Source organism: Actinomycetospora sp. NBRC 106375 (assembly GCF_030269665.1).
In the GTDB taxonomy this organism is placed as follows: Bacteria; Actinomycetota; Actinomycetes; order Mycobacteriales; family Pseudonocardiaceae; genus Actinomycetospora.
This window is the reverse complement of record NZ_BSTS01000002.1, coordinates 396,777-453,777: the sequence shown is the minus strand read 5'-3', so window position 1 is coordinate 453,777 and position 57,001 is coordinate 396,777. Positions and strand designations below refer to the sequence as shown.

At 73.4% G+C, this 57,001-nt stretch carries 56 protein-coding genes (1 of these 56 running past the window's edge); 35 read left to right on the top strand and 21 right to left on the bottom strand.

Annotated elements, in window-relative coordinates; genetic code table 11:
* Positions 1–809: 809 nt before the first annotated feature.
* On the bottom strand, positions 810–1,388 hold the full coding sequence (locus QSK03_RS05715; protein WP_285649202.1) for an FHA domain-containing protein: 579 nt from the start codon (positions 1,386–1,388) through the stop codon (positions 810–812).
* A 354-nt stretch (positions 1,389–1,742) separates the two neighbouring features.
* Between QSK03_RS05715 and QSK03_RS05710 the strand changes: the two genes are divergently transcribed.
* Both QSK03_RS05710 and QSK03_RS05705 read left to right on the top strand, forming a co-directional pair.
* Entirely contained in the window at positions 1,743–4,400 is a 2,658-nt protein-coding gene (locus QSK03_RS05710; RefSeq protein ID WP_285649200.1) for a serine/threonine-protein kinase, read from the top strand.
* A gap of 238 nt (positions 4,401–4,638) precedes the next feature.
* Entirely contained in the window at positions 4,639–6,477 is a 1,839-nt protein-coding gene (locus tag QSK03_RS05705; protein WP_285649198.1) for an FHA domain-containing protein, read from the top strand.
* A 1,094-nt stretch (positions 6,478–7,571) separates the two neighbouring features.
* On the opposite strand, the gene QSK03_RS05700 is transcribed toward QSK03_RS05705, so the two are convergent.
* On the bottom strand, positions 7,572–8,186 hold the full coding sequence (locus tag QSK03_RS05700; RefSeq protein WP_285649196.1) for a maleylpyruvate isomerase family mycothiol-dependent enzyme: 615 nt from the start codon (positions 8,184–8,186) through the stop codon (positions 7,572–7,574).
* Positions 8,187–8,434: 248 nt separating this feature from the next.
* Between QSK03_RS05700 and QSK03_RS05695 the strand changes: the two genes are divergently transcribed.
* Both QSK03_RS05695 and QSK03_RS05690 read left to right on the top strand, forming a co-directional pair.
* Entirely contained in the window at positions 8,435–8,776 is a 342-nt protein-coding gene (locus tag QSK03_RS05695; RefSeq protein WP_285649177.1) for a mycothiol transferase, read from the top strand.
* Positions 8,777–9,215: 439 nt separating this feature from the next.
* On the top strand, positions 9,216–9,494 hold the full coding sequence (locus QSK03_RS05690) for a hypothetical protein (RefSeq protein ID WP_285649176.1): 279 nt from the start codon (positions 9,216–9,218) through the stop codon (positions 9,492–9,494).
* Positions 9,495–9,818: 324 nt separating this feature from the next.
* Here the strand turns inward: QSK03_RS05690 and QSK03_RS05685 are convergent, their stop codons facing one another.
* Both QSK03_RS05685 and QSK03_RS05680 read right to left on the bottom strand, forming a co-directional pair.
* Positions 9,819–10,082, bottom strand: a complete 264-nt coding sequence (locus QSK03_RS05685) for a hypothetical protein (RefSeq protein ID WP_285649175.1) — start codon at positions 10,080–10,082, stop codon at positions 9,819–9,821.
* A gap of 141 nt (positions 10,083–10,223) precedes the next feature.
* Positions 10,224–10,433, bottom strand: coding sequence for a CsbD family protein (locus tag QSK03_RS05680; RefSeq protein WP_285649173.1), 210 nt, complete (start codon positions 10,431–10,433; stop codon positions 10,224–10,226).
* A gap of 242 nt (positions 10,434–10,675) precedes the next feature.
* Here QSK03_RS05680 and QSK03_RS05675 point away from each other — a divergent pair, with 242 nt between their 5' ends.
* Genes QSK03_RS05675 through QSK03_RS05655 form a run of 5 tightly spaced genes read left to right on the top strand, consistent with a single transcriptional unit; the run spans position 10,676 to position 15,515 of the window.
* Positions 10,676–13,066 carry a heavy metal translocating P-type ATPase gene (locus tag QSK03_RS05675; protein WP_285649171.1) on the top strand — a complete coding sequence of 797 codons (2,391 nt, stop codon included), beginning with the start codon at positions 10,676–10,678 and terminating at the stop codon, positions 13,064–13,066.
* A 59-nt stretch (positions 13,067–13,125) separates the two neighbouring features.
* Positions 13,126–13,596 (top strand): CinA family protein, encoded by a 471-nt coding sequence (locus QSK03_RS05670; protein WP_285649168.1) that lies wholly within the window; start codon positions 13,126–13,128, stop codon positions 13,594–13,596.
* A 15-nt stretch (positions 13,597–13,611) separates the two neighbouring features.
* Positions 13,612–14,262, top strand: a complete 651-nt coding sequence (locus QSK03_RS05665) for an HAD family hydrolase (protein WP_285649166.1) — start codon at positions 13,612–13,614, stop codon at positions 14,260–14,262.
* Positions 14,263–14,280: 18 nt separating this feature from the next.
* Complete coding sequence (locus QSK03_RS05660) at positions 14,281–15,186, top strand: diacylglycerol/lipid kinase family protein (RefSeq protein ID WP_285649164.1); 906 nt, start codon at positions 14,281–14,283, stop codon at positions 15,184–15,186.
* The gene (locus QSK03_RS05655) at positions 15,183–15,515 is read left to right on the top strand and encodes a TraR/DksA family transcriptional regulator (RefSeq protein ID WP_285649162.1); all 333 of its coding nucleotides are present in this window, start codon (positions 15,183–15,185) and stop codon (positions 15,513–15,515) included. The genes QSK03_RS05660 and QSK03_RS05655 overlap by 4 nt, the downstream gene beginning before the upstream one ends.
* A gap of 40 nt (positions 15,516–15,555) precedes the next feature.
* Here QSK03_RS05655 and QSK03_RS05650 read toward each other — a convergent pair whose 3' ends face one another.
* The 4 genes from QSK03_RS05650 to QSK03_RS05635 are packed head-to-tail and all read right to left on the bottom strand — an operon-like array spanning position 15,556 to position 18,738.
* Positions 15,556–16,128 (bottom strand): GIY-YIG nuclease family protein, encoded by a 573-nt coding sequence (locus QSK03_RS05650; protein WP_285649160.1) that lies wholly within the window; start codon positions 16,126–16,128, stop codon positions 15,556–15,558.
* On the bottom strand, positions 16,125–17,315 hold the full coding sequence (locus QSK03_RS05645; protein WP_285649158.1) for an MFS transporter: 1,191 nt from the start codon (positions 17,313–17,315) through the stop codon (positions 16,125–16,127). The genes QSK03_RS05650 and QSK03_RS05645 overlap by 4 nt, the downstream gene beginning before the upstream one ends.
* Positions 17,312–18,211 (bottom strand): nuclease-related domain-containing protein, encoded by a 900-nt coding sequence (locus tag QSK03_RS05640; RefSeq protein ID WP_285649155.1) that lies wholly within the window; start codon positions 18,209–18,211, stop codon positions 17,312–17,314. Before QSK03_RS05640 ends, QSK03_RS05645 begins: the two co-directional genes overlap by 4 nt.
* Positions 18,211–18,738, bottom strand: a complete 528-nt coding sequence (locus tag QSK03_RS05635; RefSeq protein WP_285649153.1) for a DUF2505 domain-containing protein — start codon at positions 18,736–18,738, stop codon at positions 18,211–18,213. Before QSK03_RS05635 ends, QSK03_RS05640 begins: the two co-directional genes overlap by 1 nt.
* A gap of 361 nt (positions 18,739–19,099) precedes the next feature.
* Between QSK03_RS05635 and QSK03_RS05630 the strand changes: the two genes are divergently transcribed.
* The 14 genes from QSK03_RS05630 (at position 19,100) to QSK03_RS05565 (ending at position 33,265) form a co-directional block, all read left to right on the top strand.
* Entirely contained in the window at positions 19,100–19,966 is an 867-nt protein-coding gene (locus QSK03_RS05630) for an IclR family transcriptional regulator (RefSeq protein WP_285649151.1), read from the top strand.
* 85 nt (positions 19,967–20,051) lie between these two features.
* Positions 20,052–21,704 carry a ferritin family protein gene (locus QSK03_RS05625; protein ID WP_285649147.1) on the top strand — a complete coding sequence of 551 codons (1,653 nt, stop codon included), beginning with the start codon at positions 20,052–20,054 and terminating at the stop codon, positions 21,702–21,704.
* Positions 21,705–21,853: 149 nt separating this feature from the next.
* Entirely contained in the window at positions 21,854–22,906 is a 1,053-nt protein-coding gene (locus QSK03_RS05620; RefSeq protein WP_285649145.1) for an NADH:ubiquinone reductase (Na(+)-transporting) subunit F, read from the top strand.
* A 2-nt stretch (positions 22,907–22,908) separates the two neighbouring features.
* Positions 22,909–24,099: a ferritin family protein gene (locus QSK03_RS05615; protein ID WP_285649144.1), complete on the top strand. Its 1,191-nt coding sequence runs from the start codon at positions 22,909–22,911 to the stop codon at positions 24,097–24,099.
* Complete coding sequence (gene mimD, locus QSK03_RS05610) at positions 24,096–24,476, top strand: propane 2-monooxygenase effector subunit MimD (protein ID WP_352231948.1); 381 nt, start codon at positions 24,096–24,098, stop codon at positions 24,474–24,476. Before QSK03_RS05615 ends, mimD begins: the two co-directional genes overlap by 4 nt.
* 119 nt (positions 24,477–24,595) lie before the next feature.
* A complete protein-coding gene (gene groL, locus QSK03_RS05605) occupies positions 24,596–26,284 on the top strand; it encodes a chaperonin GroEL (protein WP_285649141.1) in 1,689 nt (562 codons plus the stop codon).
* Between the two features lie 28 nt (positions 26,285–26,312).
* Positions 26,313–27,341, top strand: coding sequence for an NAD(P)-dependent alcohol dehydrogenase (locus QSK03_RS05600; protein WP_285649138.1), 1,029 nt, complete (start codon positions 26,313–26,315; stop codon positions 27,339–27,341).
* A 29-nt stretch (positions 27,342–27,370) separates the two neighbouring features.
* Complete coding sequence (locus QSK03_RS05595; RefSeq protein WP_285649136.1) at positions 27,371–28,417, top strand: amidohydrolase family protein; 1,047 nt, start codon at positions 27,371–27,373, stop codon at positions 28,415–28,417.
* On the top strand, positions 28,414–29,160 hold the full coding sequence (locus QSK03_RS05590; RefSeq protein ID WP_285649134.1) for an iron-sulfur cluster assembly protein: 747 nt from the start codon (positions 28,414–28,416) through the stop codon (positions 29,158–29,160). Before QSK03_RS05595 ends, QSK03_RS05590 begins: the two co-directional genes overlap by 4 nt.
* 36 nt (positions 29,161–29,196) lie before the next feature.
* Positions 29,197–29,835: a hypothetical protein gene (locus QSK03_RS05585; RefSeq protein ID WP_285649132.1), complete on the top strand. Its 639-nt coding sequence runs from the start codon at positions 29,197–29,199 to the stop codon at positions 29,833–29,835.
* Positions 29,832–30,437: a hypothetical protein gene (locus QSK03_RS05580; RefSeq protein ID WP_285649131.1), complete on the top strand. Its 606-nt coding sequence runs from the start codon at positions 29,832–29,834 to the stop codon at positions 30,435–30,437. The genes QSK03_RS05585 and QSK03_RS05580 overlap by 4 nt, the downstream gene beginning before the upstream one ends.
* Positions 30,438–30,444: 7 nt before the next feature.
* Positions 30,445–30,687 (top strand): hypothetical protein, encoded by a 243-nt coding sequence (locus QSK03_RS05575; protein WP_285649130.1) that lies wholly within the window; start codon positions 30,445–30,447, stop codon positions 30,685–30,687.
* 12 nt (positions 30,688–30,699) lie between these two features.
* The gene (locus QSK03_RS05570) at positions 30,700–31,236 is read left to right on the top strand and encodes a bifunctional nuclease domain-containing protein (RefSeq protein ID WP_285649278.1); all 537 of its coding nucleotides are present in this window, start codon (positions 30,700–30,702) and stop codon (positions 31,234–31,236) included.
* Between the two features lie 169 nt (positions 31,237–31,405).
* Positions 31,406–33,265 (top strand): sigma-54-dependent Fis family transcriptional regulator, encoded by a 1,860-nt coding sequence (locus tag QSK03_RS05565; RefSeq protein ID WP_285649128.1) that lies wholly within the window; start codon positions 31,406–31,408, stop codon positions 33,263–33,265.
* Here the strand turns inward: QSK03_RS05565 and QSK03_RS05560 are convergent.
* Positions 33,246–34,175, bottom strand: coding sequence for an IclR family transcriptional regulator (locus QSK03_RS05560; RefSeq protein WP_285649125.1), 930 nt, complete (start codon positions 34,173–34,175; stop codon positions 33,246–33,248). The genes QSK03_RS05565 and QSK03_RS05560 overlap by 20 nt on opposite strands.
* Positions 34,176–34,400: 225 nt before the next feature.
* Between QSK03_RS05560 and QSK03_RS05555 the strand changes: the two genes are divergently transcribed.
* Both QSK03_RS05555 and QSK03_RS05550 read left to right on the top strand, forming a co-directional pair.
* On the top strand, positions 34,401–34,580 hold the full coding sequence (locus tag QSK03_RS05555; RefSeq protein ID WP_285649123.1) for a PspC domain-containing protein: 180 nt from the start codon (positions 34,401–34,403) through the stop codon (positions 34,578–34,580).
* Positions 34,581–34,590: 10 nt separating this feature from the next.
* A complete protein-coding gene (locus QSK03_RS05550) occupies positions 34,591–35,445 on the top strand; it encodes a slipin family protein (RefSeq protein ID WP_285649119.1) in 855 nt (284 codons plus the stop codon).
* Here the strand turns inward: QSK03_RS05550 and QSK03_RS05545 are convergent.
* Genes QSK03_RS05545 through glsA (QSK03_RS05535) form a run of 3 tightly spaced genes read right to left on the bottom strand, consistent with a single transcriptional unit; the run spans position 35,414 to position 37,661 of the window.
* A complete protein-coding gene (locus QSK03_RS05545; protein ID WP_285649116.1) occupies positions 35,414–35,599 on the bottom strand; it encodes a DUF1707 SHOCT-like domain-containing protein in 186 nt (61 codons plus the stop codon). The two genes, QSK03_RS05550 and QSK03_RS05545, sit on opposite strands and share 32 nt — an antisense overlap.
* A 7-nt stretch (positions 35,600–35,606) precedes the next feature.
* Positions 35,607–36,617 (bottom strand): glutaminase A, encoded by a 1,011-nt coding sequence (gene glsA / locus QSK03_RS05540; protein WP_285649112.1) that lies wholly within the window; start codon positions 36,615–36,617, stop codon positions 35,607–35,609.
* Between the two features lie 42 nt (positions 36,618–36,659).
* Complete coding sequence (glsA, locus tag QSK03_RS05535) at positions 36,660–37,661, bottom strand: glutaminase A (RefSeq protein WP_285649110.1); 1,002 nt, start codon at positions 37,659–37,661, stop codon at positions 36,660–36,662.
* 107 nt (positions 37,662–37,768) lie between these two features.
* Here glsA (QSK03_RS05535) and QSK03_RS05530 point away from each other — a divergent pair, with 107 nt between their 5' ends.
* The gene (locus QSK03_RS05530) at positions 37,769–38,065 is read left to right on the top strand and encodes a DUF3040 domain-containing protein (RefSeq protein ID WP_285649108.1); all 297 of its coding nucleotides are present in this window, start codon (positions 37,769–37,771) and stop codon (positions 38,063–38,065) included.
* 41 nt (positions 38,066–38,106) lie between these two features.
* On the opposite strand, the gene hrpA is transcribed toward QSK03_RS05530, so the two are convergent.
* Positions 38,107–42,144 (bottom strand): ATP-dependent RNA helicase HrpA, encoded by a 4,038-nt coding sequence (gene hrpA, locus QSK03_RS05525; protein ID WP_285649105.1) that lies wholly within the window; start codon positions 42,142–42,144, stop codon positions 38,107–38,109.
* Positions 42,145–42,419: 275 nt separating this feature from the next.
* Between hrpA and QSK03_RS05520 the strand changes: the two genes are divergently transcribed.
* From QSK03_RS05520 to QSK03_RS05485, 8 genes are all read left to right on the top strand, one after another.
* On the top strand, positions 42,420–42,983 hold the full coding sequence (locus tag QSK03_RS05520; RefSeq protein WP_285649102.1) for an RNA polymerase sigma factor: 564 nt from the start codon (positions 42,420–42,422) through the stop codon (positions 42,981–42,983).
* 4 nt (positions 42,984–42,987) lie between these two features.
* Entirely contained in the window at positions 42,988–44,541 is a 1,554-nt protein-coding gene (locus QSK03_RS05515) for a dynamin family protein (RefSeq protein ID WP_285649100.1), read from the top strand.
* Positions 44,538–45,392 (top strand): serine/threonine-protein kinase, encoded by an 855-nt coding sequence (locus tag QSK03_RS05510; protein ID WP_285649097.1) that lies wholly within the window; start codon positions 44,538–44,540, stop codon positions 45,390–45,392. The genes QSK03_RS05515 and QSK03_RS05510 overlap by 4 nt, the downstream gene beginning before the upstream one ends.
* Positions 45,393–45,570: 178 nt before the next feature.
* A complete protein-coding gene (locus tag QSK03_RS05505) occupies positions 45,571–45,909 on the top strand; it encodes a hypothetical protein (RefSeq protein WP_285649094.1) in 339 nt (112 codons plus the stop codon).
* A gap of 16 nt (positions 45,910–45,925) precedes the next feature.
* Positions 45,926–46,246: a nucleotide exchange factor GrpE gene (grpE, locus tag QSK03_RS05500; protein ID WP_285649092.1), complete on the top strand. Its 321-nt coding sequence runs from the start codon at positions 45,926–45,928 to the stop codon at positions 46,244–46,246.
* Positions 46,243–48,126: a dynamin family protein gene (locus QSK03_RS05495; RefSeq protein ID WP_285649090.1), complete on the top strand. Its 1,884-nt coding sequence runs from the start codon at positions 46,243–46,245 to the stop codon at positions 48,124–48,126. Before grpE ends, QSK03_RS05495 begins: the two co-directional genes overlap by 4 nt.
* Positions 48,123–48,515 (top strand): hypothetical protein, encoded by a 393-nt coding sequence (locus QSK03_RS05490; RefSeq protein WP_285649087.1) that lies wholly within the window; start codon positions 48,123–48,125, stop codon positions 48,513–48,515. Before QSK03_RS05495 ends, QSK03_RS05490 begins: the two co-directional genes overlap by 4 nt.
* Entirely contained in the window at positions 48,512–50,077 is a 1,566-nt protein-coding gene (locus tag QSK03_RS05485) for an Hsp70 family protein (RefSeq protein WP_285649085.1), read from the top strand. Before QSK03_RS05490 ends, QSK03_RS05485 begins: the two co-directional genes overlap by 4 nt.
* Positions 50,078–50,089: 12 nt before the next feature.
* Here the strand turns inward: QSK03_RS05485 and QSK03_RS05480 are convergent, their stop codons facing one another.
* Both QSK03_RS05480 and QSK03_RS05475 read right to left on the bottom strand, forming a co-directional pair.
* Complete coding sequence (locus QSK03_RS05480) at positions 50,090–51,025, bottom strand: acyl-CoA dehydrogenase family protein (RefSeq protein ID WP_285649276.1); 936 nt, start codon at positions 51,023–51,025, stop codon at positions 50,090–50,092.
* Between the two features lie 44 nt (positions 51,026–51,069).
* A complete protein-coding gene (locus QSK03_RS05475) occupies positions 51,070–51,954 on the bottom strand; it encodes an NAD-dependent epimerase/dehydratase family protein (protein ID WP_285649083.1) in 885 nt (294 codons plus the stop codon).
* 83 nt (positions 51,955–52,037) lie between these two features.
* Here QSK03_RS05475 and QSK03_RS05470 point away from each other — a divergent pair, with 83 nt between their 5' ends.
* Positions 52,038–52,610, top strand: coding sequence for a TetR/AcrR family transcriptional regulator (locus QSK03_RS05470; protein WP_285649081.1), 573 nt, complete (start codon positions 52,038–52,040; stop codon positions 52,608–52,610).
* A 15-nt stretch (positions 52,611–52,625) separates the two neighbouring features.
* Here QSK03_RS05470 and QSK03_RS05465 read toward each other — a convergent pair whose 3' ends face one another.
* The 6 genes from QSK03_RS05465 to QSK03_RS05440 form a co-directional block, all read right to left on the bottom strand.
* Positions 52,626–53,093: a CoA-binding protein gene (locus tag QSK03_RS05465; protein WP_285649079.1), complete on the bottom strand. Its 468-nt coding sequence runs from the start codon at positions 53,091–53,093 to the stop codon at positions 52,626–52,628.
* Entirely contained in the window at positions 53,090–54,424 is a 1,335-nt protein-coding gene (locus QSK03_RS05460) for an O-acetylhomoserine aminocarboxypropyltransferase/cysteine synthase family protein (RefSeq protein ID WP_285649076.1), read from the bottom strand. Before QSK03_RS05460 ends, QSK03_RS05465 begins: the two co-directional genes overlap by 4 nt.
* 38 nt (positions 54,425–54,462) lie before the next feature.
* On the bottom strand, positions 54,463–55,266 hold the full coding sequence (locus QSK03_RS05455) for a hypothetical protein (protein ID WP_285649074.1): 804 nt from the start codon (positions 55,264–55,266) through the stop codon (positions 54,463–54,465).
* A gap of 81 nt (positions 55,267–55,347) precedes the next feature.
* On the bottom strand, positions 55,348–55,776 hold the full coding sequence (locus QSK03_RS05450; RefSeq protein WP_285649071.1) for a hypothetical protein: 429 nt from the start codon (positions 55,774–55,776) through the stop codon (positions 55,348–55,350).
* 45 nt (positions 55,777–55,821) lie between these two features.
* A complete protein-coding gene (locus QSK03_RS05445) occupies positions 55,822–56,304 on the bottom strand; it encodes a GNAT family N-acetyltransferase (protein ID WP_285649069.1) in 483 nt (160 codons plus the stop codon).
* Positions 56,305–56,340: 36 nt separating this feature from the next.
* Positions 56,341–57,001, bottom strand: the 3' portion of a protein-coding gene (locus tag QSK03_RS05440; RefSeq protein ID WP_285649067.1) for an acyl-CoA dehydrogenase family protein. 482 nt of this gene lie beyond the right edge of the window; the window shows 661 of its 1,143 coding nt (coding positions 483–1,143); the start codon falls outside the window, past its right edge — the gene reads right to left on this strand; its stop codon occupies positions 56,341–56,343.

Sequence of the window (57,001 nt, the reverse complement as noted above, 5' to 3'; positions counted from 1 at the left end):
GCGGCCGCGGGTGAGGCGGTGCGATCGGGTCAACATGCGATGTCCTTTTCGGGTGGGACTTGAGAGACGTTCAGGGGAGACGGCGGCCGCGCGTGAGGCGGCGAGCACGGAGGAGCATCATCTTTTCCTTTTCTGGCGGAGGTCGAGTGGAGATTAGGGAAGCCTGTGGCCGCGGGTGAGGCGGCGGGATCGGGTCAGCACGAGATGTCCCTACTCGTTGCAGATCAGGGGAGGTGGCGGCCGCGGGTTAGGCGGCGTGCACGAGTCAGCATTAGGGATTCCTGTCGCAGTGTCGGAGGGCTAGCTAAGGATGGTTAAGGGAAGCGCTTACCGCGAGTGCGGCGCTGGTGTCGGGTGAGCATCGAAGTCTCCGTTGTCTCGTTCGGGTCGGGCGGCGGATGGTCAGGGGAAGCGGCGGCCGCGGGTGCGGCGCGAGAATCGGGTAAGCATCGGGTTCTCCTGTTGTTCGTGGTGGTATGTCTGTTCGGTGTTGGGGATAATGTTGCCCTGGTGTGCTGGGCGTTGCTATCGCTGTGCGGTGAGCTTTCCCGTTCACGAGGGTTAGAAGAACCTGACCGGAAGGGAAGGGGTGAGGGTGGCGCGCTGGCCCCGTCTGCCGGTGGCGCCCGCGAGTGCTCGCCTCGCGAGTTCTGGTCCTGCGGAGGTGAGGACCCGGTCCAGCCGCCGCGCGGTCTTACTGCTCGCCGCGCGGAGCGGGCACGCGGTCGCGCGGGGGACCGTCGGCGATCGGCCGAGGCTGCGGTGGTGGTGGTGCGGCTTGAGGTGGATGCCGGGCGTGCGTGATCGCTCTAGGGGGTCGCGCGGAGCTCGGCGGGGGTGACCGCGCCACGCTGGAGGGCTTCGTTGGCGAGCTCCACGCGGCGGCGGGTGCTGTTGGGGTTGAGGTCGAACTTGTCGTAGAGGCGCAGCAGATGCTGTTTGACCGCGGCCTCGGTGACCACGAGTACCTCGGCGATGGTGCGGGCGGTGGCCGGCTCGGTGAACACGTCGCCGGAGAACAGGGGTCGGCACAGCGCGATGAGCACGTCGCGTTCGCGGCGGGTGAGTTCGGGGGCGCGGCGGGGTGCGGTGGTCGGGGCGAGTTGGCCGGCGCCGCTGCTGCGGAAGGTCAGGTGGGTGCGACCGAGCTGGATGGTGTCGCCGTGGCGTAGCGCTCGCTCGGCGACGAGCCGTTCACCGGCCACGACGGTGCCGTTGGTGCTGCCCAGGTCCCTGATCGCCCAGCCCGCACCGTAGGACTGCAGGACCGCGTGCATCGAGGAGACCTGGGTGTCGTGACCGAGTACCACTGCGTTGCCTTCGGCTCGGCCGATCGTCACCGACGCCCCGGTGAGCAGCACGACCTCGAGGCCACCGGGCCGTGCCACCTCGAGGAAGCTGGTCGGTACCGCCGATCCACCCCCGTACGCGGACGTGCTCCCGGATGCGCCGCCCCCCGTGACCCATCTCGTCATCATCACCGCTGATCATCCCGTCTCGTCCCCCAATGTCACCCGCCAGCACCTCGGGCCGAGACGCGGACCGAGCCCCGACGCCACTCGCCGCGTAGCGCCTCGGCGGCGCCGCCACACGTCCGAGATGTCGCTACCGGCGGCGGCTCCTACCACGCTGATGCGATTACGGACAGTAAGACTTTCCTGCCACTTCGGTAAGAGTTGTATCACTTGGGGGTAAGCCTGCGACATAGTGTCATCGAGTGGTTCGGCCGGGGGGATGATCTGGTGGGCGAGGAACAGTTCGGCCCGTACACGTTGGTGCGGTTGATCGGGCGCGGCGGCATGGGCGAGGTCTTCGAGGCCCACGACAGCGAACAAGATCGCACCGTGGCGCTCAAGCGCCTGGTGCCGCATCTGGTGCACGACGCGGAGTTCCAGAAGCGGTTCCGGCGGGAATCGCGCCTGGCCGCCCGTCTGAGCAGTCCGCACGTGATCCCGATCCACCGCTCCGGGGAGATCGAGGGCCAGCTGTTCATCGACATGCGCATGGTCAACGGCTGCGATCTCGAGAAGCGACTGAGCCGCGAACCGGCGCTGACCCCGGCCCAGGCGGTGGCGATCATCGACCAGGTCGCCAGCGCGCTCGACGCCGCGCATCACGCCGGGCTGATACACCGCGACATCAAGCCGTCGAACGTCCTGCTCGACACCGCGGTCGGCGCCTACGACTTCGTCTACCTCGCCGACTTCGGGATCACCCGGGCGATCGGCGGCGAGAGCCAGTCCCTGACCTCGACCCACGCCGTGGTGGGCAGCTTGGACTACATGGCCCCCGAACAGTTCGACGGGGTGACCGGCCCCGAGATCGACATCTACTCGTTGGGCTGCTTGCTGTTCCAGTGTCTGACCGGGAGCAAACCGTTCCCGTTCGAGGGTTTCCCGCAGCTGATGCGGGCGCACCTGACCCAGCCCGCGCCGCTGGCCTCACAGACCCGTCCGGAACTCGGCGAGCGATTCGACGACGTCATCGCCCAGGCGCTGGCCAAAGACCCAGACCAGCGCTACCCCAGCGCCGGGGCCCTGGCCGCCGCCGCCCGCGAGGCGCTCGCCCAGGCCGGCGGCGAGGGCACCACGCACAGCAACACCCACAGCGACACCGCCGAGCACGCCGCCGAGCAGACCGCCGCTAGCCAGGCCGCCGCCAGCCCGACCGCCGCCAGCCCGACCGCCGGGGTGCTGCCCACGGGTCCGACATCGGGCCAGGGCGCCGGCTCCGAGGGGGCCGTCGCGCCCCTCGCGGTGCCCGGGGGCACCGAGGTCGCCCTTCCTCCGGGCCAGGCGTCGGTTTCGAACGCCGCAGTGGCCGCGGCGAGCGCCGATCCCGTCACGAGCGAGCTCGAGGCCGATGAGCCCGCGGTCGTGCCCGCGTCAGAGCCCACCGCCGAAACCACGACCGAGACCACGGCTGAGGCCGCCTCTGAGCCGGGTAGCGCGTCCGCGGCGCCTCGGACAGGCGCGAACCGGGGGGCGGCCCCAGGTGTGCTCGCTGCGGCACGCTCGGTCACGGTTGCTACCCCGCGGATGGACGGGGGAGCACCGACGGCGTTGGCCACCCGCCCGACAACCGCCGCGGCACCCGCGGCACGGACCGCAACCGCGGATGCTTCGACCTCCACGATCGAGACCGCGAGCCCGGCGGCGGCGCCGGGCGGGACCGCCGGAACCAACGGAACCGCCGGAACCAACTCGGCTGGTCCGACACCGCAGCCCCGGCCATCGCCTCCCTCCGAGCCGCCGTTCCCGCCGCCTCCGCCCACGGGACCGTCCGCGGGGGGACCTGTCGACGGATCCTCGGGACGTTCCCGGAGCACGCTGGTGTGGGTGGGTTCGGCGGTGGGCCTGGTGCTGGTGCTCGTGCTCGGTGTCGTGATCGGCACCTCGGTGGGTGCTGGCCCGGCGACAACTGACGATGCCGGTGGCGGGGTGGCGATCCCGCTGGCCCCAGCCGGGCCGGTGCTGCGCAGCACCGACACCCCGACCATCACGGCCACCCTCAGCGTGGGCAACGCTCCCGAAGCGATCGCGCTGTCCGCGGACGGCCGGCTGGCCTATGTGACCGGCAGCGGCGGCGGCAACGTGGTCAACGTCGTCGACACCACCGACGGGCGGCTGCTGACCACGATCCCGGCACCGGGACCGCCCCAGTTCATCGCCATGGAGCCCTCCGGGGCCCGTGCCTATGTGACCCTCTATGACCCCAGCCGGGACCAGAACGCGGTCGCGGTCCTCGACACCCGCGCCAACGCGTTCACCGCGGTCATCCCCACCGGGCAGAAGCGTCCGTTCGGGCTGGCGGTTTCCCCGGACGGGTCCCGGGTCTATGTGCCCAACCACGACTCGGGCGATGTCACGGTGATCGACACCGCCCGCCAGAGCGTCGTCACCCAGATCCCGGTCCCGGAGAGCCCGCACTGGATCGCGTTCTCCCCGACCGGGCGGATCGCCTACGCGGCCAACCACCACTCGGGGGTCGTCACCGTCCTCGACACCCGCAGCAACACCGTCACCGGGGTGATCCCGATCGGGGACATGGTGGCCCCGCACAGCATCGCGGTCATGCCCGACGGGCGCCGCGCGCAGGTCACCAACTACGAGGGCAACACGGTCTCGACCATCGACACCGCCACCAACCAGGTGCTCGGCACCGTCCCGGTCGGTCGCAACCCGCAGTCGATCGCGTTCGCCCGCGACGGGCGGCACAGCTACGTGGTCAACAACGCCACCAACAACCTCTCGGTCATCAACACCGACACCGGGGCCGTCACATCGACCATCCCGCTCGGCACCAGCCCGTGGATGGTGGCCGTCTCACCCGACGGTCGCTTCGCCTACGTCACCAACAAGGAGACCAACGCGCTCACCGTGCTGAGCATCGCGTCCTGAGCCCGGCATTAGAGCGACTTCCTCGAAAGCGCGGCCACGCCGAGGTGGAGTCATTCATCCTGGCTGCCTCGCAACCCTGCGCGCTGATCCCGCGGTTCCGCGGCGACAGCAGCCTTCGCCTGAAGGCCGTGGCCACGATCGAAGAGTCGCACCGCGCGTCTGAGGCGCCAGGGCGAGAGCACCACAACGGTGAGGAGGGTGAGGGGTGGTCCGCTTCGCCGACGGCGTTCGGTGGCGGGTGAGCAAGCGCGGTCTGGTCCTCGCCCTCCCGGACTCCGACGCGCTGTTCCTCGAGCACCCCGGGGCCGCGGTGCTTCCCGATCTGCTCATCCGCGGCGCCGACCGCGACGAGCTCGCCAGCTCCCTCGACCAGGCCGCCGAGCCCACGTCGGGCACCATGCCGGGCAGCGCGGCACCGGTGGTCGACCTCGCCCCGGGCGCCGAGCTGGCCCCGGGCGCCGAGCTGATCGAGCAGATGCTCGAGGCCGGCATCCTCACCGAGGATCCGGTCCGCGGTCCCCGTCACGGCGCGGCGGGGACGGGGGGGACAGCGGACACCGCCTCGCCGGAGCAGTCGTCGGCGCCGTCCCGGCCTCGACGGGTGCACGTCAGCCGGCACGGGGTCGAGCTCTCCGGGATCGACATCCCCGCCCGCTGGATCGACCGCTACCTCGTGCCCGTACTGACCCAGCGACTGGCACTGGTCCTACTCGCCGGCGTCGTGGTCGCCGGCGTCGTCGCGCTCGCCCTCGGCCGCCCGCCCGGCCCCACCGTCAGCGCCCACCCCGCGGTGGACGCGCTGCTCGGGATCACGCTCGTGCTCGTCTTCGCCGCGGCCCACGAACTCGCCCACGCCGTGGCCCTGGTCCACTACGGCGGCACCCCGCGCCGCGCCGGGTTCGGGTTCTACTGGGGCTCGATCTGCTTCTACGTCGACTCCACCGACGCGGTCACCCTGCCGCGGCGCGCGCGGGTCACCCAAGCCCTCGCCGGGCTCGCCGTCGACACCGTCGCCATCAGCCTGCTGGCCATCACCGCGCACCTGAGCAGCACGGTGCTGATCACAGCGGTGTTCTGGCGTCTCGCCGTGACTGGGATCGTCGACCTGCTCACCAACGCCGCCCCCATCCTCGAGCTCGACGGGCACTGGGCGCTCGCGGACTACCTCGACGAGCCCGACCTCGCCCAGCGCGCCCGCAGCGCCTTCGGGGCCCGCCTGCGCGGCCGCCAGACGGCCGGAGCCCGATGGCTCGCAATCTACGGGGCCGCCTCGCTGCTCGGGGGTGGGGTGCTGCTCTCCGGCGGCGCGCTCGTCTGGTGGTACGCCGCCGGGGACCTCATCCTCGCGCTGTTCTCCGGCAACCTCGCCGACATCCTGATCGGGCTCTACGTCGTCGTGCCCTTCGCGCTGAGCCTGCTGGCGAGCCTCATCGGGCTGGTCGTCGAAGTCGCCAGCACACCGGCGCAACCCCCGCAGCCCGACAGCGCCCCTCCCGACGGCGAACCCGACAGCCCGGAGTCCGCCGGCTCCCACTCCGACCCCGCCGGCTTCGACGAGGTCACCGTGGCCGGCCTGACCGTTCCGGGCATCACCGCACCGGCGCTCGGCGCCGCGTCCGTGGGTGACGACCTCGAGGTCCTCATCGCGCCCGGAACCCGGCGGCGGGTACTGCGTTCTCACCGCGAATACCAGGTGGGGCGTGACCTCAACAACGACGTCCGAATCGACGACCCGAGAGTCTCGCGCCATCACCTCACCCTGCGCCCCCACCCCGAGGGCTGGGAGATCATCAACCACAGCGCCAATGGCATCCTCGTCGACGCGTACCCCATCGAGCACCACCAACTGCGGTTAGGGAGCACGGTCGTTGCCCTCGGACAGCACCCCGAAGCACCGACCCTGACCCTCACCCCCCGACCACGCAGGGCACGAACCGGTGCCACCGCGCTTACCTCTCGCGGTTCCCGCCTCACCACCTCGGCCGGGATTCCCCACCGACCAGCGACACGACTCGCGCCACCGCGAGCACGCGGCGACGAACCCCCACACCACCCGGCGCCATCCCCACGCCCGTAGACCGGCGGCCACCTCTCAGGGCCTGGCCTCCTCAGTCCACGCCTCCCGCCCGGCCGCGGCGTCGGCACCCACTCGGGCCGATCGGGCGGACCCCCTGCGATCTCGATCCGCCAGCCGATCCGGCCGCTCGCGTTTCGGCAGCCGTGGCAACTCGACGTCAGCATCGTCCCGGACACCGGGACGTGGATCAGCGGCCTTACCCCTCGGTAAGAGGACCCTTACCGGACCACGACGAGTTCCTCGCCCCGCCGCGATGGGATCGGTGGCCCGGGGCCAGCAGACTTCATGGCAACACCGAGCAAGCCCGCCGACGAAGCCCCGCAGCCCAGGAGCCACCGATGAGCCACCGCAGCGCCGCCACCGCCGTCATCACCCGCGAGACGACCACCCCCGAGCGGGCCACCGGCCTGCGCCGACTCGGACGCCGCACCACCCGCGGCCGCCGCAGCGCCGGCTGAACCAAACCATCCGCACCCCGCGGCTGCTCAGGAAGGATCTAGTCATGCTGACCCGCTACCGCCGCGTCACCCGCGGTCGCATATCCCGCGGCTAGAAACCGCCCTTGTACGCACCCACCGAAAGCTCGAGGACGATGGCCATGCTGACTCGCTTCCGCCGCGTCAATCGCGGCCGCACCTCCCGCGGCTGACGCTGTGATCACCAAGATTCAGCGCCGCACCCGCGGCCGATGCAGCTCCGGATAACCGAAGCACTGTCCATCCGACCCTCGAGGAGACCAATCATGCTGACCCGCTCCCGCCGCATCACCCGCGGCCGCCGCTCGTCGGACAGTCCCGCCCCGAGCCGATAGCCCCCAGGACCGTCACGGCGATGGCCGTCGCGGTGAGAATGTCAACTCCCGCTGGCCCCACTAGGACGACTTGATCTGGCCCCAGGCCGGCTCGGTGGCGATGGGTCAGGCGAGGACGTTGGTCCCGCTACACGCGGCCCACCGCCAACACAGCGTAGATCACTGGAGAAGCTCGTATCGAAGAGTGTCCGCGGGCAGCGGAAGGTTGCGCGGACAAGGACCCGTCCGGCAGGCGGGCAGTCGCCGCGCCACCCATGCGGTTCCCGGTGGTTCGCCGATGAGGTCAGTGAGCAAGCCGGGCGGCCACGACCGGTCGCCCTGGACCGGTCAGCTCACCGGCCGCGCATGGCCGACCGGTGATCGCCATCAGTATGGCCTCCGCCGGTCCGGACACCTCTGGCCCTGAGCCGTGGCTCCAGTCCAGATCGGACGCCACCAGGCGTACGCCGCGGGCGATGCGCCAGGTCGGCAGCTCCAGACTGCGCAGGCTGCAGTCCAGGACCAGGCGCAGCCGTTCGACCGGAATGTCGCGCGGCAGATCCAGTGGCCGTCGGATGTCTTGGTGATGAACGGTGACGTCGAGCAGGGCGAGGCGTCCCCCGAAGGCTGCGGCCAGCCGCTGTGGCCGCAGGTGAGCTCTTAGCTTGTCGAGGAGCGCATCGGTACTGAGTAGCGCGAGTTCGTCGACGCCGGCCTGGTTGGTGCGGACGATCCGACCGCGGATCGCACGGCGCGACATCCCAAGCAAACTGACGTCGAAGCTCATGACGTGAGCGACCACGTCGCGGACGCGCCAGCCCTCGCACAGCGACGGGGCTTCCCACTGCTCGGGCCTCAGCGTCGCCAGGAGATCCGCCAGGTCGGTCCGCTCGGCCGTCGCCATCTGGAGAGCGTCCACGCCACGAGGTTGCCCTCTTGTGCCCGGTGGGGACATGGGCTCGCCGGCGCCGGCGTTGCCCGAGCAGGTCAGCCTCGCGTGGGGGAGATCGCTGGGGATGCCCGCGAGGGGCTGCAGGCTCTGGCGGTGGGCGCCGGTCTGTGGATGCTGGCCGCGACGATGGGACAGCGACGTCACCGCGGCCTGCGGGCCGAAGGAACGCCACGACACATCGCGAGCGGTGAGCAGCACGCCATGAGGCCGGCTCGGTGACCCTGGGCGGGCGCCACGCGCCGGGGGCAGCCGGAGGTGGCGGCCCGGGGCTGCGCAGCAGCCGGTCTGAACATCGATCCGACCGAGCTGATCTGCGAGACTCTCGCCGTCCAGGCCGACTCGTAGCGGCGCGGATTATCGTCCGACCCCACGGCGAGCCCTGGCGGCCTAGCTACTACCTGGTGCACCTGCTCGAGGAGTACGCCCGGCACGCCGACGTCGTCCGCGAACAGATCGACGGCGTCGCGGTACCCGCGCTGGTGCTCACCCTGGTTGGGGCGAGCGCGAACGACTTCTTCGCGCCCTACGAGCCGGCTCCGGGGACCCTGCTGGCGTGACCTCACCGCGCCGTTCGGCGACGGATTCCGGCGGTTCGGCGGCGGGAGCGTCGTCCGCGGGATTCCGCGGTTTGGACCGGCGCGCCGCGAGGAATCGGATGGGCGTCCACGCCGCCATCGATCTGTTCGACCGTTGTGGTCGCCACCGGGCACGCTCCCCCCTGGGCCCGCCGGCGTCCTTCAAGTCGCCGGGCCCCGAGCCGGCGCTGCCACGGTCCACGGCTCGGTGGCGGCGTGGCGCACGTCGGGTCCGTTCGTGCTTCCGTGGAGTTCCGCGGTGCCGAACGGAGCAACCGTCCCACTCCCCACCCCCGGTCGGGTCACCTCGCACTGGTCCGCGTAGCGCTCCGTGTCGGCGCTGGTAGAACGGCCGCCAGACCCCACGGATCATCCTCTGCGGGTGGGGACGCGGTCCCGTGCCGCTTGCTATCACCGCAGCGTGTGCCTGCTCATCCTCTTGCTGGTCTTCGGCCCGCGCTTCGTGATCGTCGTGTGGTGGCTGCTCGCCCCGCTGCAGTGGAGCGTCACCTTCGGGACGCTGCTGTGGCCGATCCTCGGCTTCCTGCTGCTTCCGTGGACGACGTTGATGTACATGCTCGTCGCGCCGGGCGGCGTCGTCGGGCCGGACTGGATCTGGCTCGCGATCGCCGTGTTCGCCGATCTCGCGAGCCACGCCTGGGGCGGTGCCTACCGCCGCCGGCGCAACGCCGTGGCGTGACGCCGACCCCCGCTCGTCGTGACGCGGGACGGGAGCGCTTCACCCGGACGTGGACTAACGCCCGTGATCGCCGGCGCGACTTACCGGGCAGGTCGCGCGAGCGACGAGCCGGCGGGCCGCACCGGGCAGGGTGCGGCCCGTCGGTGTGTCCGTGCCGAAAGACGACACGGGCGGTCGCCGATCGGGTGACGGGCCGACGCGGGAGGCGTCGGGCGGCCCCGCCGGCTCATGACAGGGAACCGGCGGGACCTGAGCCGACGATCAGCCCGCGGGCATCCGGTCAGCCTGGCCGCGATGTACCCCACGCGGCGGCCGCCCCTAACGTCAGAACCCGCTGTGGAGCTGCCAGTCGGGACGGTCGGCGGCCCGCCCGCGGGCGTCGGGCTCCGAGCGCCACGCGAGGTCCAGCCCGGCGACGCCGCGTTCGTCCATCACCCGGCGGAAGTCGCCGTAGTGGCGGTGGTCGCGCGGGTCGGCGCCCTCGACCGCGTCGGCCAGGCGCACCAGCAGCCAGAGGCCGACGAACCGCAGCTCGAACCCGGCGACGATCCCCAGGACCACCGCACTCAGGACGACGAGCACCGTCACTGCTGCTCCTCCGACGACCCGGTGTGACGCACGGGCATCGGTGTGGCGATCACGGTCGTTACGCCGCGCGGTCCCCCGGACACACGACGGCCCCGGTACCGGCGTCGTGCCGGTCCGGGGCCGTGTGCGGGATGTCGCCGACTACTGGTGCTTCTTCTGGTCGGCTTCCTTCTTGTCCGCCTCGGCGCGGGCCTTCTGGGCCTCCGCCTCCTTCTGGCGGGCGGTGTCCTCGGCGTCGGCCTTCTTCTGCTGCTCCTTGCCCTCGCGGGCCCAGTCGTCCTGGCCCGTGATGGCGCCGACGGCCTCCTTGGCGCGGCCCTTCAGGTCCTCGGCGCCGGTGTCCTCCGCCATGGGTGCCTCCTGCGGTCGGTGGTCCTCGGTCGGGCGCGGGCCTACCCGATCGTCACCTCGGTCGACACCGCCGCGGCTGAGAACGTGTGCTACGCCATCCGGGCTACCCGTCGACCGCTCGTCGTGCCCGAAGGGAGCGGTCGTCGGACGGGCCGTCGGGGGTTCTCAGCTCCCGGCGCCCGCGCGGAGGTGACCCCTAGCGTCGCGCCGTCGACCGACGACCAGACCGGGGAGGTGGCGGCGTGGCGACCGACGTCGCGGATCACGCGGGGCCGTCCGGGACCCCGACGGTGACGACGGAGCTGGCCGTCACCGGCATGACCTGCGGGACGTGCGCCGCACGGATCCAGAAGAAGCTGGGCCGGCTGCCCGGCGTCGAGGCGAGCGTGAACTACGCCTCGGGCCGCGCGCGGGTCACCCACCCGCCCGAACAGGACCCCGCCGAGCTCGTCGCGGCTGTCACCGGGCTCGGCTTCGGTGCCGCCCCCGCCGCGCCGCTCGTGCCCGCGGCGACCCCCGGAGCGCCCGACCCGGCCCTCCCGGCACCCCGCCCGGCGCCCGAGGGCGCCGCCGGGCACGCGGCCGCGACGCCGGCGTCGGGCACGGCGGCCGAGGCGCCGCCCGACCCCGAGATCGGCGTTCTGCGCCACCGCGCACTGGTGTGCCTGGCCCTCACGCTGCCGATCATCGCCGTGTCGATGAACCCCGCCTGGCAGTTCCGGTACTGGCAGTGGTTCTGCCTGGTGCTCGCCGCGCCGGTGGTGATCTGGGGCGGGTGGCGCTTCCACAGCGCCGCCGCACGGCACCTGCGTCATCTCTCGGCGACGATGGACACGCTGGTCTCGGTGGGCACGCTCGCGGCCTTCGGCTGGTCGCTGTGGACGCTCTTCTTCGGCGGCGCGGGCCTGGGCGGCATGCGCCACGGCATCTACCTCGTCCCCCAGCCCGACCAGTTCGACGGCTCCCGCACGATCTACCTGGAGACCGCGGCCGCGATCACGACGGCGGCGCTGCTGGGGCGCTGGATCGAGCGCCGCGGGCGGCGGCGGGCCCTCGGGGTGTCGGCGGCGCTGATGACTCCGCCGGCGCTCGAGGCGCGGGTCGTCGCGGGCGCCCGTGAGCTGCCGGTCCCCGTCGACCGGGTCCAGCCCGGGGACCGGGTCGCGGTCGCCGCGGGCGAGCCGTTCCCGCTCGACGGGCGCGTCGTCGAGGGCCGGTCCAGCGTCGACGCCGGCGCCATGACCGGCGAGTCCACCCCGATCGACATCGAGTCCGGCGCCGAGGTGCTCGCGGGCACCCGCAACGAGACCGCCCGCGTCGTCGTCGAGACCACCCGCGCCGCCGGCGACACCCAGTGGGCGCGGATGGCGCGCCGCGTCCAGGAGGCGCAGGAGGGCAAGACCGCCATCCAGCGGCTGGCCGACCGCATCTCGGCGTTCTTCGTGCCCGTCGTGATGCTCGTGGCGCTGTTCACGCTGCTGTTCTGGGGCGTCTCCGGCGAGGGCTGGGGCTTCGCGGTCGCCGCGGGGATGGCCGTCCTCGTCGTCGCGTGCCCCTGCGCGCTCGGGCTCGCGACCCCGACGGCGCTCGCCGTCGCGACCGGCCGCGGCGCCCAGCTCGGGATCCTGCTGCGCGGGCCCGAGGTGCTCGAGTCCACGCGGCGGGTCGACACGATCGTTCTGGACAAGACCGGCACGGTGACCACCGGTCGCATGACCCTCCGGGGGCTGGCGACGACGGGCGGCGTCGGGCGCGACGAGGTCCTCGCCCGCGTCGGCGCCCTCGAGGCGCGCCTCGAGCACCCGGTCGCGCGCGCGATCGCGGCGGCCGCCCGCGACGAGGTGCCGGAGTACGTCGAGCGGGCCGGCGTCGCCGACGTCGAGGCCCTCGACGGGCTGGGCGTGGTCGGCACCGTCGACGGCACCCGCGTGCTGGCGGGGCGCCGGCGTCTGTTCGACGAGTGGCGCGTCCCGCTGGCGTCCGAGCTGGACGCGGCCCTGGACGACGCCGCCGCGCGGGGCGCGACGACGGTGGTCGTGGCCTGGGACGACGGGTCCGGGACGCTGCGGGCGCGGGCCGTGCTCGCCGTCGCCGACACCGTCCGCGAGGGCTCGGCCGAGGCCGTCGCCGAGATGCGGGCGCGCGGCCTGCGCCCGGTGCTGCTGACCGGCGACAACCCCGCCGCCGCGCGGTCCGTGGCCGCCGAGGTCGGCATCGACCCGGGCGACGTCGTCGCGGAGGTGCTGCCCACCGAGAAGGCCGACGAGGTCCGGCGCCTGCAGGAGAACGGGGCGACGGTCGCGATGGTCGGCGACGGCGTCAACGACGCGGCCGCGCTCGCGCAGTCCGACCTCGGCGTCGCCATGGGCACGGGGACGGCGATGGCCATCGAGGCCGGCGACGTCACCCTCGTCCGCGACGACCTGCGCGCGGTGCCCGACGCGCTGCGCCTGGCCCGCCGGGCCCTGGGCACGATCCGGGGCAACCTCTTCTGGGCGTTCGCCTACAACGTCGCCGCCCTGCCGCTCGCGGTCGCGGGGCTGCTCAACCCCATGATCGCGGGCGTGACGATGGCGCTCTCGAGCGTCTTCGTCGTCGGCAACAGCCTGCGCCTGCGCCGCTTCCGTCCCTGACGCGTTTCCTCCGTGCCCCGATCGGCAACGCCGTTCGGCGGCGCACGAGGAGGTGCACGGTGTCGGAGGATCCGGAGGAGCTCGCGCGGTCGGTGTCGCAGGTGGCGTCCCGGGACGGGCGTCGGCTGGCGGTCGTCGAATCGCTGACGGGCGGGCTGGTGTGCAGTGACCTGGCGGCCTCGCCGGGCTCCAGCGAGTGGTTCCGCGGCGGCGTCGTCGCCTACGACCGGACGACGAAGCACGGCGCGCTCGGCGTGCCCGACGGCCCCGTCGTCTCGGAGCCCGCGGTGCGGACGATGGCCGAGAAGGCCGCCGACCTGCTCGGTGCGGACCTGACGCTGGCCGTCAGCGGGGCCGGCGGTCCGGAACCGCAGGACGACCAGCCCCCGGGCACGGTCTGGTTCGCGGTCACCGACCGCGGCGACACCGAAACGTGGCTCGAGCAGACCGACTCCGACGACCCGCACGACGTCCTGCGGCACACGCGCGTGCGGTCACTGCAGGCGTTGCTGGACCACCTCGACCGGTAGCGGATCATGGGATCCGTGGTCGACCACGTCGTCTGGGACTGGAACGGCACGTTGCTCGCCGACGTGCACGCGGTCGTCGACGCCTCCAACGCCAGCCTGGAGGCCGTCGGCGCGGCGTCGTCGCTGGACCTCGAGCGCTACCGGTCGACGTTCCGGCGCCCGCTGCGGGCGTTCTACGCCGACCTCGTCGGCCGGGAGGTCCCCGACGACGAGTGGGCGCGCCTGAACGCGGTGTTCGGCGAGCACTACCGGGGCGCCGAGCCAACGCTGCCGCTGGCGGACGGGGCGCGGGACGCCTTGGAGCGGTTCGCGGGTGCCGGGTTCGGCCAGTCGGTCCTGAGCATGCTCGCCCACGACGAGCTCCACGCGACCCTCGGGCGCCGCGGGCTGCACGACTGGTTCGCCCGCGTCGACGGCGACCACCACCACGACGGGCGCAGCAAGGCCGACGCGCTCGCGAGGCACCTCGACACCCTCGGCCTGGATCCCGCGCGGGTCGTGCTGGTCGGCGACACGCTCGACGACGCGGCCGCGACGGCCGCGGTCGGCAGCGCCTGCGTGCTCGTCGCGGAGCACTCCACCCACCACGAGGCCGATCTGCGGACCGTCGCCCCGGCGGTCGCCACGCTGCCGGAGGCCGTCGAGGTCGTCCTCGCGCTGCGCTGACCGTCGTACGCTGCACGGGTGGCCGTGCCGTCCGAACCGTCCCCGATGCCCGCCTACGACCGGGTCGTGCTCGTCTACAACCCGCAGAGCAGCGGCGACGGCGAGCAGCGCGCCCGCCGGTGCCGCGCCACGCTGGAGGAGACGGCGCCGCAGCTGGCGGTCGCTCTGAAGGCCACCGAGTACGCCGGGCACGCCCGCGTCATCGCCGAGGAGGAGGCCCGGGCGGGCCGCACGCTGGTGGTCTCGGTCAGCGGGGACGGCGGCTACCACGAGGTCGTCCAGGGCGTGATGGCCGCCGGCGACGGCACGGTGGCGGCCGCCCCGGCCGCGGTGCTGCCGGCCGGCAACGCCAACGACCACCGCCGCGCGACCCGCGAGCGCCCCCTCGTCGACGCCATCGCCGCGGCCCGGCTCCAGCACCTCGACCTGCTGCGGGTGTCGGTGGACGGCGACGCGCCGCGCTGGGCGCACTCCTACCTGGGGCTCGGCATCACCCCGACCGTCGCCCTCGAGCTCGAGCGCGGCGGCAAGGGCTCGGTGCGCGAGATCGTCACCACGGTGCGCGCGTTCTCCCGGTTCCGGCCGTTCGCGGTGGACGTGGAAGGCGAGGGCGAGCGGCGCTTCGACAGCCTGATCCTCGCCAACACCACGGAGATGGCGAAGTACGTGACGCTCTCGGACGGCGACCCGGCCGACGGGCTGTTCGAGGTCGTCACGCTGCCGCACCGCTCGAAGCTGCGGCTGCTGGCGTACGCGGTGCGGGCGGCCGTCGGCGGTCTGGGCCCGCAGCCGCGCACCGACCGCTTCGCGTTCCGCACCCGCTCGCCGCTGCCGGTGCAGCTCGACGGCGAGGTGCTCGACCTGGGGTCCGACCGCGGCGTGACCGTCGAGATCGCCCCGCGGGCCCTGCCGACCGTGGTGTGAGCGGGCTCGACGGGGCGCGCGACGACGCGGTCGCGCGCATCGCGGCGCTGGAGGCCCAGCTCGCGGAGATCGTCGAGACGGCCTCGGCGAGCTCGGGCGACGACGAGCACGACCCCGAGGGCCAGACGATCGCCTACGACCGCGCCCAGGTCGCCGCCCTCCTCGCCGCCGCGCGCCACGACCTCGCCGAGGTCGACGCCGCCCGGGCGCGCGTCGACGCCGGCACGTACGGGGCCTGCGAGCGCTGCGGGCGCCCGATCGCCGCCGAACGCCTCGAGGCCCGCCCCGCCGCCCGCACCTGCGTGCGCTGCGCCGACCGTCGTACGTGAGCAGTTGGCGCCCCGATGGGGGCGCCAACTGCTCACATGGCTACGGACGCTGGAAGGGGACGGAGGGGTCGCGGTGGGGGCGGGGGCCGGCGGCGGCGGCGAAGCGGTCGCGGGCGGCGCGGGCGGTGGCGCCGTCCTCGCGCAGCCCCGGCGCCAGCGCGTCGCGCACCGGGCCCAGGAGCAGCTTGCGGTCGGGGTGCAGCACGGTCGACAGGCGCAGGTGCGCGCGCATCCACTCGCCCAGCCGGTCCTCGTCGGCGCGGGTGAGGAGGACGTCGGCGGCCCAGGTCGGGGCGAGCGCGAGGTCGTCGAGCAGCAGGCCGGCCAGCGCGCGCCGGAACGGCGAGACGCCGGTGCGGTACAGGTCCTGGCGGGTGACGCGGTTGCGCAGCATCGTCGCGTCGCCGACGTCGAGCAGCGTCCAGCCGGCGTCGGTCGGGTGCGGCGGGAGACGCAGCGGAGCGGAGCTCGACCCGGTGAGGAGCGCCTCGATCGCGACGTCGGTGCCCCACCACGCCACCAGCCCCGCGTCGCGGCCCAGCGCCGCGACGGCGTCCTCGAGTGGATCGAGCGGCGCGACCAGGGCGCTGACGACGTCGTCGAGATCGCTCACCGCGACAGTGTCCCCCGCGGGCGCAGCGACCCCGCCAGCACGATCGCGACGACCGCGGAGATCGGCACGAGCACGAGCCCCGCGCCGACGGACACCCGGTCGGCGACGGCGCCGATGACCGGCGGGAACACCAGGAAGCCCAGCCGCGCGAGCCACCCGACCACCGCGATGCCGTCGCCGGGGCGCACGCCGGGCACGCGGCCGGCGGCGGCGAACCCGAGGGGGAACAGCGTCGACACGCCGAGCCCGGTCAGCGCATACCCCGTGACGGCGGCGACCGGGTGGGCCACGAGCAGCGCTGTCCCCATGGCGACCGCCGCCAGCGCCGCCCCGGTGCGCGCCACCGCGACCGGACCGAAGCGGTCGACGACCCGGTCGCCCGCGAGGCGCCCGAGCGTCATGAAGGTCTGGAACGCGACGAACGGCAGGCCCGCGACGAACGCGCCGCCGCCGAGGTCGTCGCGCACGTAGATCGCGCCCCACGACGCCGCCGAGTCCTCGATCCCGCCCGAGGCCACGAGCAGCGCGGCCAGCGCGAGCAGCGGCCCGGCCGCCACCAGCACGGCGCGGATCGGGCCGCGCCGCCCGCCGGCGGTGTCGTCGGCCGGGTCGTGCTCGGCCTCGGGCTCCGGTCCCGGCAGGGCCCACCGCCACGCCAGCAGCGAGACGACGACCAGCACCGCCGCGACGGAGCCGAGGTGCACGAGCAGCGGCACCCCGAACCCCGCGGCCGCGGCGCCGAGCAGGCCCGCGCCGACCGCGGCCACGCTCCACACCGCGTGCAGGCCGTTGACGATCGAGCGCCCGTAGCCGGTCTGCACCCGCAGGCCGTGCGCGTTCATCGCCGCGTCCGCCCACGCGTCGGTCAGGCCGAGGACGAACAGCGCCGCGGCCAGCGCGAACCACGACGGCGCCAGGGCCACCGCGGGCAGCAGCACCGCCCCGGCGAGCCCGACCCCGGCGCCGGCCCGGCCGCTGCCGACCCGGGCGATGAGGGGGCCCGCGAGGATCCCGAACAGCAGCGCCGCGAGGGGGAAGGCGGCGATCGCGGTGCCCAGGGCCGCGTTCGACAGCCCGAGGTCGTCGCGCAGCGTCGGGAACCGCGGGACGATGCTGTTGTACGTCGCCCCGTTGACGACGAACATCGCGATCACCGCGACGCGGGCGCGGCGCAGCTCGGGGGTCACGGGCTCCACGTGCCCGAGCGCCGGGCGACCTCGAAGATCTGGGCGACGGCGAGGTCGGACAGCGGCGCGCCGAACGCCGAGAGCAGCCGGGGCAGCTGGCTGATGCGCGAGACCGTCACCCCGCGCGGGCGCCCCGCCCCGGAGAGGATCGCGCCGACGACGGCGATCACCGGGTGCACGGCGGGCGGGTCGAGGGTCTCGCTCGCGCCGGCGGCCCGGGCCAGCGCCACCGACACGCGCTCCGCCGCCTCCGCCGCGATCTGCCGGCGCTCCTCGAGGCTCATGATCGTGCCGTCGCCGAGCTCGACGGTCTGGTTCTCGAGGACCACCCGGCCGCCGGGGACGTTGACGTCCTCGATGAGGAACAGCCCGGGCGGGCCGATGAGCACGTGGTCGAGGACGACGTCGCCGTCTGGCGCCGCCATCGGCACCGCGTGCAGGATGCGCCAGCGGGCGCCGCGCCCGCGTCGCAGCGTCGGCGGGCGGGTCAGCTTGCCCAGCGCCTCGGCCACCGCGTGCTGACCGTCGGCGCGCAGCCGGTAGGGCCGGTCGGCCCCGGTGCCCTGGGCGGCCCGCGCCTCCGCCGCCTCCTCGAGCAGCCCGTGGCCGGGACGGTGCAGGGCGAGGTCGTCCCACGCCGGATCCCACCCGCCGGCCGGGGGTTCGGCGCCCGCGCCGAGGGCCGCGGGCTCGGCGACCTCCGCGGGGCCGCCCATCGGCGGCAGGCCGTTCTGCCACAGCCACGCGTTGGCCTCCTGGACGAACCGCTCCCGGTAGCCGGCGGGCACGTCGTGCGCGACGCGGGTGACGAGGTCGAGGTGACCGAGGGGCAGGCCGTCGGACGACGTGACGTAGAGCCGGTCCGACCCGGGCCGGCGACGGCGGCGTGCGGGCATCAGCCCGCCCGCTCGGCGCCGGCGAGCCAGCGCGAGATCCGGTCGTGCTCGGTGCCCGTGAGCCCGCGGATGCCGGTGACCACCGCACGCTCGATGCCCCCGCCCAGCAGCGGCACCGCGGCCGTGATCGCGAGGTCCACGCTGAGGCGGCTGTGGTCCGGCGCCCCGGCGGTCACGGACATGGTGCCCGCGGCGCTGATCGGCGTGCCCGGCACGGCGACCTGGGCGCGGCCGTCGCAGCGGTCGGGTCCCAGACGCCACTCCTCGGTGCGCTCGATGACGAGGACGCCCGCGAGCAGGCGTTCGACGACCGCCGGGACCTGCCCCGGGGGGACGGGCTGCCGCAGCACGACCCGGATCCGCTGCCGCCCGCCGGGGTCGTCGTCGCGCGCGAAGGCGGCCACCTCGATCCGGCCGGAGCCGTCGACGTCGAGCTTCACGCGGTGGAACTCCGGGTCGGCGAGCGCGGCCGCGAAGGCGGGGACGCCGTGCGGGTAGTCGCGGCTCAGCGCCAGCCGGGTGCTCACGCGCGCCGAGCCTAGTGCCGACCGGCCGCCGGTTCAGGGCGCGCGGACACCGCGTCGGGCGCGCGTCCTGTGACCGAGGGAACCGGCGGATCCGCACGAGATCTTGGTCCGTGGAGGGCTCTCGGGGCCGCCGTGCGGCGACCGCTCGTCGGCCGTTCGCCGCCGTGACCTGCGAACACGGCACGGGCAGCGGTCGCAGCGCTGCGGCCAGCGGCGGGTGCAGCATCTGCACGCGAAAACCGTGATGTTGACCACAAGGGTCGCTGCCGCGTTCAGTGACCTCCGCACGACGGCGAGCGAGCGGCCGGTCGGAGCAGCACGGACCACCCGATGACGGGGCCGACGACGGGGAGGAGGCACCATGATCGAACCGCGCCACGGCCGCGGTGTCGGCGGGGGCCGCTCCCTGAAGACCGCAGCCGAGGCGCTGGCGGCGCTGCGTTTCCTGGGCGCCGCCGACGGCGGTGTCACCGCCGAGGCGCTCGCCGCGGAGCTCGGCAAGAGCACCGCGACCGCGCGCTACCTCCTCAACACGCTCTGCCAGGAGGGCTTCGCGGTCCGCGACCGGCAGGGCGGCACGTTCCGGCTGCAGGAGGCCCCGCCCTGGGGTGAGTCCTGGGGCGAGTCCGAGGCGCACGACGAGTACTCCCGCTACGAGCTCCCGGAGCGCCTCTCGGACGCGGTGACCGAGCTCTACTGGCGCACCCGCCAGCGCACCTACCTCGCGCGGTGGGAGGACGACGACGCGACGGTGATCGTGGACGCGCGCGGCCACCAGGGCCTGGCGCGCATCCCCGACCTCGCCGAGCGGATCCCGCTCGCCTCCGCCCACGCGCTCGCCGTGACGAAGGCCCTCATCGCGTCGTCCGGCACGCGCACCGCGCTCATGACGACGCGCGGTGACCTCGCCGCGTTCACGGGCACGACGATCACGAGCACCCCGGCGATCGAGCTCGAGCTCGCGCGGGTCCGCAAGCGCGGCTACGCGGTGGACCGCGAGGAGTACGCCGAGGGCTTCTGCTGCATCGGGGCGCCGATCTTCGCGCCGGACGGCCAGGTCGCGGCCAGCATCGCGATCTCGACGCCGGCGCGGAAGTTCGCGACCGACGCCGACGAGCTCACCAGCGCCGTCCGCGACGTCGCCAGCACCGCGACACGCGGCTGGCAGGAGTCCGACCGGGACCTCCCGCCGCCGCTGCCGGCCGATCCCGTCCCCCGGGGGAACTGACACCCCCGGGACGCCCGGCCACACCACCACGAACCACGGCTGCGGAACCCCGTACGCCGAGCTGGAACTCCACAAGGAGAAGAAGATGAGCCGTCAGAGTTTGGCGAAGGCTCACCAGAAGATCCAGGAACTTTCCTGGGAGCCGCAGTACCACGAGCCGTACATGAAGTACGGGACGGACTACACGTTCCGTAAGGCGGCCAAGAAGGACCCGCTCAAGCAGGTCCTCCGGTCCTACTTCCCCATGCAGGAGGAGAAGGACAACCGCGTGTACGGCGCCTCCGACGGGGCGATCCGCGGGAACATGTTCCGCCAGGTCCAGGAGCGTTGGCTGGAGTGGCAGAAGCTGTTCCTCTCGATCATCCCGCTGCCGGAGATCTCGGCCGCACGGTCGATGCCGATGCTGTTCCAGGCGGTTCCGAACCCGGAGCTGCACAACGGCCAGGCGATCCAGATGATCGACGAGGTTCGGCACAGCACGATCCAGCAGAACCTCAAGCGGCTGTACATGAACAACTACATCGACCCGGCGGGCTTCAACAACACCCTCCGGAACTTCCACTCGGACTACTGCGGCACCATCGGCCGTCAGTTCGCCGAGGGCTTCATCACCGGTGACGCGATCACCGCGGCCAGCATCTACCTGACGATCGTCGCCGAGACGGCGTTCACGAACACCCTGTTCGTGGCCATGCCGGCCGAGGCCGCGGCGAACGGTGACTACCTGCTGCCCACGGTGTTCCACTCGGTCCAGTCCGACGAGTCGCGGCACATCTCGAACGGCTACGCCACGCTGCTCATGGCGCTGTCGGACGAGGACAACCGCCAGCTCCTCGAGCGCGACCTGCGCTACGCGTGGTGGAACAACCACCGCGTGGTGGACGCCGCCATCGGCACGTTCATCGAGTACGGCACCAAGGACCGGCGCAAGGACCGTGAGTCCTACGCCGAGATGTGGCGCCGCTGGATCTACGACGACTACTACCGGGCGTACCTGCTGCCGCTCGAGAAGTACGGCCTCGTGATCCCGCACGACCTGGTCGAGGAGTCCTGGAACCAGATCTGGAACAAGGGCTACGTCCACGAGGTCGCGCAGTTCTTCGCCACCGGGTGGCTCGCGAACTACTGGCGCATCGACGGCATGACCGACGAAGACTTCGAGTGGTTCGAGTACAAGTACCCGGGTTGGTACGACAAGTACGGCAAGTGGTGGGAGAACTACAACCGTCTGGCGAAGCCGAACGGTCACCACCCGATCGTCGCCGAGGACGTCGACTACGTGTACCCGCACCGCTGCTGGACCTGCATGGTCCCCTGCCTGGTGCGCGAGGACATGGTCGTCGACAAGGTGGACGGCCAGTGGCGCACGTACTGCCACGAGGCCTGCCGCTGGACGGACGCCGAGGCGTTCCGCCCGACCTACCAGGGCCGCGAGACCCCGAACATGGGCAAGCTCGTCGGGCACCGCGAGTGGGAGACGCTGTACCACGGCTGGAACTGGGCCGACGTGGTCTCCGACATGGGCTTCGTCCGTGACGACGGCAAGACCATGACGGCGCAGCCGCACCTCGATCTCGACCCGAAGAAGATGTGGACGCTCGACCACCTGCGGCGCATGCCGCACGTGGCCAGCCCCAACGTCATCCTCAACGAGATGAGCGACGCGGACCGCGAGGCCTTCGTGGCGGACTACAACCGCCAGGGCCCGGCCGGGCGTCCGGCCGACGCGACCAGCTAGCAGTTGGCCGGCTGGTCCAGACCAGCACGGTGAGGTGAGAGGGGGGCCGGGTCACACCGGCCCCCCTCGATCCCTCACGCCCTCGTCCGGGCAATTCTGACCGATTTGCCCGGATTTCGGCATCCAGCTCCCGAACGGAGAAGCCATCGATGGGTGACAAGCACCGGGTCCGTTTCGAACCGGTGGGCATCGAGATCGAGGTCGACGAGGACCAGACGATCCTGCGAGCCGCCTCGGAGCAGGGTCTGCAGCTGATGCACGGCTGCAAGGAAGGCCAGTGCGCCGCCTGCAAATCGTTCGTCCTCGAGGGCGATGTCGACGACATCGACCTCGACAGGTACTCGACCTTCGCGCTGCCGGACATGGAGCGCGAGGAGGGCCAGACGCTCCTCTGCCGCGCCCACGCCTACGACGATCTCGTGATCGAGCTCCTCAACTACGACGAGGAGATCATCCGGAGTGGCCTCCCGCTGCGGAAGGGCACCGTCGAGGTGGTGTCCAACGAGCCGGTCACCAAGGACATGCGCCACCTCGTGGTGAAGCAGGTGGCCGGCGAGGACATCAAGTTCTTCCCCGGTCAGTACATGGACCTGACGGTGCCCGACACCGGCGAGGTCCGGTCGTTCTCGATGGCCAACCTCCCGAACCGCGAAGGCGTGTTCGAGTTCGTCATCAAGATCTACCCGGACGGCGCGTTCTCCCAGTTCCTCGAGAACAAGGTGGCGGTCGGCGACCGCATCGAGGTGGAGGCGCCCTTCGGGACCTGCACCCTCCGCGAGAACCGGACCTCGGACATCGTCTTCATCGGTGGCGGCGCGGGCATGGCCCCGTTGCTCGGTCTCCTGCGGGCCCTCGCGGAGAAGGACGGCGAGCGCAAGGCGCGCCTGTACTACGGCGCCCGCACGAAGGCCGACCTGTGCTTCGAGGACGAACTGCGCGCCCTCGAGGAGAAGATCCCCGGTTTCCAGTACGTCCCCGCGCTCTCCGAGCACGACGGCGACGACTGGGACGGCGCGACCGGCCTCATCACCGAGGTCGTCCGGGCGAACGAGCCGGGGCTGGAAGGGATGGATGCGTATGTGTGCGGGCCGCCGCCGATGGTGGATGCGGCAATCGCCCTGCTGACCCAGCGCGGAATGGACGAGCAGCACATCTACTACGACAAGTTCACCACCACCGGAGAGCCGGAGGACGAGGGCTGACCATGACAAGCACCGAAGAACGTCCCGAGCGGAGCGTTCCGAAGCCCGTCTTCACCGACGCGGAAGCGGGCGCCAAGGAGTTCCCCGACTCCGGGCCCGGCGCCCGGCGTTACAACTACTTCAAGCCGGCGAAGCGCAAGCAGACCCACTACGAGGACGTGACGGTCGAGGTCCAGCCGGATCCCCGCCACTACCTCACCCAGGGCTGGATCTACGGCTTCGCCGACGGCTCCCGCGGCTACCCGCTGACCTGGACCAAGCTCAAGGCGTGGGGCGTCGACGACCCCGAGCCCGAGCGCGGCCCCGGCTCCGGCGGCAAGCCGATCGAGAACTGGCCCGCCCACGGGTGGCACGAGTTCCGTGATCCCAACGAGGAGTGGGAACTCACGATGTACCGGAACAACGCCAACGTTGTCCGGCAGGTCACCCAGAACGTCGAGAACGCCCGCAACGCGAAGGCCTTCGAGCAGTGGACGCAGAACTGGGTCCGCTTCGTCGAGCGCAACGTCGGCGCCTGGATGCACATCGAGCACGTCCTCGGGCTCTACGTGTTCGCCGGCTGCAACCGCTCGGGCCCGACGAACATGCACAACACGGCGATGGTGGTGAACAGCGAGCACAAGATCCGCTTCGCGCAGGACCTGGCGCTGTACAACCTCACCCTCAGCGAGGAGATCGAGGGTTTCGACGGCTCCGCGCACACGGCGGCCTGGAACTCCGACGCCGAGTGGCAGGGCGTCCGCAAGGTCGTCGAGGAGATCACCGCGATCGAGGACGACTGGGGCGAGATGATCTTCGCCACCAACATCGTCTTCGAGCCCCTGCTCGGCGAGCTCTTCCGCTCGAACCTGGTCATGCAGTCGGCCGCCGGCAACGGCGACTACGTGACGCCCACTGTGATGGGCGCCGGCGAGTACGACTTCGCCCAGCGTGACCTGCGCTGGACCGTCGCCGCCTTCGCCCCGCTCACCCAGGACCGCGAGTTCGCGGATCACAACAAGCAGCTGTTCGACAGCTGGACGGCCAAGTGGGTGCCGAAGTGCCTCGAGGCGGCCCGCACGATGCAGCCGCTGTGGTCGCAGCCGGACGCCAAGCCCCCTCGCTTCGAGGACAGCCTCGACCGCGCCAAGAGCCGCTTCGCCGGCATCCTCTCCGACCTCGGACTCGAGCCCCCGAAGGAGCTGAACCAGTGACCAGGAGCTTCAAGACGGCCGAGAGCCCGTTCAAGCAGGACAACACCGAGTCCGGCATGGCCGGCGTGACCCTGATGAACAACCAGGTCGGCGTGGTCGTCGCGGAGGTGATGGACCGCCAGGAGAACGTGACGGTCAAGCACCTGCCGTCCATGATCCGCGTGGACTGCCAGGGCCGCATGGACTTCGTGTACTCGGAGATCTCCGAGGCGCTCGGCGAGGAGCCCGACTTCTACAACGCCGCCGAGTTCGAGGAGAACATGTCGACCCACTACGGGAAGATGATCCACATGGATGACCGGACGATCATGTTCGGGAATCTCGAGGAGGCCGCCGAGTTCATCGGCGACATGCTGCCCCCCGTGGTGAACAAGTAGGACACCGGCTCTCGGGTCGTCGCACGTCCGCACGGGGCGGACGTGCGACGACCCGGTGCCGTTCGTGACAGAACCGTTGACTCCCCGTTCGCGCCCCAGAGCACCGGAGAAGTGAGGACATGGCCAAGGAACTGCGATTCGGCGCCGACGCGCGCAGGGCTCTCCAGGCTGGAGTCGACCAGCTCGCCGAAGCGGTCAAATCGACGCTCGGGCCCAAGGGACGCAACGTCATCCTCGAGAAGATCACGGGTACCCCGGAGGTCACGAACGACGGCGTGACGATCGCGCGAGAGATCTACCTGCGCGACCAGTTCGAGAACATGGGCGCGCAGGTCCTCAAGGAGGCCGCCGTCAAGACCAACGACGTGGTCGGCGACGGCACCACCACGTCGACCGTGCTCGCCCAGGCGATCGTCCGCGAGGGCCTCAAGGCCATCGGCCAGGGCGGCAACCCGGTGCTGGTCAAGCGCGGGATCGACGCCGCCGTGGCGCGGGTCGTCGAGCACCTCGCGACGGTGGCGCACCCGGTGGACGACGTCGACGCGTTGTCGCGGGTCGCCGCGATCTCCGCCAACGACGACGACTCGATCGGCCGTGTCGTCGCGGAGACCCTCCACACCGTCGGCGACGACGGCGTCATCACCGTCGACGACGGCCCGATGCTCGGCCTGCACGTGAACTTCGTCGAGGACTTCGAGTTCGACAACGGCTACGTCTCGCCGTATCTGGTCACCGACCCCGGCTCCATGCTGGCCGTCCTCGACGACCCCTACATCCTCTTCTCCGCCGAGAAGATCACCGACGTCCGGTCCCTCATGCCGGTGCTCGAGCGGATCATGCGCGACCCCCGGCCCCTCGTGATCGTCGCCGAGAAGGTGGAGGGCTCCGCCCTCCAGATGCTCGTGCACAACCACGTCAACGGGCACCTCAAGGTCACCGCCATCCAGGCCCCGGGCTTCGGCGAGAAGCGCGTGCACCTGCTCGAGGACATGGCCGCCCTCTGCGGCGGCAAGGTCTACTCGAAGGCCTCGGCGTTCTCGATCGAGCAGATGGGCGCCGAGCACCTCGGCCGCGCGACGCAGGTCCGCGCCACCAGCGAGCAGACCGCGATCATCGGCGGCCTCGGTGACCCCGTGGGCCGGGAGACGCGTCTGTCCCAGCTGCGGGCCGAACTGGACCGCGCGACCATCGGCACCGACGAGGACTGGTTCTCCGAGCGCATCGCACGGCTCTCCGGCAAGGCCGCGATCCTGCAGGTCGGCGCGCCGACGAACGCGGAGCTCAAGGAGGTCCGCCACCGCGTCGACGACTCGCTGCAGGCGACGCGCGCGGCGATGGCCGAGGGCATCGTCGCCGGCGGCGGCGCGGCCCTGCTGCACGCCGAGGCGGCGCTGGGCAACCTCGACGGCCTCACCGGCGACGGGCGCATCGGCGCCGAGATCGTGCGCGCGGCCCTGTCCGAGCCGGCCAACCTCATCGCCACCAACGCGGGCTACGAGGGCGGCGACGTCGTCAAGCAGGCGCGCGACCTGGGGGTCGACGAGGGCTTCGACGCGCTCGAGGGCCGCTTCGGCAACATGGTCGAGCTCGGCATCATCGACCCGCTGCGGGTGGTGCGCTCCGCGCTCCAGAACGGCGCCTCGGTGGCGGGCCTGATCCTCACGACGAACTCGCTCGTCGCCGAGGAACAGACCCCCTGGAACAAGTCCCTCATGACAGAGTTCGGCCAGCTCGACGAGGGCCTGCCGCAGCCTGCGCCCGACTCGAGCACGCCGCAGTCGATGGGCCTCGGCCCGTCGATGGGGTGACCACCGTGACCACCGAGAGGAGCTCATCGTGAAGGCCGTGCGGGTGCATGGGTACAAGCAGGACCCGAGCATCGACGACATCCCGGAGCCCAAGCTCCAGGGACCGCTCGACGTCATCGTCAAGATCGGCGCCGCGGGGGTGTGCCGCACCGACCTGCACATCGTCGACGGCGACTGGGCGGAGATCCAGAACCCCGACCTGCCCTACGTCATCGGCCACGAGAACGCTGGCTGGGTGCACGAGGTCGGCGACGCGGTCACCAACGTCAAGGTCGGCGACACGGTGATCCTGCACCCGCAGCCCTCCTGCGGGCTGTGCCTGGCCTGCCGCGCCGGTCGCGACATGCAGTGCACGGGGGACGCGTTCTTCCCGGGCCTGTCGAACAACGACGGCGGCATGGCCGAGTACATGCGCACGACCGCCCGGGCCTGCGTGAAGCTGAACCCGGACACCCAGCCGGCCGACGTGGCCGCACTGGCCGACGCGGGGCTCACGGCGTACCACGCCGTGCGCAAGGCGGTCCCCTACCTGTACCCCGGCACCACCGCGGTCGTGCAGGGCGCGGGCGGGCTCGGCCACATCGGCATCCAGGCGCTCGCCGCCCTGACCGCCACGAAGATCATCGTCGTCGACAAGAACCCCGCCGCCCTGGAGCTGGCGAAGCAGATCGGCGCGGACGAGACCGTGGTGGCGGACGGCAACCAGGTCGCCGCGGTGCAGGACCTGACCGGGGGCGGCGCCACCGTCGTCTTCGACTACGTCGCCGAGCAGGGCGCGGAGCTCGACGCCTGGCAGATGACCGGGCCGGCCGGCTACCAGTTCAACCTCGGCTACGGCGGCGAGTTCCGGGCTCCGACGCTCGATTTCGTCGCCGGCGAGAAGAACATCATCGGCAACATCGTCGGGACGTACAACGACCTCGCCGAACTGATGGTCCTGGCCCAGGCGGGCAAGGTCACGCTGCACACCGTGCAGTACCGGCTCGACCAGGCGCTGGACGCCCTGCACGACCTGGACGCGGGGAAGGTCCGCGGCCGGGCGATCCTCGTCCCGTAGACGGCGGAGTACAGGAAGGACACCACCACATGTACGAGAAGGACGGCGAGAAGTACTTCATCGTCGATTCCCACATGCACTACTGGGACGCCTCACCCGAGAACTGGGTGCAGGGGGCGGAGCAGTACGCCAAGGGCTGGATCGAGTGCTTCCACGCCTACCAGGGACTCGGCCCCGCCGACACGCACCAGCCGCTCGAGGAGTTCCAGAAGGTCTCCGAGGACCAGCTGATGCGCGAGGAGTTCGAGGAGGGGCACGTCGACGTCGCGATCTTCCAGTCGACGTACCTGCGCGAGTGGTACAAGGACGGCTTCAACACCACCGAGCGCAACGGCTACCTCGCCGAGAAGTACCCGGGCAAGTTCATCCTGAACACCCGCTTCGACCCGCGCGACGGCGACGCCGGCATGCGCGAGTTCGAGGAGAACGTGCGGAAGTTCGGCTGCAAGGGCGCGAAGCTCTACACCGCCGAGTGGAACGGTGACTCGCGCGGCTACAAGCTCACCGACCCGGAGGCGTACCGCTTCCTGCAGCGCGCCGAGGAGCTCGGCGTCAAGAACATCCACGTGCACAAGGGCCCGACGATCTGGCCGCTGGACAAGGACGCTTTCGACGTCTCGGACGTCGACCACGCGGCCACCGACTTCCAGGGCCTGAACTTCATCGTCGAGCACGTGGGTCTGCCGCGCATCGAGGACTTCTGCTTCATGGCGACGCAGGAGCCCAACGTGTACGCCGGGCTCTCGGTGGTCGTCGGCGGCCTCATGCACGCCCGTCCCAAGTTCTTCGCCAAGGTCATGGGCGAGCTGCTGTTCTGGGTCGGCGAGGACAAGATGACCTTCGGTTCCGACTACAACATCTGGACGCCGAAGTGGCAGATCGAGGGCCTCGTCGACTGGTCGATGCCCGACGACGACCAGTTCGCCGACTACCCGCGGCTCGACACGAACGGCAAGAAGAAGATCCTCGGCCTCAATGCCGCGAAGCTCTACGACATCGAGGTCCCGGCCGAGTGCCGGATCACCGAGGGTGAGGGCGCCCAGCTCGTCGACGAGCGCGAGGTGGCCCAGGCATGACGCTCACCTCCGACACCCCGCCGGCCACCCTGGCCAGCGGGGTGTGGGAGGCGCTGCGCACCGTGCGCGACCCCGAGCTCGATGCCGACGTCGTCTCGCTCGACTTCGTCGCCGAATGCCGGATCTCCGACGAGGAGACCGGCCCCGTCGCCCACGTGCGCCTGCGCCTGCCCACCTACTTCTGTGCCCCGAACTTCGCCTTCCTCATGGTCGCCGATGCGTGGGACGCGGTGTCGCAGGTCCCGGGGCTCGCCGACGTCGACGTCACGCTCATCGACCACTTCGCCTCCGACGCCATCAACGCCGGTGTCGCCGCACGGGCGGGCTTCGTGCACTCGATGGCCGGCACCGAGGTCGGCGAGGCGGTCGAGGAGCTGCACGACCTGCGGCGCAGCTTTACCGAGCGCGCGATGCTCGCCGGCACCGACCTCGTCGTCCGGCCGCTGATGCGCGCCGGCGCGACGCCCGAGGACGTCGCGGCGATGACCATCGGCGACGCCCCGGAGAGTGGGGACCTGACGCGGCTGCGTGCGCGGCGGCGCGAGCTCGGCATCGCCGCCGACGACGACGCCCCGCTCGTGGTCGACCCCGTCGGGCGGACGGTCGGGCTCGAAGCCCTGCCCCTGCACCTGCGCAAGGCGCGCTCGTACCAGGTCGGGGTCGACGCCAACACCAGCATCTGCCGTGGCCAGCTCGCGGCCCGCTACGGGCTCGCGAGCCCGGTCGCGGCGCCCGAGGACTAGCGCGAGAGGGGAGCGCCCGCCATGCCGTGTGACCCGGTGGGGGGTCCCGTGCGGCTCGACGCCGGCAACCACGACGGCCCCGGCACCGGCAGGTGCCTCATGGAGCACGTCTCGGTGCTCGCGGGCGAGCCGTTCCGGGCGTGGCCCCGGTGCACCCACCCCGCCGTCGCGGCGCTGGCCACCCAGGTCAACGACCGCTGCTCGCCGGCGGGGCGGGCGACGCTGGCACGCCGGGCCGAGGCGCTGGCCCGCGCCGACAGCGACGACCCGGCGCTGACCTGGCGCCTCGTGGCGCTCGGTGCCGAAGCGGTGCTGGCGCTGCGTCCGGGCGACCCGGTCGCGACCCGGCGCCTCGCCCGCGCCCGTCGGTCCCGGCGGGTGTGGGGCGTGCTCGTCCCCCGTCGGCTGGCCCGCGGGCTCCCGCGCTGGGCCGTGGTCGGGTGCGGCCTCGCCGCGCTCGACGAGCTCGTCGCGGCGCTGCACGCCCTGCTGACCGTGTCCGGTCCCCCGCAGTCCCCCGAGCGCGACATCGCGCTCGTCGCCCTGCTCGACAGCGTCCTCGACCTCGTCCTCGACGAGGTGCCCGACGAGGACGCCGCCGAGCCCGTCCCCGACACCGGCACCCGGCGCGGCATCCCCGCGCCGCGGACCGGCAGAGAGGAGCTGTGCGCATGACCGCGCCCAGCGAGACCCCGCGCACCGTCCGGAGGGTCGGATCGCCGGCCGCGTCGGCGCTCGCCGACCTCGCCGCGATCTTCGACGACCTCCAGACCGTGCTCCTGTGCTGCGAGCGGCTCGTCCCGCAGCTCAACGTCCCGGAGCCGGACCCGGTCGTCGTCGAGTCGTTGTGGACCACCGCGCTCCTGTCGTACGCCCGCTGCTTCGCGCCGGGCGGACGGGGCATGGGGCTCACGGAGGACGACGTCCAGGGCCTCGAGCTCGAGGGCGAGGTGCTCGGCTGGCACAAGATGCTGCGCCAGCTCAAGAAGCACTACGCCGACCCCGCGGTCAACCCGCGCGAGTCGTTCGAGGTCGGGGTCGCGGTCGTCGACGGCACCCCGCAGGGCGTGGCCATCACCTCCACCCGCCAGGACCTGCCCGACACGATCTCGGTGCACCAGACCGGGGCGATCGCCTACCAGCTCTCCCAGCTCGTCGACCGGCGGATCGCCGAGCACCAGGGGACCGTCCTGGAGGGCGTGCGCAGCCTCAGCCCGGCGGAGCTCGAGACGCTGGACGAGGTGGAGCTCACCGACGTGCCGGGCGACGGGGAGTGATGGGCGAGTGATCGAGAAGTACAACCCCTGGACCGTGGTCAACCTCGTCTTCTCCCACCTCGCGGAGAAGGGCCTGCACCCCGTGCTGGGCGAGTCCGGCGACCCCTCGCAGGCGGCGTCCGAACTGCTGCGCTCGCTGGGCATCGAGCCCGGCGACCCCTCGTGGGGCGAGGGGCAGGACGCGGTGCGCGTGAAGGACGACCTCGCCAAGCTGCGGGCCGCCTTCGAGTCCGACGAGTCGCGGAGCTGAGACGTGGTCGCGATGCGCTTCGCGCGGCTCGTGGTGCACCGGATGACCCGCGAGCCGCTCGCGCTGCTGGTCGAGGAGGACGCCGACCGGTGCCTGGTCGTGTCGGTGCGCGCGCCCCAGGCCGAGGTGATCGACCGCGGGCCCCGCGCGGCGGAGCCGAGCGACGACGACCGGATGACCCAGGACCTGCTCGCGGACCTGGCCGGTCTCCTCGGGCGCCGGCTGGACCGCGGCGAGATCGTCGACCTCGTCGACGACCGCTTCAAGGCCGAGCTGGTGCTCGACGACGGTACCCGCCTGCCGGGGCGCCCGAGCGACGTGCTCGCCGTGGCCGTGCGGGAGGCGCTGCGCATCGAGGTGGCCGACGCGGTCCTCGACGCGGTGGGCCAGTCGTTCTCCGAGCTCGGGGGCGACCGCCCGGAGCCCGCCCGCGAGGCCGCGGAGCAGGTGGAGCAGATGCGGGAGTTCCTCGAGGAGGCCACGGCGCAGGACTTCGCCCGGCCGCCGGACGGTGGTGAGGGCCGAGATCCGGGCAGGAGTCCCGGGTGAGTCCCGGCTGAGCCCCGGCCGGCCGGGTGCCCGACCGGCCCTGACCTGCGACGTCGCTTCGCCGGTCGTCTCGATCCGAGACAGTCGCAGGTCCCTGCGGAGCCCGTTCGGGCCGTACGATGCCGTGTTAACCATCACTTCGGCGTGATGGGAGATGGCGAGGTGGCCCATGGACCGACGCGCCCAGAGCGCCCTCGGTCGCGCGCGCGAACACTTCGTCGACGAGGGCTCGGTGAGCGCCCGCGGTGTCGTCCGGCCCGAGATCGTCGACTCCTGGGAGCGCTCGCGGCGCGCTGGCGTCGACGCCACCCACCTCGCGCTGCCCTACGAGCCGGACCTCGACTTCGACGGCAGCCTCGCGAACTGCGCCCGGCCGGTGCTCGACGACCTCGCCGAGCGGCTCTCGGGCATGTCGGTGGCCGTCGTCCTCACCGACGCCGACGGGCGGGTGCTCGAGCGGCGGGTCGGTGAGGGCGAGCTGCAGCGCCGCCTCGACGCGATCTCGCTGGCCCCGGGCTTCTCGTACGCCGAGGAGTTCGCCGGCACCAACGGCGTCGGCACGTCGCTCGAGGGCGCGATGCCGGCCCTGGTCGTGGGCGCCGAGCACTTCAGCGAGCGCCTGCAGGCCTTCGCGTGCGCCGGCGCGCCCGTGCGCGGCCCGGACGGCGGCCTGGCCGGGATCCTCGACGTCACCTGCCTGCGCGCCGAGGCCAACGACCTCATGCGGTTCCTCGCCCAGCAGGCCGCGACGGACATCGAGGACGTGCTGCGCGAGCGCGGCGGCGCCGGCATCCGGCGCGTGATGGCGGCGTTCCGCGCCACCTGCGCGCGGGCGCGCGGGCCGGTGCTCGCGCTCACCGACGACCTCGTGATGGCCAACCGGCCGGCCCGCCTGCTCTCGGCCGCCGACCAGGACCGCATCACGATGCGGGCCCTCGAGCTGGGCTACGGCGCGCGGGCCCACCAGGACCGCGTGCTGCTCGCCGACGGCCCGGCCCGGCTGCTCATCACGCCGGTGCCCTCGGAGCGCCCGGCCGGCGTGGTCGTCGAGGTCGTCCCCAGCCGGAGCAACCTGCGCCTGGCGCACGCCGACGACCCGCCGCCGGTCATGCTGCCCGCGGCCACCTCCGCCTCCGTGCGCGGCACCGAGTCGCGCGGCGCCGAGATGCCGGCGCCCCCGCCCGCGGCGGACCGGCCGCTGCCCGGGCTCGCGGGCAACTCCCGGCCCTGGCGGTCCGCGGCCGCCTCCCTGCGCCTCGCCGCGGGCTCCGCGCGTAGCACCGTCGTGCTCGGGGAGCCGGGCGTCGGCAAGGCCGCCGCGGTCCGGGCCGTGCACGGCGAGCTGCGCCCCCACGCCCGGTGGGTCACCGTCGACGGCTCCGACCCGGAGGCCGCCGTCACCCTCGGCGGGTACGCGGCCGAGGCCTCCGAGCCCCACGCCGGGCCGGTCACCGTCGCCGTGCGGCACACCGAGGCCCTCGACGCGGCCGGGGCCGGCGCGCTCACCGCGCTGCTCGGCGAGGTCCCGCCCACGTGGTGGGTCGTCGGGCTCGTGACCGCGGACCGGGCGCCCGAGCAGGGCGCGGTCGGCGACGTCCTCGCGGGGTTCGCGACCTCGGTGCTCATCGAGCCGCTGCGCCGGCGCCCGGACGACGTCCCGTTCATCGCCGCCGCGCTGCTCACGCGTCTCGCGCCGTCGCGGCGCGCCTCCTGCACCACGGAGACCGCGGCGCTGCTCGCCGGCGCCCGGTGGCCGGGCAACGTCACGCAGCTCGCGGACGTCCTGCGCCGGGCGCTCGCCGCCCGCCCCGCCGGGGACGTCGAACCCGCCGACCTGCCGGCCGAGTTCGCGGTGACGGGCACGCGCCGGCGGCTGACGCCGCTCGAGACCGCCGAGCGCGACCTGATCGTGTCCGCGCTCGTGGAAGCGGGCGGCAACCGCTCGCAGGCCGCGGCCGCCCTCGGGATCGGGCGGGCGACGCTCTACCGGCGCCTGCGCGCCTTCGGCATCACCGACGTGGGCCGCTGAGCCCGCCGACCAGGGACTCGCCGTCGGGCGTCGACACGGGACGGCCCGACGTCTCGACGGCGTCGCGCACCGTCGGGACGGCCGGCACGGGACGGGCGCGGTTCTCGCCGGCCCACTGCGCGCTGGCCCGCCGCGCCACCTCGCGGACGGCGTCGACCAGCTCGTCCTCGTCGAGGGCGAGGCGGCGCGCGGAGCACGAGAGGCCGACGGCGACCGTCGACGACCCGGACGGCGACACCACCGGGGCGGCGACGGTGCAGAAACCCTCGGCGTACTCCTCGCGGTCGAGCGCGACACCGGCCTCCCCGATGTCGGCGAGGTCGGCGCGCAGGTCGTCCAGGTCGGTCAGCGTCGCCGGGGTCAGGGCCTGCAGGGGCTCGGCCTCGATCGCCTCGCGGTAGGAGGGCGACACGGCGAGCAGCACCTTCGTCATGGCCAGTGCGTGGGCCTGGTGCGGCGGCACGTGGGTGCCGAGGCCGGGCAGCTTGGCGAGACCCTGGTGGCCGCGGGAGTCGGTCACCGCGGCCACCAGGGTCCCTGTGCGGCGGACGAGATAGGAGCGCTGCCGCGTGCGGCGGTAGAGCTCGGTGGTGGCCTCGGCGAGCACGGCGCCGGGATCGGGGTCGCCGGGCACGGGGCTCAGGGTCTTGGGGTCGGCGCCCCACGAGCCCCACGGCGGCGCCTCGGTGAGGCGGCAGCGGCCGGAGCCGTCGCGCTCGGCGTAGCCGGCGTCGCACAAGGTGTTGATCATGTAGCGGGCGGTCGCGGCGCTCTTGCCCAGGCACGCGGCGAGCTCCGTCGCGCACAGGCCCGCCGGGTGGTCACCGAGCAGGCGCAGCGCGCGCAGGACCGTCGCCGCGGTCTTCAGGGACCGCGCGCCACCTCCCGCGGGCACTCCGTCGTCGTCCACGAGGCTCAACCTAGGGCCATGGCGTCGTGATGCCTGTCTCAATGTGGGACGACCTCGGGCGTCGACCCCCGTGTGGGCGATCTCCGGGCCCGGCCCGGACCCCCGCGATCGGGGTTTCCCCGGCGAATGTCCGGGTCGGGCACGCAGGCGGGGCCCCGCACGTTGGAGGAGTGTCGGTCCCGGGGAACCCGGGACGGGCCCGGGGGCGAGGAGATCGGAGGCGTCATGGCCACGCTGACCAGGCCGAGGAACAATGCGGTCATCGCCGGGGTGTGCGCGGGGCTCGCGCAGCGCTTCGGTGTCTCGGCGAACCTGGTGCGGGTGCTGTTCGTGCTCTCGTGCCTGCTGCCGGGGCCGCAGTTCGTCATCTACCTGGCCCTGTGGGTCGTCATGCCCAAGCAGTAGGGAGTCCGGGATGGAAGCGTTGCTCGTCGCGCTGATCGTGGTCGTGGTGCTCGCCCTGGTCACGGTGAGCGCGTCGGTGCAGGCCGTGCAGCAGTACCAGCGCGGGGTCGTGCTGCGGTTCGGCCGGCTGCTGCCGGCCGTCCGCCAGCCCGGTCTGCGGGTGATCGTCCCGTTCGCGGACCGCATGCGGAAGGTGCCGGTCCAGACGACGGTGCTCGACGTGCCGTCGCAGAACGCCATCACGCGCGACAACGTGACGATCGGGGTCGACGCCGTCGTCTACTTCCGCGTCAACGACCCCGTGCGTGCGGTGGTCAACGTCGACGACTACCTGCGGGCGACGTCGCAGGTGGCCCAGACCTCGCTGCGCTCGGTCATCGGCCGCGCCGACCTCGACACGCTGCTCTCCGACCGAGAGGCCATCAACTCGGAGCTCAAGGCGGTCATCGACGCGCCGACCGAGGACTGGGGCGTTGCCATCGACCGCGTCGAGATCAAGGACATCGCGCTGCCCGAGGGGATGCGCCGCTCGATGTCCCGGCAGGCCGAGGCCGAGCGCGACCGCCGGGCCCGCGTGATCTCGGCGGAGGCCGAGCTGGAGGCGTCGGAGAAGCTCACGCAGGCCTCCGAGCGGATGAGCGCCGCGCCCGGGGCGCTGCAGCTGCGCCTGCTGCAGACCGTCACCGACGTCGCGTCGGACAAGAACTCGACGCTGGTCATGCCGCTGCCGGTGGAGCTGCTGCGGTTCTTCGAGAACGCTCCGGCGTCGGCTCCGGCACCGCCGCCGCCCCCCGAGGTCCCGGAGATCGAGGCCGGCGACGACGAGGACCCGGCTACCAGAGGTGACCCGGCAGATCCTCGGTGAGCGCCGCGAGCTCGCTGCGCGTGCGGGCGGCGTAGGCCTTCGCCGAGCGCTCGTCGAACTCCTCGACCGTCAGCCGCCCGGTGCCCACCGCGCGCGCCAGCCGCTCCACGGTGAGCTCCCGCTCCGCGTCGGAGGCCCGGACGTCGCGCTGCACGGCTCCATCATCCCGTGCCCGTCGTCGCGTCGCGGGGGGACAGCGGGACGGACGGCCGGCCGAAGCGCGCGTCCTCGGGGTCGGCGAACACGTGCAGGCCGAAGGTCGCGGACAGCTCGCGGCACAGCGCCACCCCGCGCACCGAGTTGCCGTGCACGTCCAGCCCGGGGGAGTACACGCCGAACCCGAAGTACCGGGGCAGCACGCAGACGATGTCGCCGGAGACGCCGCTCTTGGCCGGGATGCCGACGTCGGTGGCCCACTGGCCGGCGGCGTCGTACATGCCGCAGGTCATCATCACGCTGACGATGTCGCGCACGTGCTCGCGCGGAACGGCCCGGTGTCCCGTCAGCGGGTTCGTCCCCCCGTTCGCCAGGGTGGCGCCCATGACGCTGAGGTCGGCCGCGGTCACCGTGATCGAGCACGCCGACAGGTAGGTCTCGACGACCTCCTCGATGTCGCCGGTGATCATGCCGAGCGAGCGCATGATGTAGCAGAGCCCGAGGTTGCGGTCGTTGCTGCGCAGCTGCTGGCGCAGGATCCGCTGGTCGACGGCGAGGTCGGGGTTGCCGGCGTAGGAGCGGTAGCGCTCGAGGATGCGGTCGACCTTCTCGTCGACGTCGCGGCCCGCCACGAGGTCCGCGGCGACCAGCGCCCCCGCGTTGATCATCGGGTTGTACGGCCGGTGGTGCACCTCGTCGAAGGTGATCGAGTTGAACGGGTCGCCGGAGGGCTCGACGCCGACCCGGCGCAGGGTCGCCGCGGCCCCGTTGTCCTCCAGCGCGAGCCCGTAGGTGAAGACCTTCGACACCGAGTGCAGGGGGAACGGCACCGAGCAGTCGCCGGCCTGCCACTGCATGCCGCGCACGTTGGTGCCGGCGACCCCGAACAGGGCGCCGTCGGCCTCCGCCTCGGGCGGGTAGTAGCTGACGACCTCCTCGGTGCCGTACGTCCGGAACCGCTCGTGGATCTCGTCGAGCTGCGTCCGGATCAGCTCGGGTTCGCCGGGGGCCGCCACGTCGTCGGATTCTGCCGCGACCGGCCCGGCGTGGGGAGCCCGTCAGGCCCGGGTGAGTCGCGGGCCGCCGGTGCGCCGGAGGCGGCCGAAGCGCGTCTGGTCGGGCGTGGCGAACATGTGCAGCCCGTACCGGGCGGAGAGCTCCCGGAACACCGCCTGCCCGCGCACCGAGTTGCCGTGGGCGTCGAGACCGGGCGAGAACGTCGCGATCCCGAGGCGCCCGGGCATGACCGCCACGATCCCGCCGGAGACGCCGCTCTTGGCCGGGATGCCGACGTCGGTGGTCCACTCGCCGACCGCGTCGTACATGCCGCAGGTCATCATCACGCTGACGACGTCGCGGACGTGGGTCGCGTCGAGCGCGCGCTCGCCGGTGACGGGGTTGCGGCCCCCGTTCGCGAGGGTCGCCCCGAGCGCCGAGAGCTCGCACGTCGTGACCCGCACCGAGCACATCGACAGGTAGACGAGCAGGTTGTCCTCGATGCTGCCGGCGATCATGCCGAGCGAGCGCATGAGGTAGCTGATCGCGAGGTTGCGGTCCGCGGCGGCGAGCTGGTCGGCGAGGAGATCGGTGTCGACCTCGAGGTCGGGCACGCCGGTGAACGCCCGCAGGCGCGCGAGGATGCGCGCGACCTTCTCCTCGGCGGTGTCACCGTGCACCAGGTAGGCGGCCACGAGGGCGCCCGCGTTGATCATCGGGTTGTGGGGGCGCTGGTGCTCGTCGTCGAACGTGATCGAGTTGAACGGGTCGCCGGAGGGCTCGACGCCGACGTGGCGTTGGGTCGTCTCGCGCCCGTTGTCCTCGAGGGCGAGCGCGTACGTCACGACCTTCGAGATCGACTGCAGCGCGAAGCGGAACTCGCAGTCGCCGACGGTCCACTGGGTCCCGTCGACCGACGTGCCGGCGAGCCCGAAGACGTCCTCCTCGCCGTCCGCGGCGGGCAGGGCGATCGAGACGATGTCGTCCTCGTGCGCCTCGGCGTGGTGGTCGTGCAGCTGCTCGAGCTGCTCCTGGACCAGTGCCTCCTCGGCATCGCTCACCACGGGCGGGCATCCTGCCTCCCTCCCACCTGGTGGATGCGCCGCGGGGGGATCCGGGGCATCCTCGTCGGGGTTCGACAACGACGTCGACGACGCATCCGAGGTCTGCCATGGAAAGCCTGCCCGAGCCCCGACCCTCCGCCCTGACCGACCGCGAGCGGGTGGCGCTCGACCGCCTCGCGGCCCACGAGACCGCCGCGGACCCCGGCTTCGCCCGCCGGCTGCGCGGCCGTCGGACCCGCTTCTCGCCCTGGCTCGTCGTCGCCGGCCTCGCGATCATCGGCGTGGCCCTGCTGCTCGTGCCGGGCGTGTTCGTCCTGGCCGCCGTCGCGACCCTCGTGCTCGTCGTCGTCCCCGCCGTCCTCGTCGCCTGGGCCCTCCGCCAGGGCGACCTGCCCCCCGGCTGACCCATGTGAGCAGTTGGCGCCCCTCCCGGGGCGCCAACTGCTCACGTGAGCTTGGCGAGGGCCTTCGTGATGCGCTGGGGGGAGACGGGGCCCGAGGTGCCGATCTCCTGGGCGAACAGGCTCACGCGGAGCTCCTGGACCATCCAGCCGACCGCGTCGTAGGCGTCGGCGTCGAAGGTGCGCGGCTCGCCGGCGGCGCGGTGGCGCTGGGCGCGGTAGGCGCCCTCCACCCCGTGCACCGTCGCGGTGGCCTCGGCGTCGCGGCGCGGGGCGGTCGGGAGCTTCTCCAGCCGCTTCTGCGCCGCGCGCAGGTAGCGGGCGACGTCGGGCAGGCGCGCGACCGGGGTGCGCGCGACGAAGCGGTCGCCGACCAGGGTGCGCAGCTGCTCGCGGACGTCATCGAGCGCCGCGCCCAGCGCGCCGCCCGGGCGCTGGGCGAGCTCCTGGAGCGCGAGCTCCACCCGCCCGGCCTCGCCGAGCACGGACTCGGCGCGCGAGAGCACCTCGGCGGCCGCGGCGGGCAGGCGCGCGGCGACGTGGGCGCGCAGGGTCTCGAACGCGGTCGGGTCCCACGCCGGCCCGCCGCCGGTGGCGACGAGCGCGTCGATCGCGGCGTCCACGCAGTCCTCGGCGAGCGCGTCGACGTCGCGGTAGCGCGTCGATGGTCCAGCTCCGCTGCGCTCCGTGTCCGAAGTGGTCATCGCGCCGCGCAGCCGCAGCACCGCGCGGTTGTCGAGCGAGCGGACCAGCGAGCGGGCGGGCGAGGACAGCGCGAGACGCAGCAGCCGCCGGGTCCCGGCGCGCATCGCGTCGCGGGCCTCGAGCGCCGAGTCGAACACGCGGACGTCGACCGCTCGCCCGGTGTCGACCAGCGCGAGGTGCGCCGTCACGATGCCGCCCGCGCGGCGCTGCTCGCGGGTGCGGGGCAGCTCGCCGATCTCGGCGAACGACGTCAGCCCGCGCCGCTCGGCGCCGTCGGCGACCGCCGCCACGGCCGCCCGCGTGGCCGCGGCGTGCCGCCGCCGCAGGGCGCCCAGATCGGGGCCCTCCGCCACGGTGCCGCCGTCGTCGTCGGTCACCCGGAACGTCAGCCGCAGGTGCGAGGGCAGGCCGGCGACGTTCCACGCGTCGACGGGGACGTCGAGTCCCGAGAGCCGGCGCACGGCGTCCGACAGCGCCGGCAGCAACGGCTCCTCCGCCTTCGGCCTCCCGTCGTGGGCCAGGCGCGCCATCAGGGCGCGCGCGGAGTCCGGCGCGGGCACCAGCGAGCGGCGCAGGTTCTTGGGCAGCGAGCGGACGAGCGCGGTGAGCATCTCCTCGCGCAGGCCCGGGACCTGCCACGCGAGGTCCTCGGCCCGCACCTGCCCGAGCACCGCCAGCGGCACGGTCACCGTCACGCCGTCGCTCACGGCGCCGGGGGAGAAGGCGTACGACAGCGGGAGCGTCAGCCCGCCCGAGGTCCACGTGTCCGGGTACTGCTCGGCGGTCGGCGCCTCACCGGCGAGCAGCGCCTCCAGGTCGAGGTCCAGGAGGTGCGGGTCGCGCCGCGACGCCTTCTGCCACCACCGGTCGAAGTGGCGCACCGACGCGACGTCGGCGGGCACGCGCGCGTCGTAGAACGCGACGATCGTCTCCTCGTCGACGACGAGCTCGCGGCGCGCCCGTCGCTCCATCTCCTCGACCTGCTCGAGGCGCTCGCGGTTGCGGGTGACGAACGCGTGGCGGGTGTTCCACTCGCCCGCGACGAGGGCGTGGCGGATGAACAGGTCACGCGCGACCTCGCGGTCGATCCGCGCGTAGTCGACGGTGCGGTCCATCGCGAGCGGCACGCCGAACAGGGACACCCGCTCGGTGGCGACGGCGGTGCCGCGTCGCTTCGACCAGCGCGGCTCGGAGTGGGTGCGGGTGACGAGGTCGCCCGCCGCCTCCTCGACCCACGCCGGGTCGACGCCCGCGACCGTGCGGGCCCACAGCCGGGAGGTCTCGACCAGCTCGGCGGCCATCACCATCGTCGGCGGCCGCTTCGCGACGGTCGAGCCGGGCCAGATCGCGAACCGGGCGCCCCGCGAGCCCTCGTACTCGATCAGGGCGCGCTTCCTCGGCTTCCCGGTGCGAGGGTCCTTCGGCGGCTCCTGGGCCAGGCCGATCTGGGACAGCAGCCCGGTGAGCAGCGCCTGGTGGACCCGCTGCGCGAGATCCTTGGTGATCTCCGGCGACGGCTCGTTGCGGGTGAGCCCGAGCTCGTCGCCGAGCTGGCGCAGCTGGGCGGCGAGGTCCTGCCACTCGCGGATGCGCAGGAAGTTGAGGAACTCGGCCTGGCAGCGCTTGCGGAACTGGTTCGAGGAGAGCTCGCGGCGCCCCGAGCGCACGTGCTCCCAGAGATGCACCCACGACAGGAAGTCCGAGCGCGGGTCGGTGAAGCGGGCGTGCGCGGCGTCCGCCTCGTCGGTCTTCTCCGCCGGCCGCTCCCGGGGATCCTGCGCGGACAGCCCCGCCGCGATCACCGTGACCTCGTGCAGGCACCCCAGCTCGTCGGCCGCGAGCACCATGCGCGCGATGCGGGGGTCGACGGGCAGGCGCGCGAGCCGCCGCCCGATGTCCGAGAGCCGCGTCGCGTCGCCGTTGACCAGCGCGCCCAGCTCCGTGAGCAGGCGGACCCCGTCGCGCACGGCGAGCCGGTCGGGCGGGTCGACGAACGGGAAGTCCTCGACCGGACCGAGCTTGGCGCCCGCCATCTGCAGGATCACCGAGGCGAGGTTGGTGCGCTGGATCTCCGGATCGGTGAACTCGGGACGGGCGTCGACGTCCGACTCGGCGTAGAGCCGGATGCAGATGCCGTCCGCGACGCGCCCGCAGCGCCCGGCGCGCTGGGTGGCCGAGGCCTGCGAGATCGGCTCGATCGGCAGCCGCTGGACCTTGGTCCGCCGCGAGTAGCGCGAGATGCGGGCGAGCCCCGGGTCCACGACGTAGCGGATGCCGGGGACGGTCAGCGAGGTCTCGGCCACGTTGGTGGCGAGCACGACCCGCCGCCGCCCGCCCCGCGACGGCTCGAAGACACGGTGCTGCTCGGCCGCGGAGAGCCGGGCGTAGAGGGGGAGCACGTCGAGGTCCTCGACGTGCGCCTGCCCGGCGTGCTCGCGCAAGGCGTCGGCGGCGTCGCGGATCTCCCGCTCGCCGGAGAGGAACACGAGGACGTCGCCCTCCGGCCCCTCGCGGCGGAGCTCGTCGACGGCGTCGACGATGCCGTCGACCTGGTCGCGCCCGTCGCCCTCGTCGTCGACGAGCGGCCGGTAGCGGATCTCGACGGGGTAGGTCCGGCCGGAGACCTCGACGATCGGGGCGTCGCCGAAGTGCCTGCTGAAGCGCTCGGGGTCGATCGTCGCCGAGGTGATGATCACCTTGAGGTCGGGCCGGCGGGGCAGCAGCTGGGCGAGGTAGCCGAGCAGGAAGTCGATGTTCAGGCTGCGCTCGTGCGCCTCGTCGATGATCAGCGTGTCGTAGCGGCGCAGCAGCCGGTCCTGCTGGATCTCGGCGAGCAGGATGCCGTCGGTCATGAGCTTGACCAGCGTGTCCTCGCTCGCGCGGCTGGTGAAGCGCACCTGGTAGCCGATGGTGTCAGTGCCGGTGGTGCCCAGCTCCTCGGCGACCCGCTCGGCCACGGTGCGGGCCGCGATCCGGCGGGGCTGGGTGTGCCCGATCGTGCCGAGCACGCCGCGCCCGAGCTCGAGGGCGATCTTGGGCAGCTGGGTGGTCTTGCCCGAGCCGGTCTCCCCGGCGACGACGACCACCTGGTGCTGCTCGAGCGCGGCGCGGATGTCACCGACGCGCTCGGTGATCGGCAGGTCCGCGGGGTAGGTGACGGACGGGACCGACGCCCGACGTCGCTCGAGGCGCGCCTCGGCGGCGGTGACGTCGCCCGCGATCTTCTCCAGGGTGCCGGCGCGCTTCGCCGCGTCGTCGATCCGCTCCGCGCCGCCGAGGCGCCGCCGCAGCCGGTGCGCGTCCGCGGGCCCCAGGGCGCCGACGCGGGCACCCAGGTCCGCCTCGACGGCGGTCGCGCGATCGGTCGCAGCGGGCACCGGGCGGTCTCCTCCTGGCGGGATGGCGGGTGGGATGGCGATGGTGTGGTGGCCTCGACAGTCTGCGGGTGCGGACCGGCGGCCTCGACTCCATTGTCAGCGTCGGCGCGACCTGCGCTGTTCCCGGCCGTTCTGGTCACGCAACGAAACCAATACTAGGCCATCAGAGTGAGTCCGGTGGCTGTCGTGGTCGACAGAACGTAACGTCTGGCCCTGGGTCAGGGCGTTCCGGTCACCCCGGGTGACGCCACGGAGCGCGAGACGGCGGAGGGGTCGTGGCGGTAGGGGCGGACGAGCGGCTGGACACCGAGCTGGCCGTGCTCGCCGCGGGCGGCGACCAGCCGGCGTTCGCCCAGCTCATGACCCGGCACCGGCCCCGTCTGTATGCGGTCTGCCGGCGGATCACCACCAACGACCAGGACGCCCAGGAGGCGCTCCAGGAGACGATGATCATCGCCTGGAAGCGGCTCGGGGAGTTCGACGGCCGGTCGGCAGTGGGCACGTGGCTCTACCGCGTGGCGACGAACGCCGCGATCGACGAGGTCCGCCGCCGCAAGCGCGCGCCCGAGCCCACCGACGCCGAGTCGATGCCCGAGCCGACGCCGAGCCGCGGCGCCGACCGCGGGGTCGTCGCCCGGATGGACGTCGACCGCGCGCTCGCACAGCTCCCTCCGCAGTACCGTGCCGTCGTGGTGCTGCGCGAGCTCTGCGACCTGACGTACGCCGAGATCGCCGAACTGCGCGACATCCCCATCGACACCGTCAAGTCCCAGCTCTCCCGCGGGCGGCAGGCCCTCGTTGAGCTGCTGAGCGACCGCCCCGCCACCGCGACCGCCTGACCGCATGTCCCGCGTGCCGGCGCCGGAGGGGCCCGTCGGGCCCGTGACGTCCCGCCTCGTCGCGCTGTGCGCGCAGACCCGCGACCGGTTGCGCACCCCCGAGCTGCGCGACCGGCTCGACGGCCTGGTGACGCGGCTGTCCGAGCCCCGGATTCGCGTGGCGGTCGGCGGACGGATGAACGCCGGGAAGTCCACGCTCGCCAACGCGATGCTCCAGGAACGCCTCGCGGCCACCGGGGCCACCGAGACGACGCGGCTGGTCACCTGGTTCTGCCACGGCCACCAGGCCCGCCTGCGCGTGCACCGCCGCGACGGCACCGAGCGCGTCGTGCCCCTGGCGGCGACCGGCGGGGTCGGGGCGTCGATGACGGACGCGGACCCCGGCGAGATCGGCCACCTCACCGTTGAGACCCCCAACGACGCCCTGAGCCGCCACACGCTCATCGACACCCCCGGCATGGACTCGCTGTCGAAGCTCGATCCGGACTCCCTCGCCGCCCTCGGCGACGCCGACGCCGTCGTCTACCTCATGCCCCACCCCGGCGAACACGACATCGAGGCCATCGACGCGGTCCGGTCCTGGACCGGCGACCTCCGGCTCGGCGCCGCGAACATGATCGGCGTCCTGTCCCGCATCGACACGCTCTCCGGCGAGGACGACCCGTGGCCCGACGCCCGCCGCGTCGCCGACCGCTACGCCCGCGAGCTGCGCGCGGTGCTCTCCGACGTCGTGCCCGTCGCCGGGCTGCTCGCCGAGACCGCGCGCGGCCCGGACTTCGGCGAGCCCGACGCCCGGGCGCTCCGGGCCCTCGCCGAGGCCGACCGGGGGACGACCACCCGCAAGCTGCGCACCGTGCAGCGCTTCCGCGGGTGGGAGGACGGACCGGTCCCGGCCGAGGACCGCGAGCGGCTCCTCGAGCTGCTCGGCCTGCACGGCATCCGGGTGGGTCTCGCGCTGCTCGACGAGGGCCGTCGCTCGACGCCCGCGCTGCTGGAGGGCTTCGCCGCGCGCTCCGGGATCGACACGGTGCTCGAGCGCATCGACACGGTGTTCGTCGCGGGCGCCGACCGGCTGCGGGCGAGCGCCGGCATCGCCGCCCTCGAGCACCTCGGGTGGGATGCCCCCGACGAGCTCGACCGCCGCGTCCTGCTCACGCTGCAGTCCGACCTCGACCGGCTGCGCCTCGAGCCCGCGCTGCGCCAGGTGGACCTCGCGGCGGCGCTCGTCGACCTCGAAGCCGGGCGGATGCGCCTCGGCGACGACGACGTCGCCCGCCTGCGCGACCTCGCCACCGGCGTCGACGACGCGCGCCGCCTCGGCCTCGCCGCCGGAGCGGGGCGCGACGAGATCGCCGCCGCCGCGACGGCTCAGATCCCGCAGTGGCGTCGCCTGGAGGCCCGGCCGTCGCGCGTGCTGCAGCGCCACGTGCGCACCGCCCGCGAGCTCTGCGAGCACATCCTCTTCTCCGCACCCGACGAACCCGACGAGCCCGGCGAGCCCGCCGATCCGGCGGCGCCGACCTCGCCGAGCTGGCAGGCTCGGACGTCGAGTCCGTGATCGTCGCGCGACACGGCGCGCAGCGGGAGCCGATGGGCGGGGAGGAGGCCGCGGTGGGGGTGCCACCCCGGGCCGGTCCGCCGGCCCTCGGGCCCTACGTGGTGTCCGACGTCCTCCACCGCGGGCGCTCGGGCGAGGTCGTGCGCGCCCACGACCAGGCGCACGACCGCGTCGTCGCCCTCAAGATGCTCGCCCCCGACGGAGCCGACCGGGAGTTCCGCACCCGCTTCGAGCGCGCCTGCGCCGTCGCCCGCACGCTGCACGAGCCCCACGTCCTGCCGGTGCTCGACCACGGCGAGCTCGCGGGCCGCCTGTTCGTCGCGACCCCGCTGCTCGCCGGTCCGGACCTGCGCACGGTCCTCGGCCGCGACGAGGTGCTCGACCCGGCGCGGGCGGTCGCCGTCGTCGAGCAGGTCGCGGGCGCCCTGGCCGCCGCGCACGCCCGGGGTCTCGCCCACCGCAACGTCAAGCCGTCCAACGTGCTCTTCGCCGACGCGCATGCCACCGAGGTCCGCGTCGGCGACTTCGGCCTCGTCTCCCGCAACGGCCTGTCGCTGGACCACACCGCGCCCGAGCGCTTCCGCGGCGGGCCGACCGATCACCGCGAGGACGTCTACGCGCTGGGCTGCGTGCTCTTCACCTGCCTCACCGGCGCGCGCCCCTACCCCGGCCGCAGCCTGCCCGAACGGATGCGCGGGCACCTCGAGAGCCCGGTGCCGAAGCCCTCGGAGCACCGCCCCGGCGTGCCGGCCGCCTTCGACGCCGTGATCGCCGGCGCCCTGGCCAAGACCCCCGCCGAGCGCACCGCCACCGTCGGCACCCTGGCCGCCGCCGCCCGCGCGGCGCTCTAGGGTCTGTCCCGGCGACGAGGAGACGGCTCGACAGCGCTCCTTCGTCGCGCACCCGCGCCGTTCCCGCGCCTTGGCCGAGAAATCTCGGCGGACGCCGGAACATCCGGGCGTGCCCGGACCGTCAGAGACGTGAACGGTCCGCCGACGGCGACGGGCCCCGCGACGAGGACGGGACGCGATGAGCGGCACCACCGGCACCGGCGACGTGTACTTCAGCGCCGACGGCGGGGTCTACGACGCCACGGGCACCATGATCGGCACCTACGAGACCGACGCGTCCGGGCGGGTCGACCTCGTCACCACCGACACCGACGGCGACGGCCGCCTCGACACGTCGATCTCCGACACCGACCACGACGGGACCTTCGAGACCGGTGTGGTGGACACCGACGGCGACGGCTACTACGACACCATGATCATGGACACCGACGGCGACGGCGACTACGACACCGCCGCGGTCGACGCCGACCACGACGGCACCGCCGACACGACCGCGTACGACCCGGCCGGGTTCTGAGCCCGAGGACCACGACATGACGGCCACCTCCGCGACCCCGGCGACCGATCGGACGGTCCTCGTCGATCTCTGCATCGACCTCGCCGACCGCCTGCGCGACACCGGGCCCGGCCTGCGGGCCCGGCTGCACCGCGGGCTCGCCGAGGTGGGGGTGCTCCCGATCGAGCCGGACGGGCGGCCGTTCGACCGCGCCGAGCACGACGCCGTCGACCGCGAGCCCACCGCCGACCCCGCCCGCGACCGCACGGTCGCGAGCACCGAACGCACCGGATACCTCGACCACGGCCGCGTCCTGCGCCGGCCCGAGGTCGTCGTGTACGCCCTGGAGAGCCGATGACCACCGACTCGCGCACGACACCGGCCGGGACGGGGCGCCGCCCCCACCCGATGGCCGACGACGTCCTGCGGCTCGTCGCGGAGGTGCGCGCCGCGGCCGAGGAGGACGGCGAGACCGAGGCCGCGGCGGCGCTCGACGCCGACGTCGCCCGGGTCGCCCGCGGCAGCGCGGCGGTCGTGGTCGTCGGGGAGAAGAAGCGCGGCAAGAGCTCGCTGATCAACGCGCTCGTCGGGCGCACGGGCCTGCTGCCCGTCGACGCCGACGTCGCCACCTGCACCCACATCGTCGTCAGCTACGGCCCCGACGGCGCCTCGGTGGTGTTCGGCGGTGGGACCGAGGGACGCGACGTCCCCCTCGAGGGTGTCGCGGAGTACGCCGCCCTCGACCCCGGCGCCCGCGCGCCCGAGCACGAGGACGTCAGCCAGGTCCAGGTGCGGGTGCCCGCGCCGCTGCTGGCCGGCGGGCTGGAGCTCGTCGACACCCCCGGCGTCGGCGGTCTCGTAGCCGGGCACGCCGCCCTGACGCTCGCGACGCTGGAGCGCGCCGACGCCCTCGTGTTCGTCCTCGACGGGTCGAGCGAGATCACCGCCTCCGAGCTCGCGTTCCTCGAGCGCGCCACCGAGCGGGTCGCGACCGTCGTCTTCGCCCTCACCAAGATCGACCAGTTCCCGGCGTGGGAGGCCGTGCGCGCCCGGGACGTCGAGCTCATCGCCCGGCACGCCCCGCGCTACGCCGACGCGCCGTGGTTCGGGGTGTCGAGCCGGGCCGTGGCCGACGCCCTGGCCGCCGAGGCCGACGGGGAGCCGGAGGAGGCGGCCGAGGAGCGCGCGGCGAGCGGGATCGACCCGCTCGCCGACCAGCTCGCCGGGCTCGCCGAGGGCGCCGACGGCCTGCGGCTGGCGAACCTGCTGCACCAGACGCAGGGGCTGGCTCAACGTCTGTCGGCGCTGCAGGTCCGGCGGGCCCTCTCGCTGTCGCTGAGCCCGGAGTTCGCCGCGTCGGTCAAGCGCGAGAAGGACGCGCTGAGCGCGCTGCAGGGCCAGAACGCGACCTGGCGCCAGACGCTCTCCGACCGGGCCGTGCGTCTCGAGCAGCGCATGCGCACCGAGCTCGCCCGGCGCCTCGAGGATGTGCGCAAGGAGGTCGGCGACCGGATCGCCGCCGGCGACCACAAGGTCTTCGACGAGGTCGCGACCGACCTGCCGCCCCGCGCGCAGGCGATCTGGATCGACCTCGACACGATGCTGCGCCGCGAGCTGACCGAGCTCGCGGCGGCCCTGCTCGCCGACCTCCAGGGGGTCGAGGCCGACCTCGGCGGCGTCGTCCCGGAGACCCCCGAGCGGCTCGCCCAGCTGCCCGAGGCCGCCCGCGGCCAGGGCAGCACGAGCTTCGCCGAGCAGGGCGTGATGTCCGCGAGCCTGGGCATGGGCATGGGGCACATGGCCTACCTCGTCATCCCCGCGGTGCTCGGACCGTTCGCGGTGGTCGGCGCGGTCGCCGCGGGCGTCGGCGTCGTCGGGTTCTTCACCTGGCGGCGCTGGGCGAAGGAGCGCGGGGCGCGCAGCCGCGAGGACGCGCGCCGCTACCTGCAGGACGTCACCGCGCGGCTGGGCAACGAGATCCCGCCCGTCGTGAGCCAGGCCGTGGCCGGCGCCCGCGAGGTGCTCTCGCAGCGGATCACCACGGCCCTGACCACCGAGAAGGACCGCCTGACGGCGAGCCTCGCCGAGCACGAGAAGAACCTGGCCGGCGAGAAGAGTGGGCTGGCCCGCCGCAAGGCCGAGGTCGAGGCCCGGCTCAAGAAGCGCAACCAGATGCGGGAGAACGCCGAGCAGCTGGCCCACAAGCTGCCGGCCCGCGCCGGAGGGGAGTCGTCGTGACCGCGCCGCAGGAGGCCGGGGGAGCCGGATCGGCCACCTGGCTGGACATGTCCCGCTACCCCGACACGGACCCGGACACCGTGCTGAGCCCCGACCAGCACGAGCTGCTCAGCTCGTCGCTCGCGGTCGACGACGCCGCGCTGCCGGACTCGGTGTGGGAGCACATGCTCGCGGTGGTCGCCGGCGACCCCGCGGACGACGACGCGACCGACGGTGCCGACCCGGACGCCGCCGCGGGCGACGACGACCCCGCCGTCGACGATGCCTGGTCCGAGGACCTGGCGCGCGCGTTCGGACTCTCCGACGACCACGACCCCGGGGGACACGACGCGGTCGACCCCGGCACCGACGCGCACGACGACGGGCACCACGACGGCGGCTGGGTGTGACCACTCCCGGCTGGGACCTCGCGATCGACTTCGGCACGTCGTTCACCACGACGGCGACGCTCGCGGGCGGCCGGGTCGAGGTGCTGGAGATCGACGGCTCGAAGTACGTCCCGTCGCTGGTGTGTCTCGACGACGACGGCGCGATCCTCGTGGGACGGGACGCGCTCACCGAGGCGGCGATGGCTCCGGACCGCACCGAGCGGGTGCCGAAGCGGGCCCTGGTCGCCTCGGAGCAGGTGCTGCTCGGCGACCGCACGATCGCCACGGTCGACCTCGTCGCGGCCGTGCTCGCCCGCGTGGCGGGCGAGGCGGTCCGCCGGTTCTCGGGGCGCCCGCCGTCGCGGGTAGTGCTGACCCACCCCGCGCGCTGGCAGGCCGGAGGCCTCGAGCTGCGCCGTCTCGCCGAGGCCGCCGAGCGCGCCGGGCTCGGCGAGCCCGACCTCGTCGCGGAGCCGGTGGCCGCGGCGCACCACTACGTGCGCAGCGGCGACACGGTCCCGGACGGCGGCATGATCGGCGTCTACGACTTCGGCGGCGGCACCTTCGACACCGCGGTGCTGCGCCGCCGCGGTGACGGGTTCGAGCTCGCCGGGTCGCCGGGCGGGGACGTGGCGCTGGGCGGCGAGGACCTCGACGCCGCGTTCATGGAGATCCTCGCCGAGCACGCCGAGGCGCTCGACGTCGACCGGTGGAACACGCTGTGGGAGGCCGAGGGGCGCACCGCGGAACGCCACCGCACGCTGCTGCGCCGCGACGTCACCCAGGCCAAGGAGACGCTCTCGCGCCGGCCCGCGGTGAACCTCTGGGTCCCCGGGTACGACGACGAGATCCGGGTGACGCGCCGCGAGTACGAGAAGGCCGTCGAGCCGCTGCTGGCGCGCAGCGTCACCGAGCTGCGCGACACCGTCGCGCGGGCCGGCACCACGCCCGACGGGCTCGTCGACGTCTACCTCACCGGCAGCACCAGCCGGACCCCGCGGATCAGCACGCTGCTCGCCGACGTCCTCGGCCACGTGCCGGGGATGCGTGACGACCCCAAGGCGGTCGTCGTGCTCGGGGCGTTGTCCACGGTGCCCGGCTCGGTCAGCGCCACCCAGCACGTCCGGATCCCAGCGCGGCCGCGCCGCCCGTCCGGTCCGCCCGCCGACCCGACGCCGCCGCTGACGCCCGCCGGGTTCGAGGTGCCGACGGCGCCCTCCGCGGACGAGACGGAGACGGTCCGGCGGGCCCCCGCCGCCCGTCACGCCGCGCCGCCCGACCGGGACGTCACCGGGGAGATCGCCCGCGAGATCGCCGCGATCGCGGAGGCCGCCGGCGTCACCGACCTCGTCGGGACCGTCGCGCCGACCGTGCGGGCGGGGGGTCCGCCCGAGGTCCGGGCGAACCTGGCCGCGGCCGCGGACGGCGTCGGGACCGCGATCGGCACGCGCCACACCCCGTTCCCCGGGCTCCCGCCGCACATCGCGCTGCAGGTGCTGCGCGAGGGCCGCGGCGAGCTGGAGACGCTGGGCCCGTGCCTCACGCGCCTCGACGCCGTGGTGGAGCGTGTGCAGGCACTGTGACCGGTCGGCGTCCTAGAAGACCGGGACCGCCGGCTCGCCGCCGGACAGGACCGCGCCCGCCGTGGTCAGCACGTCGCGCTTGACCAGGAAGTGCTGGCGCAGGACCCCGATGTCGCGCAGGCGCCGCGCGAGCGTGCTGTCGGCGTGGACCGCGCCGCTGCCGGCGGCCCGGTGGGCGGTGGTCACGACGTCCACGGCCTGCGCCGTCGCCCACGCGGCCGCGGCCCGCAGCCGGGCCCGCTGCTCGAGCGTCACCGGGTCGTCCCGGACCGCCCGCCGCCAGGCCGACGTCGCGAGGTCGTCCAGCAGGGCGCGGGCGGCGTGCAGGCCGCTCTCGGCGCCCGCGAGGTCGAACCGGAACAGGGGGTTCGCGGCGAGCGCCTCGCCGTCGAACATCGGGACCTTGCCGGCGGCCAGCGCGCGGAGGTCGTCCAGGGCGCCGCGCGCGACGCCGAGCGCCACCGCCGCGATCTGCACCGCGAACAGAGCGGGCCGCGGCACGCGCAGGATCGGGGCGTCGAGGCAGTCGGCGGCGGTCATGACGTCGAACGTGCGCTCCGCCGGGACCACGACGTCGTCGGCGCGGATGTGGTGGCTGCCGGTCCCGCACAGTCCGGCGGCGGTCCAGGTGTCCTCGATCTGCACCTCGTCGCGGGTGAACAGCGCCATCCGGAGCCGGTGCACGCCGGCGCCCTCCGCGCCCTCCGCGCCCTCCGCGCCGTCGCCGTCCTCGCCGACCTCGACGCCGTTGCCGTACAGCACGTCGGCGTGCTCGCAGCCGCTGGCGAAGCCCCAGCGGCCGCGGACCCGGTAGCCGCCCGGCGCGGGCGCGACCGATCCGGCCGGGGCGAAGACGCCCGCCACGATCACGTCGGGCCGGGAGAACACCGCGTCGAACGTGGCCCGGGGCAGTCCGGCGAGGTCGCAGAACCCGCCGCTGCCGATCATCACCGCAGGTCCCTCCCGGCCGCGCTGCGCACCTCGGCCGGTGATCACCCGCGGAAGTAGTGGCCCGCGTCGAGGTCGGCGAGGACACCGGGATGCGCCGGCTCCCAGCCCACCAGGGCGCGGGTCTCCGCGTTGTCCATCCTGAAGTCGAAGGCCATGAAGGCGCCGAACGGGCCGAAGTGCTCCGTGGCCCGCTCGGCGGGGACGCTGACGGCGGGCACGTCGAGGTGGCGCCCGATGCGCTCGGCGATCGCGCGGACGGTGACACCCGGCTCGGTGGCGCCGCGCAGCGTCGTGCCGGACGGGGCCTGCTCCAGGCCCAGTCGGTAGAGCGCCGCGAGGTCCAGGGTGTGGGCCGCGGGCCAGTGCTGGGCGCCGTCGCCGACGTAGCCGGACACCCCGGCGCGCCGGGCGATCCCGATGAGTGTCGGGAGCCACCCGCCGCGGTCCCGGTCGCTGTGGACGAGCGGCGGGATCGCGACGAGCAGGGTCCGCACACCGCGGTCGGCGAGCGCCGTGAGCTCGCCCGTGACGGCCGAACGGGGGTTCGCGTCGATCACGCGGTCCAGGTCCGCGTCGCCGGTGCGGGTCATGCCGACCCCCATCAGCGTGCCGCCGTTTGGCGCCAGCGCCTCACCCAGCGCCCGGACCACGGCGATGTCCGCCGCCGCGGCGTCCGCGAGGTCGCCGCGGTGCACGGCGTCGTGGTCGTAGGCGAGGTGCACGACGGCGTCCACGTCGGCCGCGGCCGCGCGCAGGCCGTCGAGGTCGGCGACGTCGCCGCGGCGCGCCTCGGCGCCGAGCTCCTTCACGGTGACCGCCGAGGTCTCGGAGCGTGCGAGGCCGACGACGTCGTGGCCCGCCCGGAGCAGCTCGGGGACGACGGCCGAGCCGATGTGGCCGGCGGCGCCGGTGACGAGAACGCGCATGATGCCCTCCGTGGACGTGACGGTACTGAGTACCGTCACCGTAGCACCGTGACGGTACTGAGTCGCATCACTAGTCTGGTCCGGTGGCCCGATGGGAACCGGACGCCGGTCCGCGGCTGGTGCGCGCCGCGCTCGACCTCATCGGCGAGCAGGGCTACGCCGCCACGACCGTCGCGCAGATCGCGGAACGGGCCGGGCTGACGCGGACCACCTTCTTCCGGCACTTCGCCGACAAGCGCGAGGTGCTCTTCGCCGGCCAGGAGGTCCTCGGGCGGCTCCTCGCCGACGGCATCGCCGGGGCGCCCGCCGACGCGACGCCGCTGGCGGCGGTCGCCGCGGCCCTCGACGCCGCCACCGCGGTGTTCACCGCCGAGCAGCGGGAGTACGGCCCGCGCCTGCACGCCGTCATCGCCGAGAACGGCGAGCTCGCCGAGCGGGCCGCGTTCAAGCGGGCGTCGTTGCGCGCGGCGATCGCGGACGCGCTGCGCGCCCGCGGGGTCGGCGACCCGGGCGCGGGCCTGGCCGCCGGCCTCGGTGTCGACGCCTTCTACCGCGCCTTCGAGCGGTGGTGCGACCTGCCCGCCGGGCCGACGTACCCCGAGCTCGCCCGCGAGGAGCTCGCGGCGCTGCGGGCGGCCGCGGCGGCGCTGGGCTGAGCCCGGAGGGCGCGGTCAGCGCTTGCGTGAGCTGATCACGCCGGTGTCGAAGCCCGCGAGATGCAGGCCGCCGTGGAAGCGGGCGTGCTCGACCTTGAGGCAGCGGTTCATCACGACGGCGAGCCCGGCTGCCTCGCCGCGCTCCGCGAGCGCCTCGTCGTAGAGCCCGAACTGGGTCCAGAAGGTCGAGGCCCCCGACGCGATCGTGGCGTCGAGCACCTCGGGCAGGTCCTCCTGGCGGCGGAAGACGTCGACGAGGTCGGGCGTCACTGGCAGCGCGTCGAGCGACGGGTAGACCGGGTGACCGAGGATCTCGCTGGCGTTCGGGTTGACGAAGTAGAGGTCGAGATCGGTCGAGAGCAGGTAGGTGGCGACGAAGTTCGACGCCCGCGCCGGATTCGGCGAGGCGCCGACCATCGCGACAGTGTGCGTCTTGCGCAGGATGGCCTGGCGCTCCTGCGCGCTCGGCGGGGTCCAGGTCACGCGCTCTCCTTGGTGGCTTCGGTGAGCGCCTGGTCGAGGTCCCAGAGGATGTCCTCGGGGTCCTCGATGCCGACGCTGATGCGGATGAGGTCGGGCCGCACGCCGCCCTCGCGCAGCTGCTCGGCGGTCAGCTGCTGGTGGGTGGTCGACGCCGGGTGCAGCACGAGCGTGCGGGCGTCGCCGATGTTCGCGAGGTGGCTGCACATCTGCACCGACTCGATGAAGCGCCGGCCGGCGGCGCGGGCGGCGTCCTCGTCGTCATCGGAGCCGTCGGAGGCGCCCCGGACCCCGAAGCTGAACACCGCGCCCGGTCCCTTCGGCAGGTAGTGCTGGGCCCGCGCGTGGTGGGGGTGGCCCGGCAGCCCGGCGTAGCTGACCCACGCGACCCGCTCGTCGGCGTCCAGCCACTCCGCGACCCGCTGGGCGTTGGCGACGTGGTCGTCCATGCGCTGCGGCAGCGTCTCGAGGCCCTGGAGCAGCAGGAACGCCGAGTGGGCGGACAGGGTCGCGCCGATGTCGCGCAGCTGCTCGGAGCGGACCTTGGTGAGGAAGCCGTACTCCTGGAAGTTGCCCCACCACGTCAGCCCGCCGTACGACGGGATCGGCTCGGTCATCTGCGGGAAGTTGCCGTTGCCCCAGTCGAACCGGCCGGACTCGAGGATCACCCCGCCGATCGTGGTGCCGTGCCCGCCCAGGAACTTCGTGGCCGAGTGGATCACGATGTCGGCGCCGTGCTCCATCGGGCGGCACAGGTACGGCGTCGCCATCGTCGCGTCGATGATCAGCGGCAGGCCGCGCTCGTGGGCGACTTCCGCGAGCGAGGCCACGTCGGTGACATCGCCCGAGGGGTTCGCGACGATCTCGGCGAACACGAACCGCGTCCGCTCGGTGATCGCGGCGCGGAACGCGTCGGGGTCGTCGCCGGCGACGAACGTGGTGTCGACCCCGAAGCGGCGCAGGGTCACGTCGAGCTGCGTGACCGTGCCGCCGTAGAGGGCGGCGGACGCGACGATGTGGTCGCCGGCGCCCGCGAGGGTGGCGAAGGTAAGGAACTCCGCGGCCTGCCCGGAGCTCGTCGCCACCGCCCCGAGCGCCCCCTCGAGGCTCGCCATCCGCTCCTCGAACGCCGCCAGCGTCGGGTTGGCGATCCGGCTGTAGATGTTGCCGTACTTCTGGAGCGCGAAGAGGTTCGCGGCGTCCGCGGTGTCGTCGAAGACGAAGCTCGTCGTCTGGTAGATCGGGACGGCGCGCGCGCCGGTCGACGCGTCGGGCACCGCGCCGGCGTGCACGGCGCGCGTCCGGAAGCCCCAGGGTCGGTCCTGTCCTGCCACCCCGCCGTTCTACCGCACGCGGGCGAGGTCGGCGCCGCTCAGAACCCGAGCTTTCCGAACCAGGCGGTCGACGCGGCGTTCCAGGCGTTGATCAGCGCGAGGGTGCCGCCGGCGAGCACGACCGCGCTCGTGGCGAGCGCGACGATCCCGTAGACGGGCATGAAGGCCAGGAGCACGAACGCGCCGAAGAACGAGAAGACGCTCGACAGCATCGCGAGGCCGGTCAGGACCGTGAGCACGATGCGCGCCCACTGCGCCCGGCCGCGGAAGTGCAGGGCGAGGAACACGCCGATGGCGCCGCCGAGCAGCGCGAACACGATCCCGACGCCGGAGAACACGTCGCCGACCCCGATGGTCGACAGGACCGTGCCGACGACGTTCACGGCGATGATCCCGATCCAGAGCAGGAACGCGCGCTGCACGGTCGGGGGGATGTCGACCGGCAGCGGGACCCCGCCGAAGCCCGGAGGGATGAGCGCGTTGGCGCCGGGGCTCGAGGGACCGGAAGGCCGCTGCTGGCCGAACGGCGGCGGCTGGCCGAACGGCTGCTGACCGGACGGCGGCCCGGGCTGCTGGCCGTACTGCTGGCCGTACTGCTGGCCGAACCGTTGCTGGCCGAACTGCTGCTGGCCGCCGGTCGGCGGGCCGTACTGCTGGCCGCCGGTCGGCGGGCCGTACTGCTGGCCGCCGCCGGTCGGCGGGCCGTACGGGGGCGGGCCGGACTGGGGCGGCCCGTATTGCGGGGGCGGGCCGGACGGGGGCGGACCGTACTGCGGGGGCGGGCCGTACGGCGGTCCGCCGGCGGGGGGCTGCTGGCCGTAGGGCGGGTTCGGGGCGCTCATGGCGAGAACGTAGGGCGCCCGTCATGACCCGGACAGACGAAGTGATTACTCAAAATCTGAGTGACCGGCGCCACCGATTACTCATGCGCGGGTGCGGAAGTACGGGTTGGCCGCGGCCTGGTAGGACAAGATGATCGCCGCGACGATCAGCGCCGCCTGCACGAGGTTCGCGATCGTCGGCACGAGGGGCGCGCGCACGCCGATGCCGGCCGAGAGCAGCAGGCCCAGCACCGTGAACACCACCGAGATGCCGCCGACGATCGCGAGCGTCAGCCGTGCCCAGTGCCTCCCCTGCCGCATCTTGACCGCGCCGATCACGAACAGCACGAGGAAGACCACGCCGACGCCGAGGCCGGTGACGGCGCCGGCCGTCGCCCCGGGCAGATCGGGGATCGGCGGGGCGGTGACGAGGCCGATGACGCTGCCGACGAGCCCGACGACCACGGCGGCGATCCAGAGCACGAACGAGCGCTGCACCGGGGCGGGTGGGGCTTCGCGGGGCGTGGTCACGGCGGCACGGTAGATCATCGAGGGCAACTCGCGGGGCCGTTCGGCTCAATCGAGGTCGCGCACCCAGCACCACACCGTGCCCTCGTCGGGATCGTGGGCCTCGCCGTCGTAGGTGAAGCCGTGCCGGCGCAGGACACGCACCGAGGCGTTCTCCTCCGCGCGCGTGTGTGCCCGGACCCGCCGCACCCCGCCGGCCCGTGCGCGCTCGAGCCACTGCCCGACCGCCGCCGTCGCGATGCCCCGGCCCTGGCGCGCCGGCGCCACCGAGTAGCCGATCTCGACCTCGCCGTCGGTCGGCGGGCCGGTGAACCCGCCGAGCCCGACGACCTCGCTGCCCTCGACGAGCAGGTGCGCGAACCACGACGGGTCGACCCCGCCCTCGAGCGCGCTCACGGTGGGCTCGAGGGCCTCGGGGAAGGCGAGGTAGCCGTCCACGAGCGTGAGCCCGAAGCGTTCGGTGAACGCCTCCGGCTCCGTCAGCAGCGTCACCGCCTGCTCCGGCGGCAGCGGCACGACCCGCACTCCCATGTGAGCAGTTAACCCCCTCATAGGGGCCGCAACTGCTCACATGCCGTGCATCTTCGCGATCACCTGGAGCATCACCTCGTCGGCGCCGCCGCCGATCGACGTGATCCGCATGTCGCGCAGGAACCGTGCGGTCCACGTCTCCTCGATGTAGCCCAGCCCGCCGTGGTACTGCAGGCACGTCCGGGCGACGTCTTCGCAGAGCCGGCCGACCGCCAGCTTGGCGATCGTCGCGAACCGCGACGTGTCCTCGCCGCGCATGTACGCCTCGGCGCACGCGTAGTTGTAGTGCCGGCACATGTCGACGCGGGCGTAGAGCTCGGCGAGCTGGTAGCTCAGGTACTGGTTGGTGATCAGCGGGCCGCCGAAGGCGTGCCGGTTGCGCAGGTAGGCCGCGGTCCGGTCGAGGGCCCGCTCGCAGGCCCCGACACGGCCGTAGCAGGCGACCATGCGCTCGTTCTGGAACTGCGACATCTGCTGCTGGAACCCGCGGCCCTCGCGGCCGATGGTGTTCGCGATCGGCACCCGCGCACCGTCGAAGGACAGCTCGGCCGTGTCCGAGCACCGGTTGCCGAGCTTGTCGAGCGTTCGCGACACCGACACCCCGGGGGTGTCGGTGGGGACGACGATCTGCGACATCCCTCGCGCGCCCCCCTCGTCGGATGTGCGCGCGAGCAGGCACAGCCAGTCGGCCTGCACG

What these genes read in the sequence shown, in the direction of transcription:
- QSK03_RS05455 (WP_285649074.1), bottom strand. Translation starts at nt 55,266, where the DNA reads ATGAGCGCCCCGAACCCGCCCTACGGCCAGCAGCCCCCCGCCGGCGGA.
- QSK03_RS05530 (WP_285649108.1), top strand. Translation starts at nt 37,769, where the DNA reads ATGGAAAGCCTGCCCGAGCCCCGACCCTCCGCCCTGACCGACCGCGAG.
- QSK03_RS05595 (WP_285649136.1), top strand. Translation starts at nt 27,371, where the DNA reads ATGTACGAGAAGGACGGCGAGAAGTACTTCATCGTCGATTCCCACATG.
- QSK03_RS05505 (WP_285649094.1), top strand. Translation starts at nt 45,571, where the DNA reads ATGAGCGGCACCACCGGCACCGGCGACGTGTACTTCAGCGCCGACGGC.
- QSK03_RS05620 (WP_285649145.1), top strand. Translation starts at nt 21,854, where the DNA reads ATGGGTGACAAGCACCGGGTCCGTTTCGAACCGGTGGGCATCGAGATC.
- QSK03_RS05555 (WP_285649123.1), top strand. Translation starts at nt 34,401, where the DNA reads ATGGCCACGCTGACCAGGCCGAGGAACAATGCGGTCATCGCCGGGGTG.
- QSK03_RS05475 (WP_285649083.1), bottom strand. Translation starts at nt 51,954, where the DNA reads ATGCGCGTTCTCGTCACCGGCGCCGCCGGCCACATCGGCTCGGCCGTC.
- grpE (WP_285649092.1), top strand. Translation starts at nt 45,926, where the DNA reads ATGACGGCCACCTCCGCGACCCCGGCGACCGATCGGACGGTCCTCGTC.
- QSK03_RS05680 (WP_285649173.1), bottom strand. Translation starts at nt 10,433, where the DNA reads ATGGCGGAGGACACCGGCGCCGAGGACCTGAAGGGCCGCGCCAAGGAG.
- QSK03_RS05480 (WP_285649276.1), bottom strand. Translation starts at nt 51,025, where the DNA reads ATGATCGGCAGCGGCGGGTTCTGCGACCTCGCCGGACTGCCCCGGGCC.
- QSK03_RS05625 (WP_285649147.1), top strand. Translation starts at nt 20,052, where the DNA reads ATGAGCCGTCAGAGTTTGGCGAAGGCTCACCAGAAGATCCAGGAACTT.
- QSK03_RS05445 (WP_285649069.1), bottom strand. Translation starts at nt 56,304, where the DNA reads ATGGGAGTGCGGGTCGTGCCGCTGCCGCCGGAGCAGGCGGTGACGCTG.
- QSK03_RS05640 (WP_285649155.1), bottom strand. Translation starts at nt 18,211, where the DNA reads ATGCCCGCACGCCGCCGTCGCCGGCCCGGGTCGGACCGGCTCTACGTC.
- QSK03_RS05615 (WP_285649144.1), top strand. Translation starts at nt 22,909, where the DNA reads ATGACAAGCACCGAAGAACGTCCCGAGCGGAGCGTTCCGAAGCCCGTC.
- QSK03_RS05630 (WP_285649151.1), top strand. Translation starts at nt 19,100, where the DNA reads ATGATCGAACCGCGCCACGGCCGCGGTGTCGGCGGGGGCCGCTCCCTG.
- QSK03_RS05515 (WP_285649100.1), top strand. Translation starts at nt 42,988, where the DNA reads ATGTCCCGCGTGCCGGCGCCGGAGGGGCCCGTCGGGCCCGTGACGTCC.
- QSK03_RS05580 (WP_285649131.1), top strand. Translation starts at nt 29,832, where the DNA reads ATGACCGCGCCCAGCGAGACCCCGCGCACCGTCCGGAGGGTCGGATCG.
- QSK03_RS05590 (WP_285649134.1), top strand. Translation starts at nt 28,414, where the DNA reads ATGACGCTCACCTCCGACACCCCGCCGGCCACCCTGGCCAGCGGGGTG.
- QSK03_RS05495 (WP_285649090.1), top strand. Translation starts at nt 46,243, where the DNA reads ATGACCACCGACTCGCGCACGACACCGGCCGGGACGGGGCGCCGCCCC.
- QSK03_RS05550 (WP_285649119.1), top strand. Translation starts at nt 34,591, where the DNA reads ATGGAAGCGTTGCTCGTCGCGCTGATCGTGGTCGTGGTGCTCGCCCTG.
- QSK03_RS05565 (WP_285649128.1), top strand. Translation starts at nt 31,406, where the DNA reads ATGGACCGACGCGCCCAGAGCGCCCTCGGTCGCGCGCGCGAACACTTC.
- QSK03_RS05570 (WP_285649278.1), top strand. Translation starts at nt 30,700, where the DNA reads ATGCGCTTCGCGCGGCTCGTGGTGCACCGGATGACCCGCGAGCCGCTC.
- groL (WP_285649141.1), top strand. Translation starts at nt 24,596, where the DNA reads ATGGCCAAGGAACTGCGATTCGGCGCCGACGCGCGCAGGGCTCTCCAG.